Origin of the sequence: Nocardioides sp. GCM10023255, assembly GCF_042653125.1 — a bacterium.
Taxonomy (GTDB): Bacteria; Actinomycetota; Actinomycetes; order Propionibacteriales; family Nocardioidaceae; genus Nocardioides.
The window spans coordinates 1-56,988 of record NZ_JBHSHU010000012.1; the positions used below are offsets into that span (position 1 = coordinate 1).

Annotated in this window: 50 protein-coding genes (1 of these 50 only partly in view); 20 read left to right on the forward strand and 30 right to left on the reverse strand. The window is 71.9% G+C overall.

Annotation, left to right across the window (positions count from 1 at the left end):
- Both ACFO9I_RS19445 and ACFO9I_RS19450 read left to right on the forward strand, forming a co-directional pair.
- Window positions 1–483: hypothetical protein (locus tag ACFO9I_RS19445; protein WP_379183907.1), on the forward strand; the 483-nt coding region annotated here is incomplete at its 5' end.
- A gap of 17 nt (window positions 484–500) precedes the next feature.
- A complete protein-coding gene (locus tag ACFO9I_RS19450; protein ID WP_379183909.1) occupies window positions 501–953 on the forward strand; it encodes a helix-turn-helix transcriptional regulator in 453 nt (150 codons plus the stop codon).
- Between the two features lie 42 nt (window positions 954–995).
- Here ACFO9I_RS19450 and ptsP read toward each other — a convergent pair whose 3' ends face one another.
- A complete protein-coding gene (gene ptsP / locus ACFO9I_RS19455) occupies window positions 996–2,711 on the reverse strand; it encodes a phosphoenolpyruvate--protein phosphotransferase (RefSeq protein ID WP_379183910.1) in 1,716 nt (571 codons plus the stop codon).
- 104 nt (window positions 2,712–2,815) lie between these two features.
- Here ptsP and ACFO9I_RS19460 point away from each other — a divergent pair, with 104 nt between their 5' ends.
- The 4 genes from ACFO9I_RS19460 to ACFO9I_RS19475 are packed head-to-tail and all read left to right on the forward strand — an operon-like array spanning window position 2,816 to window position 6,959.
- Entirely contained in the window at window positions 2,816–3,589 is a 774-nt protein-coding gene (locus tag ACFO9I_RS19460; RefSeq protein ID WP_379183912.1) for a DeoR/GlpR family DNA-binding transcription regulator, read from the forward strand.
- Complete coding sequence (locus ACFO9I_RS19465; protein WP_379183914.1) at window positions 3,586–4,545, forward strand: 1-phosphofructokinase family hexose kinase; 960 nt, start codon at window positions 3,586–3,588, stop codon at window positions 4,543–4,545. The genes ACFO9I_RS19460 and ACFO9I_RS19465 overlap by 4 nt, the downstream gene beginning before the upstream one ends.
- 2 nt (window positions 4,546–4,547) lie before the next feature.
- Window positions 4,548–6,653, forward strand: coding sequence for a PTS fructose transporter subunit IIABC (locus ACFO9I_RS19470; RefSeq protein ID WP_379183915.1), 2,106 nt, complete (start codon window positions 4,548–4,550; stop codon window positions 6,651–6,653).
- A gap of 48 nt (window positions 6,654–6,701) precedes the next feature.
- Entirely contained in the window at window positions 6,702–6,959 is a 258-nt protein-coding gene (locus tag ACFO9I_RS19475; protein WP_379183917.1) for an HPr family phosphocarrier protein, read from the forward strand.
- Between the two features lie 115 nt (window positions 6,960–7,074).
- Here the strand turns inward: ACFO9I_RS19475 and ACFO9I_RS19480 are convergent, their stop codons facing one another.
- From ACFO9I_RS19480 to rimP, 8 genes are all read right to left on the reverse strand, one after another.
- Complete coding sequence (locus ACFO9I_RS19480) at window positions 7,075–8,076, reverse strand: hypothetical protein (protein WP_379183918.1); 1,002 nt, start codon at window positions 8,074–8,076, stop codon at window positions 7,075–7,077.
- Window positions 8,073–9,014, reverse strand: a complete 942-nt coding sequence (locus tag ACFO9I_RS19485; protein ID WP_379183920.1) for a bifunctional riboflavin kinase/FAD synthetase — start codon at window positions 9,012–9,014, stop codon at window positions 8,073–8,075. Before ACFO9I_RS19485 ends, ACFO9I_RS19480 begins: the two co-directional genes overlap by 4 nt.
- A gap of 23 nt (window positions 9,015–9,037) precedes the next feature.
- Window positions 9,038–9,940, reverse strand: a complete 903-nt coding sequence (gene truB, locus ACFO9I_RS19490) for a tRNA pseudouridine(55) synthase TruB (protein ID WP_379183922.1) — start codon at window positions 9,938–9,940, stop codon at window positions 9,038–9,040.
- Window positions 9,937–10,401 (reverse strand): 30S ribosome-binding factor RbfA, encoded by a 465-nt coding sequence (gene rbfA, locus ACFO9I_RS19495; protein WP_379183924.1) that lies wholly within the window; start codon window positions 10,399–10,401, stop codon window positions 9,937–9,939. Before rbfA ends, truB begins: the two co-directional genes overlap by 4 nt.
- A gap of 68 nt (window positions 10,402–10,469) precedes the next feature.
- Complete coding sequence (gene infB, locus ACFO9I_RS19500; protein ID WP_379183926.1) at window positions 10,470–13,316, reverse strand: translation initiation factor IF-2; 2,847 nt, start codon at window positions 13,314–13,316, stop codon at window positions 10,470–10,472.
- Window positions 13,317–13,449: 133 nt separating this feature from the next.
- A complete protein-coding gene (locus ACFO9I_RS19505; RefSeq protein ID WP_379183928.1) occupies window positions 13,450–13,773 on the reverse strand; it encodes a YlxR family protein in 324 nt (107 codons plus the stop codon).
- A gap of 95 nt (window positions 13,774–13,868) precedes the next feature.
- Window positions 13,869–14,843 (reverse strand): transcription termination factor NusA, encoded by a 975-nt coding sequence (gene nusA, locus ACFO9I_RS19510; protein WP_379183930.1) that lies wholly within the window; start codon window positions 14,841–14,843, stop codon window positions 13,869–13,871.
- Window positions 14,843–15,349, reverse strand: coding sequence for a ribosome maturation factor RimP (rimP, locus tag ACFO9I_RS19515; RefSeq protein ID WP_379183932.1), 507 nt, complete (start codon window positions 15,347–15,349; stop codon window positions 14,843–14,845). Before rimP ends, nusA begins: the two co-directional genes overlap by 1 nt.
- A 110-nt stretch (window positions 15,350–15,459) precedes the next feature.
- Here rimP and ACFO9I_RS19520 point away from each other — a divergent pair, with 110 nt between their 5' ends.
- Together ACFO9I_RS19520 and ACFO9I_RS19525 are read left to right on the forward strand one after the other, a co-directional pair.
- The gene (locus ACFO9I_RS19520; protein WP_379183934.1) at window positions 15,460–16,014 is read left to right on the forward strand and encodes a hypothetical protein; all 555 of its coding nucleotides are present in this window, start codon (window positions 15,460–15,462) and stop codon (window positions 16,012–16,014) included.
- Window positions 16,011–16,445, forward strand: coding sequence for a ferritin-like domain-containing protein (locus ACFO9I_RS19525; RefSeq protein ID WP_379183936.1), 435 nt, complete (start codon window positions 16,011–16,013; stop codon window positions 16,443–16,445). Before ACFO9I_RS19520 ends, ACFO9I_RS19525 begins: the two co-directional genes overlap by 4 nt.
- 158 nt (window positions 16,446–16,603) lie before the next feature.
- Here ACFO9I_RS19525 and ACFO9I_RS19530 read toward each other — a convergent pair whose 3' ends face one another.
- Together ACFO9I_RS19530 and ACFO9I_RS19535 are read right to left on the reverse strand one after the other, a co-directional pair.
- Window positions 16,604–17,323 carry an HAD family hydrolase gene (locus ACFO9I_RS19530; protein ID WP_379183938.1) on the reverse strand — a complete coding sequence of 240 codons (720 nt, stop codon included), beginning with the start codon at window positions 17,321–17,323 and terminating at the stop codon, window positions 16,604–16,606.
- Window positions 17,316–19,097: a proline--tRNA ligase gene (locus ACFO9I_RS19535; protein ID WP_379183939.1), complete on the reverse strand. Its 1,782-nt coding sequence runs from the start codon at window positions 19,095–19,097 to the stop codon at window positions 17,316–17,318. Before ACFO9I_RS19535 ends, ACFO9I_RS19530 begins: the two co-directional genes overlap by 8 nt.
- An 88-nt stretch (window positions 19,098–19,185) precedes the next feature.
- On the opposite strand from ACFO9I_RS19535, the gene ACFO9I_RS19540 reads away from it, so the two are divergent.
- Complete coding sequence (locus ACFO9I_RS19540) at window positions 19,186–20,178, forward strand: hypothetical protein (RefSeq protein ID WP_379183940.1); 993 nt, start codon at window positions 19,186–19,188, stop codon at window positions 20,176–20,178.
- A 33-nt stretch (window positions 20,179–20,211) separates the two neighbouring features.
- Here the strand turns inward: ACFO9I_RS19540 and ACFO9I_RS19545 are convergent, their stop codons facing one another.
- Window positions 20,212–21,057 carry a GNAT family N-acetyltransferase gene (locus ACFO9I_RS19545; RefSeq protein WP_379183942.1) on the reverse strand — a complete coding sequence of 282 codons (846 nt, stop codon included), beginning with the start codon at window positions 21,055–21,057 and terminating at the stop codon, window positions 20,212–20,214.
- A 103-nt stretch (window positions 21,058–21,160) separates the two neighbouring features.
- Between ACFO9I_RS19545 and ACFO9I_RS19550 the strand changes: the two genes are divergently transcribed.
- Window positions 21,161–22,792 carry a GAF domain-containing protein gene (locus tag ACFO9I_RS19550; RefSeq protein ID WP_379183944.1) on the forward strand — a complete coding sequence of 544 codons (1,632 nt, stop codon included), beginning with the start codon at window positions 21,161–21,163 and terminating at the stop codon, window positions 22,790–22,792.
- Here the strand turns inward: ACFO9I_RS19550 and ACFO9I_RS19555 are convergent.
- The 4 genes from ACFO9I_RS19555 to ACFO9I_RS19570 form a co-directional block, all read right to left on the reverse strand.
- Window positions 22,781–23,677: a universal stress protein gene (locus ACFO9I_RS19555; RefSeq protein ID WP_379183946.1), complete on the reverse strand. Its 897-nt coding sequence runs from the start codon at window positions 23,675–23,677 to the stop codon at window positions 22,781–22,783. The genes ACFO9I_RS19550 and ACFO9I_RS19555 overlap by 12 nt on opposite strands.
- Window positions 23,678–23,768: 91 nt before the next feature.
- On the reverse strand, window positions 23,769–24,920 hold the full coding sequence (gene ispG / locus ACFO9I_RS19560; protein WP_379183948.1) for a flavodoxin-dependent (E)-4-hydroxy-3-methylbut-2-enyl-diphosphate synthase: 1,152 nt from the start codon (window positions 24,918–24,920) through the stop codon (window positions 23,769–23,771).
- 30 nt (window positions 24,921–24,950) lie between these two features.
- Window positions 24,951–26,300, reverse strand: a complete 1,350-nt coding sequence (locus ACFO9I_RS19565; protein ID WP_379183950.1) for a M50 family metallopeptidase — start codon at window positions 26,298–26,300, stop codon at window positions 24,951–24,953.
- Window positions 26,297–27,412, reverse strand: coding sequence for a 1-deoxy-D-xylulose-5-phosphate reductoisomerase (locus ACFO9I_RS19570; protein ID WP_379183952.1), 1,116 nt, complete (start codon window positions 27,410–27,412; stop codon window positions 26,297–26,299). The genes ACFO9I_RS19565 and ACFO9I_RS19570 overlap by 4 nt, the downstream gene beginning before the upstream one ends.
- 125 nt (window positions 27,413–27,537) lie before the next feature.
- Here ACFO9I_RS19570 and gabT point away from each other — a divergent pair, with 125 nt between their 5' ends.
- A complete protein-coding gene (gene gabT, locus ACFO9I_RS19575) occupies window positions 27,538–28,893 on the forward strand; it encodes a 4-aminobutyrate--2-oxoglutarate transaminase (protein WP_379183954.1) in 1,356 nt (451 codons plus the stop codon).
- A gap of 36 nt (window positions 28,894–28,929) precedes the next feature.
- Here the strand turns inward: gabT and ACFO9I_RS19580 are convergent, their stop codons facing one another.
- The 9 genes from ACFO9I_RS19580 to ACFO9I_RS19620 form a co-directional block, all read right to left on the reverse strand.
- Window positions 28,930–30,375 carry a calcium-binding protein gene (locus ACFO9I_RS19580; protein ID WP_379183956.1) on the reverse strand — a complete coding sequence of 482 codons (1,446 nt, stop codon included), beginning with the start codon at window positions 30,373–30,375 and terminating at the stop codon, window positions 28,930–28,932.
- Complete coding sequence (locus ACFO9I_RS19585; protein ID WP_379183958.1) at window positions 30,372–31,775, reverse strand: calcium-binding protein; 1,404 nt, start codon at window positions 31,773–31,775, stop codon at window positions 30,372–30,374. The genes ACFO9I_RS19580 and ACFO9I_RS19585 overlap by 4 nt, the downstream gene beginning before the upstream one ends.
- Window positions 31,776–31,833: 58 nt before the next feature.
- Window positions 31,834–32,667, reverse strand: coding sequence for an ABC transporter permease (locus ACFO9I_RS19590; protein WP_379183960.1), 834 nt, complete (start codon window positions 32,665–32,667; stop codon window positions 31,834–31,836).
- 7 nt (window positions 32,668–32,674) lie between these two features.
- On the reverse strand, window positions 32,675–33,589 hold the full coding sequence (locus ACFO9I_RS19595; protein ID WP_379183962.1) for an ABC transporter permease: 915 nt from the start codon (window positions 33,587–33,589) through the stop codon (window positions 32,675–32,677).
- Window positions 33,590–33,592: 3 nt separating this feature from the next.
- Window positions 33,593–34,804, reverse strand: a complete 1,212-nt coding sequence (locus ACFO9I_RS19600) for an ABC transporter substrate-binding protein (RefSeq protein WP_379183964.1) — start codon at window positions 34,802–34,804, stop codon at window positions 33,593–33,595.
- Complete coding sequence (locus tag ACFO9I_RS19605; RefSeq protein ID WP_379183965.1) at window positions 34,801–35,874, reverse strand: ABC transporter ATP-binding protein; 1,074 nt, start codon at window positions 35,872–35,874, stop codon at window positions 34,801–34,803. Before ACFO9I_RS19605 ends, ACFO9I_RS19600 begins: the two co-directional genes overlap by 4 nt.
- 107 nt (window positions 35,875–35,981) lie before the next feature.
- Window positions 35,982–37,190 carry a saccharopine dehydrogenase family protein gene (locus ACFO9I_RS19610; protein ID WP_379183967.1) on the reverse strand — a complete coding sequence of 403 codons (1,209 nt, stop codon included), beginning with the start codon at window positions 37,188–37,190 and terminating at the stop codon, window positions 35,982–35,984.
- A gap of 116 nt (window positions 37,191–37,306) precedes the next feature.
- Window positions 37,307–38,740, reverse strand: a complete 1,434-nt coding sequence (locus ACFO9I_RS19615; protein ID WP_379183969.1) for a gamma-aminobutyraldehyde dehydrogenase — start codon at window positions 38,738–38,740, stop codon at window positions 37,307–37,309.
- 110 nt (window positions 38,741–38,850) lie between these two features.
- Window positions 38,851–40,506: an amidohydrolase gene (locus tag ACFO9I_RS19620; protein ID WP_379183971.1), complete on the reverse strand. Its 1,656-nt coding sequence runs from the start codon at window positions 40,504–40,506 to the stop codon at window positions 38,851–38,853.
- A 133-nt stretch (window positions 40,507–40,639) separates the two neighbouring features.
- Between ACFO9I_RS19620 and ACFO9I_RS19625 the strand changes: the two genes are divergently transcribed.
- Window positions 40,640–42,022, forward strand: a complete 1,383-nt coding sequence (locus ACFO9I_RS19625; RefSeq protein WP_379183973.1) for an aspartate aminotransferase family protein — start codon at window positions 40,640–40,642, stop codon at window positions 42,020–42,022.
- Between the two features lie 133 nt (window positions 42,023–42,155).
- Entirely contained in the window at window positions 42,156–42,287 is a 132-nt protein-coding gene (locus tag ACFO9I_RS19630) for a hypothetical protein (RefSeq protein ID WP_379183975.1), read from the forward strand.
- A gap of 279 nt (window positions 42,288–42,566) precedes the next feature.
- Here the strand turns inward: ACFO9I_RS19630 and ACFO9I_RS19635 are convergent, their stop codons facing one another.
- Genes ACFO9I_RS19635 through ACFO9I_RS19650 form a run of 4 tightly spaced genes read right to left on the reverse strand, consistent with a single transcriptional unit; the run spans window position 42,567 to window position 46,609 of the window.
- Window positions 42,567–43,415: an ABC transporter permease gene (locus ACFO9I_RS19635; RefSeq protein ID WP_379183977.1), complete on the reverse strand. Its 849-nt coding sequence runs from the start codon at window positions 43,413–43,415 to the stop codon at window positions 42,567–42,569.
- Window positions 43,412–44,272, reverse strand: a complete 861-nt coding sequence (locus tag ACFO9I_RS19640; RefSeq protein ID WP_379183979.1) for an ABC transporter permease — start codon at window positions 44,270–44,272, stop codon at window positions 43,412–43,414. The genes ACFO9I_RS19635 and ACFO9I_RS19640 overlap by 4 nt, the downstream gene beginning before the upstream one ends.
- A 5-nt stretch (window positions 44,273–44,277) precedes the next feature.
- Window positions 44,278–45,438 (reverse strand): ABC transporter ATP-binding protein, encoded by a 1,161-nt coding sequence (locus tag ACFO9I_RS19645; protein WP_379183981.1) that lies wholly within the window; start codon window positions 45,436–45,438, stop codon window positions 44,278–44,280.
- Window positions 45,431–46,609, reverse strand: a complete 1,179-nt coding sequence (locus tag ACFO9I_RS19650; RefSeq protein WP_379183983.1) for a polyamine ABC transporter substrate-binding protein — start codon at window positions 46,607–46,609, stop codon at window positions 45,431–45,433. The genes ACFO9I_RS19645 and ACFO9I_RS19650 overlap by 8 nt, the downstream gene beginning before the upstream one ends.
- A 302-nt stretch (window positions 46,610–46,911) precedes the next feature.
- On the opposite strand from ACFO9I_RS19650, the gene ACFO9I_RS19655 reads away from it, so the two are divergent.
- From ACFO9I_RS19655 to ddaH, 3 genes are all read left to right on the forward strand, one after another.
- Entirely contained in the window at window positions 46,912–47,385 is a 474-nt protein-coding gene (locus ACFO9I_RS19655; RefSeq protein WP_379183985.1) for an Lrp/AsnC family transcriptional regulator, read from the forward strand.
- Window positions 47,386–47,483: 98 nt separating this feature from the next.
- Window positions 47,484–48,767: an NAD(P)/FAD-dependent oxidoreductase gene (locus ACFO9I_RS19660; RefSeq protein ID WP_379183987.1), complete on the forward strand. Its 1,284-nt coding sequence runs from the start codon at window positions 47,484–47,486 to the stop codon at window positions 48,765–48,767.
- A gap of 4 nt (window positions 48,768–48,771) precedes the next feature.
- A complete protein-coding gene (gene ddaH, locus ACFO9I_RS19665) occupies window positions 48,772–49,536 on the forward strand; it encodes a dimethylargininase (protein ID WP_379183989.1) in 765 nt (254 codons plus the stop codon).
- A 6-nt stretch (window positions 49,537–49,542) separates the two neighbouring features.
- Here the strand turns inward: ddaH and ACFO9I_RS19670 are convergent, their stop codons facing one another.
- On the reverse strand, window positions 49,543–50,994 hold the full coding sequence (locus ACFO9I_RS19670) for a M1 family metallopeptidase (RefSeq protein ID WP_379183991.1): 1,452 nt from the start codon (window positions 50,992–50,994) through the stop codon (window positions 49,543–49,545).
- 105 nt (window positions 50,995–51,099) lie between these two features.
- Between ACFO9I_RS19670 and ACFO9I_RS19675 the strand changes: the two genes are divergently transcribed.
- The 4 genes from ACFO9I_RS19675 to ACFO9I_RS19690 form a co-directional block, all read left to right on the forward strand.
- Window positions 51,100–52,446 (forward strand): rhodanese-like domain-containing protein, encoded by a 1,347-nt coding sequence (locus tag ACFO9I_RS19675; RefSeq protein WP_379183993.1) that lies wholly within the window; start codon window positions 51,100–51,102, stop codon window positions 52,444–52,446.
- Between the two features lie 122 nt (window positions 52,447–52,568).
- Window positions 52,569–54,545 (forward strand): hypothetical protein, encoded by a 1,977-nt coding sequence (locus ACFO9I_RS19680; protein WP_379183995.1) that lies wholly within the window; start codon window positions 52,569–52,571, stop codon window positions 54,543–54,545.
- Window positions 54,529–55,794 carry a hypothetical protein gene (locus tag ACFO9I_RS19685; RefSeq protein ID WP_379183997.1) on the forward strand — a complete coding sequence of 422 codons (1,266 nt, stop codon included), beginning with the start codon at window positions 54,529–54,531 and terminating at the stop codon, window positions 55,792–55,794. Before ACFO9I_RS19680 ends, ACFO9I_RS19685 begins: the two co-directional genes overlap by 17 nt.
- Before the next feature lie 21 nt (window positions 55,795–55,815).
- Window positions 55,816–56,988: the 5' portion of a YeeE/YedE family protein gene (locus ACFO9I_RS19690; protein ID WP_379183999.1), read on the forward strand. 108 nt of this gene lie beyond the right edge of the window; the window shows 1,173 of its 1,281 coding nt (coding positions 1–1,173); its start codon is at window positions 55,816–55,818; its stop codon lies beyond the right edge, outside the window.

Below are 56,988 nucleotides of genomic sequence, written 5' to 3' on the forward strand. Positions count from 1 at the left end.
GCTGACACCTCCAGGCGCGCGCTCCGCGTCCTCGGCCACGCGCTGCGGCGCGGCCTGCCGCCGGGCGTGCGCCTGGAGGTGTCAGCCGGGCGCGCGTCGCGTGGCACCTGCCTCGAGCCGCCCGACCGGGTGCGCGCGGCCGTGCGCGCGGCGTGCCTGGCCGGCTACCGGCGCGCGCCGGTGGACGTCGCCTCGGGCGGGTCGATCCGCGCGGTCGACGTGCTCGCGCGCGTGCTCGGCACACCGCCGGTGCTGCTGGGACTCGGACCTGCGGACGACGGCGCGCACGGACCCGACGAGCACCTCGACCTGCGCGACTGGCCGGCCGCCGTCGACACGCACGTCGTCCTCCTGGCCGAGCTCGCGTCAAGAGGCCGAAAGCCCTACGCACGCACGGCTCCGGCACCGGTAGCCTCTTCTACGGTCGAGTCCAGACTCGGAGCATGGGGACCGCGTAGAGCGACGAGCTCGGGAGTCACATGACAACGCCCATCGACCCAATGGCACACCGCACCGGGACCGCGGCACCACGCCTCGCCGATCCCGTGATCCCCCCACCCCCGCCGCGCCTGGCGGACGCCGACGCGGCGCGGCTCGAGGACCTGTGCGCGGACCTCGCGGAGGTCGTGCGGGCCGGCGGCTACCACACCGACGAGCGCGAGGGCGTGCTCCTCGACGTCACCATCGGGCGCGTGAGGTGCCTGCTCATCGAGCAGGAGCCGGCGCTGCGCGTGACGCTGTCACCGCGCGAGCGCCAGATCGCGCTCATGGTCGCGCACGGACGCACGAACCAGTCGATCGCCACGTCGCTCGACATCAGCGTGTGGACCGTCTCCACGCACCTGCGACGCATCTTCGCCAAGCTCGCGGTCTCCAGCCGCGCCGAGATGGTGGCGAGGCTGGTCTCCGACCACGACTACGCGCCCCTGGTCGCGCCGGACGACCCGACCTGAGGACGCACCGCTCCCGTCACGCCGCACGGCGCGAGGGGCGCCTCAGCGCTCGACGAGCGCGAGCACGGCCTCGCGGGCCGCGCGCGGGTCCGACGCGGCCAGCGCGGCCTCGGCGGCGTCCTCGCAGGTGTCCATGGCCACCGTCGCCAGTCGCGCCCCGACCGGTCGGACCGCCGCGGCGGCCATCGACAGCGAGGTGATGCCCATCCCCACCAGCGCGCACGCCAGCAGCGGGTCGGCGGCCGCCTCGCCGCACACGCCCACCGGCTTGCCGGCCTGGCGGCCCGCCTCCGCGGTGATCGCGATCAGCTGGAGCACGGCCGGCTGCCAGGGGTCGGTGAGGTGGGCCAGGTCGGTGGCCATCCGGTCCGCCGCCATCGTGTACTGGGTCAGGTCGTTGGTGCCGATCGAGAGGAAGTCGACGACCTCCAGCATCCGGTGGGCCAGCAGCGCCGCGCTCGGCACCTCGACCATCACGCCGGCCTTGAGACCACGGGCACGCACGCTCTCGGCGAACTCGGCCGCCTCGGCGACGGTCGCCACCATCGGCGCCATCACCCAGGCCTCCGTGCCGGTCTGCCGGGCCGCCGACGCGATCGCGTCCAGCTGGCGCTCCATCAGCCCGGGGTTCCCGAAGGAGAGACGCAGGCCGCGCACGCCCAGGGCGGGGTTCTCCTCGCCCTCGAGGGTCGCGAAGGCGACCGGCTTGTCGGAGCCGGCGTCCAGGGTGCGCACCACGACGTACCGGTCGTCGTCGAAGGCGCCCAGCACCTGTGCGTAGATGTCGGCCTGCTCCTCCACCGACGGCTCCTCCTTGCGGTTGAGGAAGCACAGCTCGGTCCGGAACAGCCCGACCCCCTCGACCGGCGCCTGTGCCGCCGAACGGGCGGACTCGCCGTCGGCGACGTTGGCCAGGATCTTCACCGCCACACCGTCGGCGGTCGCGCCGGGCCCGGCCCAGGTCGCGAGCGCCTTGCGGGCCTCCTTGTCGTCGGCGACGCGCTGGTCGGCGACGGCCGGATCGGGATGCGTCTCGACCGTGCCCGCCGTGCCGTCGACGAGCAGCGGCGTGCCGGAGGCGATGCCGAGCGCGCCCGCCGTCCCCACCACGCACGGGATGCCGAGCTGGCGGGCGATGATCGCGGTGTGGCTGGTGGGGCCGCCGCGCTCGGTGACCAGGGCCACGACCACCGTGGGGTCGAGACCGGCGGTGTCGGAGGGAGCGAGGTCCTCGGCGACCAGCACCGAGGGCTGCTGCGGGGTGGGGACGCCCGGCTCGGGCTCGCCGACGAGGTGGGCCAGGACGCGTCGCTCGATGTCGCGCAGGTCGGTGACCCGCTCGGCCATCAGGCCGCCCATGCTGGTGAAGACCGACACGAACTGCTCGACGCCCGCGTGCAGGGCCGACAGCAGGTCGTCACCGCTGCGCAGGTGCTTGCGCACCGCGCTGCGCAGCCCCTTGTCCCGCGCCAGGCCGGCGCTCGCGGTGAGGACCTCGGCGGCGGCGCCCGAGGCCGCGTCGGCCTTGCGCTGGAAGCCGTCGGCCACCCTGCCGACCGCACCGTCGAAGGCCGAGAGCGCGGTCTCCTCGTCGAGGGAGGCGCCGTCGAACGCCGAGATCGCGGCCGGCGACACCTCGGTCCGGGCGACCAGGGCGGGGCCGTGCGCGACGCCGGGCACCACCGGGGTGCCGTGCAGGATGACGGGCTCGGTGGCCTCGGAGGCGGAGCCCTGGGGGGAGTCGGTGCTGGTGACCATGGTCACAAGTTAACCCCTCGACCCCCTTGACAGTCAACACGTTCGGGCGTAAAACAACAGATACGCAGATTCACCACACGGCTTCGCTCGAGAGGAGGACGCTGATGAGCATGTACGCCGAGGAGCGTCAGCAGGCGATGGCCCAGCTCGTGGCCGAGCGTGGCCGGCTGTCGGTCGCGGTCCTGGCCGAGGAGTACGACGTCACCACGGAGACAGTACGCCGAGACCTCTCCACGCTCGAGCGCATGGGACTGGTCCGTCGCGTCCACGGCGGCGCCGTCCCCGCGCACAGCCTGGCGGTCATCGAGTCGGGCCTCGTCGAGCGCGACGCGGCGAACACCAGCGAGAAGGACCAGATCGCCAAGGCCAGCCTCGAGCTGCTGCCGCCGGCCGGTTCCACCGTGCTCATCGACGCCGGCTCGACCACTAGCCGGCTGGCCAGCCTCCTCCCCCGCGACCTGCGCCTCACCGTCGTCACCCACGCCGTCCCGGTCGCCGCCCGGCTCGCGGGCAACCCGCAGATCGAGCTCCACCTGCTCCCGGGTCGGGTCCGCTCGACCACGCAGGCCGCCGTCGGCCCCGAGACCGTCACCGCGCTGGCGAACCTGCGTGTCGACCTGGTCTTCCTCGGCACCAACGGCATCACCGCCGACCACGGCCTCACCACCCCGGACTGGGACGAGGCCGCGACCAAGCGGGCCATGGTGGCGAGCGCCCGACGCAGCATCGTGCTGGCCGACGCGAGCAAGATCGGCACCGAGTCTCCCCAGCGCTTCGCCTCGCTCGAGGACGTCGACGTGCTCGTCACCGACGACGGGATCACCCCCGCCGACCGTCGTGAGCTCACCCGTGCCGGCCTGGAGGTCGTCGTCGCATGATCGTCACGCTCACCCCCAACCCCAGCCACGACCAGACCGTCGCCCTGCCCGGCACGCTCGCGCGTGGCGCGGTCCAGCGCGCCGACTCGGTGACCTCACAGGCCGGCGGCAAGGGGGTCAACATCTCGCGGGCCTCGGTCTCCGCCGGCATCCCCTCGATCGCGGTGCTGCCCGCCCCCGCCGAGGACCCGTTCGTCCTCGAGCTGCTCGCGGCCGGCATCGACTGCCGGCCGGTGCACACCACCGGGGCGCTGCGCGTCAACATCACGGTCAGCGAGCCCGACGGCACCACGACCAAGCTCAACAGCCCCGGCCCCACCGTGACGCCCGAGGTGCTCAGCGGCCTCACCGACGCGCTGCTGCGCCGCGCGATCTCCGCCGACTGGCTGGTGCTCGCCGGCTCGCTGCCGCCCGGCGCCCCCGTCGGGTGGTACGCCGAGCTCGTGGGCGTGCTGCGCGAGCACGGCGCCCGGATCGCCGTCGACACCAGCGAGGGGCCCCTGGCCGCCCTGGTCGACGCGCTGCCCGGCAGCGCACCGCACCTGATGAAGCCCAACGGGGAGGAGCTCGCCTCCTTCACCGGCGGCGACCCCGACCTGCTCGAGTCCGACCCTGCGGCGGCGGCGAAGGCAGCCCGCACCCTGGTCGAGCGGGGCGTCGAGACCGTGCTGGCCACGCTCGGCAGCAACGGCGCGGTCCTCGTCAACAGCGAGGGTGCCTGGCACGCCACGCCTCCGCCCACCACCGTCGTCAGCACCGTCGGTGCCGGCGACTCCAGCCTCTTCGGCTACCTGCTCGGGGACATCCGGCGACGGACCCCGGCCCAACGACTCGCACTCGCCGTGGCCTACGGCAGTGCGGCAGCCGGACTCCCCGGCACGACCATCCCGCTTCCCTCGCAGGTCACGCCCGAGCTCGTCTCGGTCCGGGACCTCGACCTCACCCAAGGAGGGTGACGATGTCCGACCTGATCACCACAGATCTGGTTCGCCTCGACGTGGACCTGGGCTCCGACAAGCTCGGTGTCATCCGGGCCCTCGCCGACGTCGTCGGGGGCGCGGGCCGCGCCGTCGACACCGCCCAGCTGGCCGAGGACGCCCTGGCCCGCGAGGCGACCTCGTCGACCGGGCTGCCCGGCGGCATCGCGATCCCGCACTGCCGCACCGCGGGCGTCGAGGACCCCACCCTGGTCTTCGCCCGGCTGAGCCCCACCGTCGACTTCGGCGCCAAGGACGGGCCCGCCGACCTGGCGTTCCTCATCGCGGCACCGGCCGGCGGCGACAACACCCACCTCCAGCTGCTCACCAAGCTGGCACGAGCCCTGGTCAAGCCGGCGTTCACCGACGCGCTCCGCGCCGCCGAGACGCCGGAGGATGTGGTCGGGCTGATCGAGCACGAGCTGGGCATCGCGCCCGCCACCACTGCCGCCGCCACCGCCGGGGCGACCACCACCACCACCACCGCCGCGGCCGCCGCCGTCGGCTCGGGCGCAACGACGTCCGGCGGGGGCGCCGCCACCGCCACGGCCCCGACCGGGCGCAGCCTGGTCGCGGTGACCGCGTGCCCCACCGGCATCGCGCACACCTACATGGCTGCCGAGGCCCTCGAGGCCGCAGCCGGCCGCGCCGGCGTCGACATCACGGTGGAGACCCAGGGCTCCGCGGGCTCGACGCCGCTGCACTACGACACGATCGCCGCGGCCTCGGCCGTGATCTTCGCGGTCGACGTGGGCGTGCGCGACCGGCACAGGTTCGCCGGCAAGCCGGTCGTCTCCTCAGGGGTGAAGCGCCCCATCGACGACGCCGACGCGATGATCGCCGAGGCGCTGCGCTACGCCGACGACCCGAACGCCCCGCGCGTCGAGGGCACCGTCTCGGCCGCGGAGGAGTCCCACGGCGGCGAGAGCTGGACCCACCACGTGCGCCGGGTGCTGATGACCGGCGTGTCGTACATGATCCCGTTCGTCGCCGCCGGCGGTCTGCTGATCGCCCTCGGCTTCCTGTTCGGCGGCTACGAGATCGTCGGTCCCGCCGGCGACATCGTGGTCAACAACAACCTGTTCGACCTGCCCGACACCTCCGCCCTCGGGCTGGACCACGCACTGTTCGACAACGGCTTCTTCGCCTACATCGGCGCGGTGTTCTTCGTCCTGGGCGCCACGGCGTTCAAGTTCCTGGTGCCGGCGCTGGCCGGCTACTGCGCGTTCGCGATCGCGGACCGGCCCGGCATCGCCCCCGGTTTCGTGATGGGTGCGCTGGCCGTCGACCTGGGCGGCTTCGGCCTCCCCCAGAGCGGCTTCCTCGGCGGCATCATCGGCGGTGTCCTCGCCGGCTTCATCGCCCTGTGGATCACCCGCTGGAAGGTCTCCCCGTGGGCGCGCGGCCTGATGCCGGTGCTGGTCATCCCGCTCCTGACGACGCTGATCAGCGGCATCCTGATGATCGTGGTCCTCAGCAAGCCGCTGGGCAACCTGATGGACCAGCTCACCAAGGGTCTGAACAACATGAGCGACAACTCCAGCCTGTCCATCCTGCTCGGCGTGATCCTCGGCCTGATGATGGCCTTCGACATGGGCGGTCCGCTCAACAAGGTCGCCTACGCTTTCGCCACCGCCGGCCTCGGTGCCGCCGCGACCGCCTCGGGCGACGCCCCGGAGCTGAAGGTCATGGCGGCCGTCATGATCGCCGGCATGGTGCCGCCCCTGGGTCTCGCCCTGGCCACGGTCATCCGTCCCGGACTGTTCAGCCTGCCCGAGCGTGAGAACGGCAAGGCGGCCTGGGCGCTCGGGGCGTCGTTCATCACCGAGGGCGCGATCCCGTTCGCGGCGGCCGACCCGCTGCGCGTCATCCCGTCCATCATGGCCGGCAGCGCGGTCGCCGGCGGCCTGGCGATGGCCATGGACGTCACGCTGCGTGCGCCGCACGGCGGCATCTTCGTCCTCTTTGCCGTCGGGCACGTCCTGGGCTTCCTGATCGCGCTCGTGGCCGGGACGCTCGTCGCGGCGTTCAGCGTGGTCGCCCTGAAGTCCCTCGGTGAGAGCGACGCCGAGCTCGAGCCGGTCTGAGCACCACCCGTCCTGCAAGGATCGAACTCCCACCACTGAAGGAGAGACATGCCCACCAAGTCCGTCGTCGTCGGCTCCGCCGTCGGCCTGCACGCCCGCCCCGCCGCGATCATCTCGGAGGCGGCCGCCGATCTCGACCACGAGGTGCTCATCGGGATCCCCGGTGACGAGCCGGTCGACGCCAGCTCGGCGCTGCTCATCATGACCCTCGGCGCCGGCAAGGGCGCCACGGTCGAGATCTCGGGAGACGACCAGGCAGCGGTCGACGCGATCGCGGCCCTCGTCGAGAAGGACCTCGACGCATGACTCGTTGAGTTGGGCCTCGTTCACACCCGAGATGGGCCTCGTTCCGGTCGACTGCCGGAACGGGGCCCGGCTCAACTCCGAACGGGGCCTGGCTCAACTCCGAACGGGGCCCGGCTCAGCTCACCGGAGCGGTGCGCCTGCGCAGCTCGAGGTAGATGGCCCGGACGCCCACGGCCCGCTCCATCTCCTCCATCACTCCCCCGAAGAACTGCTCGCGATAGGTCTCGTCGGTGACCGTCGACACCGTCAGGTAGAGACCGGAGAACGCCGAGAGGAAGATCGACACCTGCAGCAGCGCCACCGAGATGCTCGTGACGCCGGGGATGCTGTGCGTGGGCGAGGTCAGCCAGGCGTCCATGACCGGCCCGGTCATGATCAGCGACCCGAAGACGACCAGGAACACGAACACCGACAGCGTGACCAGCAGGACCTGCACGAGCTGGACGACCGCCAGCACGATCACGAGGTTCCACCGCTCGAAGCCGCCCACCTCGGCGTGCGCGGCCGGGTCCGCCTCCGGATCCTCGACCAGCTCCCGGCTGGCCGCCTCCAGCGGGGTCCCGCGGCAGGCGTCGAGCAGCAGCCGGTCGGTGACGTCGTCGTCGACCCGGTCGACCTCCTCGGGCAACCGCACCAGAAGGAAGCCCACCGCGAGCACGACGAACAGCAGCACGGCCATGACCAGCGTCCCGGCCGTGAGGTTCGAGGCGACCTGCCACACCTCGGTGTTGATGAACAGGAACGTGATGAAGAGCAGCAGGAGCGGCAGCGCCCGGGTGGTCATGGGCAGCAGCGTGCGCAGGCTGCCGAAGGTCCGGGTCAGCGCCCACCGCACGATGGGCGCGGCGTGCAGGGCGGTGAGGGCGTACCACGTCGCCCCGGCGAGCAGCAGGAACGCGAGGGTGGCCGGCCCGAGGGTCAGCTGGTCGGCGAACCAGGCCAGCAGGCCGCCGGCGCCCGTCGCGACCAGGACCACCAGCAGCACCAGCGGGACGATCCGGCGCAGCCGCAGGGCCTGGCCCACGTGCGCCCGCTGCTCGGGGACGAAGTAGGTCAGTCCGTGGTGCAGGAACCAGTCCTCGGCGGCCTGCACCCGGTCGGCGGGGGCGGCCCTCACGAGACCGCGCCCAGCAGCTCTCGCGCCCGGCTGACGTCGTCGTCCATCTGGACGACGAGCTTCTCGACCGACTCGAAGGCGACCATCCCCCGCAGCCGCTCCACGAACGACACCTCGACCTCGACGCCGTACAGCTCGAGGTCGTCGCGGTCGAGCACGTAGCTCTCCACGCGCCGCTCCCGCTGCCCGTCGAAGGTCGGGTTGGTGCCGACGCTGATGGCCGCCGGGAAGCGCTCACCGGTGTCGAGGCGGCGCAGCCACCCGGCGTACACCCCGTCGGCGGGGGCGGCGGTGAGGGTGCTGGTGGGGACGTTCGCGGTCGGGTAGCCGAGCTCGCGGCCACGCTGGTCGCCGCGGACGACGGTGCCGCGGACGGCGTACGGACGGCCCAGGGCCTCGGCCGCTCCGGCGACGTCGCCGGTGGCCAGGCAGGTGCGGACGTAGGTCGAGGACCAGACCTGGGGGCCGCCGTCGAGGGGGATGCCCTCCGCCTCGAACCCGTGCACCGCCCCGGCCTCCACCAGGCTCGCCACGTCGCCCGCCGCACGGTGACCGAACCGGAAGTTGGCACCCACGACCACCGCGGCGGCCCGCAGGCTCGACACGAGCACCCGCTGGATGAACTCCTCGGGCGTCCACGTGGCCATGTCCCGGTCGAAGGGCAGCACCAGCACGGCGTCCGCCCCGCTGTCGGCCAGCAGCACCGCCCGCGTCTCGACCGAGGTCAGCGAGGAGGGAGCGTGCTCGGGGCGCAGCACCGCCATGGGGTGCGGGTCGAACGTGACCGCCACCAGGGTGAGTCCGCGCTCGTCGGCCACCTCGCGGGCGCGGGCGAGCACGTGCCGGTGCCCGAGGTGCACGCCGTCGAAGTTGCCGATGACCACGGCAGTCGGGCCCAGGTCGGCAGGGACCTCGTCGAGGGATCGCCAGATGCGCACGGCCAGAAGACTACTTGCGCGGCTCAGACGAACACCGCGACGGCCCGGGCAACGCCCGCGCGCGGCTCGTAGAGGGCCAGGAACTCGCCGTCCGGGTCGAACACCGCGGTCAGGCCGTCGAGCTCCAGGTCGAGGGCCCGCCCCACGCGCACGTCGTCGGCGTGCGCCCGGTCGAGGTCGCGGCCGGGGAAGGCCCGGCGGGCGGCCTCCGCGATCGGCATCGCGGCGAAGTCCTCCGCCAGCTGGTCCAGGGTCCGCGCGGCCGCGAGGTCGTAGGGGCCGACGGCGGTACGCCGCAGCGCCGTCAGGTGGCCGCCGACACCCAGTCGCGCCCCGAGGTCGCGCGCGATCGCCCGGACGTAGGTGCCGCTGGAGCAGCGCAGCGACAGGTCCACGTCGAGGTGGTCGTCGACCGCCCGCACCTCGTGCACGACGAGCTCGTGCACGGTCACCGGCCGCGCCTCCAGCTGCACGTCCTCACCTTCGCGGACACGCTGGTAGGCGCGCTTGCCGTCCACCTTGATCGCGGAGACCGCGGTGGGCACCTGCTCGATGTCGCCCACGAAGTCCGCGAGCGCGGCGCGCACGTCCGCCTCGTCGATCCCCCGGGCCGAGGCGGTCGTCGTGACCTCGCCCTCGGCGTCGTCGGTCGTGGTGGCGACGCCGAGGCGCACGGTGGCGTCATAGGCCTTCTCGGTCAGCATCAGGTGGCCCAGCAGGCGGGTGGCGCGGTTGACGCCGAGCACGAGGACCCCGGTCGCCATCGGGTCCAGCGTGCCCGCGTGCCCCACCTTGCGGGTGCCGGCCAGCCGGCGCACCCGGGAGACCACGTCGTGGGAGGTCATCCCGGCCGGCTTGTCGACGACGACCAGGCCCGATGCGGTGGCCGGAGCCGCCGCCCGTCCCGAGGCGGTCGGAGCGGTCACAGCTCCCCGTCGTCGTCCGCGTCGTCGGCGTCGATCTCGCGGGGCTTCTTGTAGGGGTCGCTCTCCCCGGCGTACGTCGACCCGCGCCGCGCCGCCGCCTCCTCGTCGAGCGCCTTGGCCCGGGCCAGCACCTCGTCGAGATGTCGCGCGTTCTCCGGCAGGGCGTCCGCGACGAAGGTGAGCGACGGGACGTGGCGCATCCCGAGCTGCTTGCCGACCTCCGAGCGGAGCAGGCCCTTGGCCGACTCCAGCGCGGCGGCCGTGCCCGCGAGGGCCTCCTCCTCGGCGCCCTCCTGCCCGAGCACGGTGTAGAAGATCGTCGCCTGCTGGGTGTCCCCGGTGACCCGGACGTCGGTCACGGTCACGAACCCGAGCCGCGGGTCCTTGACCCGACGTTCCAGCATCTCCGCGACGATCACCTGGATCCGGTCCGCGATCTTGCGCACCCGTGGGTTGCTCATGTTCCTACTCTCTCAAATGCCCGAGTCGGCGCCAGTTCCGGGGAACTGACGCCGACTCGGTGGATGGATCAGCTGCGCGGGATCTCGCGCATCTCGAACGCCTCCACGACATCGCCTTCCTTGATGTCCTGGAAGTTCCGCAGCACCAGACCGCACTCGAAGCCCTCGCGGACCTCCGACGCGTCGTCCTTCTCCCGCTTCAGCGAGGCCAGGTCGAGGTTGTCGGCGACCACGGCACCGTCGCGGATGACGCGCACCTTGGCGTTGCGGCGGATGACACCGGAGGTGACCATGCAGCCGGCGATGTTGCCGATCTTGGACGAGCGGAAGATCGCACGGATCTCCGCCTGACCCAGGGTCGACTCCTCGAACTCCGGCTTGAGCATGCCCTTGAGGGCCGCCTCGATCTCCTCGATCGCCTGGTAGATGACCGAGTAGTACCGGATCTCGACGCCTTCCTTGTCGGCCATCTCCGTCGCCTTGCCCTGGGGCCGGACGTTGAAGCCGATGATGATGGCGTCGGAGGCCGCGGCCAGGTCGACGTTGGTCTCGGTGATGGCACCGACACCGCGGTCGATGACCCGGATGCCGACCTCGTCACCGACGTCGATCTTGGCCAGCGCGTCCTCGAGGGCCTCGACCGAACCGGACACGTCGCCCTTCAGGATCAGGTTGAGCTCCTGGCTCTCGCCCTTCTCCATGGAGGCCATGAAGTCCTCGAGCGTACGACGCACCCGGCGCTTGGCCTGCATGGCCGCACGCTCGCGCGCCTCGCGCTTCTCGGCGATCTGGCGGGCCATCCGGTCGTCCTCGACCACGATGAAGTTCTGGCCCGCACCGGGCACCGCGCTCAGACCGAGGACCATCGCCGGACGCGACGGGTCGGCCTGGGCCAGCTCGTTGCCGTGCTCGTCGAGCATGGCGCGGACACGGCCGTGGGCCGGACCGGCCACGATCGAGTCGCCGACCCGCAGCGTGCCGCGCTGGACCAGCACGGTCGCCACCGGGCCACGGCCACGGTCGAGGTGCGCCTCGACCACGAGACCCTGGGCGTCCTGGTTGGGGTTGGCCCGCAGGTCCAGGGACGCGTCGGCGGTCAGCACGACGGCCTCGAGCAGCTTGTCGAGGTTGAGCTCGGACTTGGCCGACACGTCGACGAACATGGCGTCGCCGCCGTACTCCTCGGGCACCAGGCCGTACTCGGTCAGCTGGCCACGGACCTTGGTCGGGTCCGCCTCCGGCTTGTCGATCTTGTTGACCGCGACCACGATCGGCACACCGGCGGCCTTGGCGTGGTTGAGCGCCTCGACCGTCTGCGGCATCACGCCGTCGTCCGCCGCGACCACCAGGATGGCGATGTCGGTGGCCTGGGCACCACGGGCACGCATGGCGGTGAACGCCTCGTGACCCGGGGTGTCGATGAAGGTGATCCGGCGCTCCTCGCCGTCCACGTCGGTCATGACCTGGTAGGCACCGATGTGTTGGGTGATGCCACCGGCCTCCTTGTCGACGACGTTGGCGTTGCGCAGCGCGTCGAGGAGCTTGGTCTTTCCGTGGTCGACGTGACCCATGACCGTGACGACCGGCGGCCGCACGACCAGGTCGGACTCGTCGCCCTCGTCCTCACCGAACTCGAGGTCGAAGGACTCGAGCAGCTCGCGGTCCTCGTCCTCGGGCGAGACGACCTGCACGACGTAGTTGAGCTCCTCACCGAGCAGCTCGAAGGTCTCGTCGTTGACAGACTCGGTCGCGGTCACCATCTCGCCGAGGCTGAACAGCATCTGCACGAGCGCTGCCGCGTCGACGCCGATCTTCTCGGCGAAGTCGGTCAGGGACGCGCCACGGGGCAGACGGACGGTCTCGCCGTCGCCCTTGCGGACGCGCACGCCACCGATCGTCGGGGCCTGCATGGCCTCGAACTCCTGACGACGCGCCCGCTTCGACTTGCGACCACGACGCGACGGGCCACCCGGGCGACCGAAGGCACCCTGGGTCTGGCCGCGCTGGCCGGGACGACCGCCGCCGGGACGACCGCCACCCGCGGGGCCGAAGCCACCGGGACGACCGCCGGCACCGGGAGCGCCGGCGCCACCGCGGCCGGGCGCACCGCCACGACCGGGAGCACCACCGCGGCCGGGCGCGCCCGGACGACCGGGAGCACGACCGCCGGGACCCTGGCCGAAGGCGGCCGGGGACTTGGGCATCATCGCCGGGTTGGGGCGCGGCATGCCGGGGCGGCCCGGCGCGCCGCCACCGTCACGACCGGCCGGCGGGCGCGGCGGGCGCTGCTGCTGGTCGCCGCCCGTGGGGGCGCCACCACCGGCAGCAGGGCCTCGGTCGCCGCCGGGGGCGGGGCGACGGCCCATGCCCTGGCTGGACGAGAACGGGTTGTTGCCGGGACGGGGCGTGCCGCCGGGCTTGCCGACCGGGCGCGGCGCCGGGGCCTTGGGCGCCGGGGCGGCCGGGGTCGGCGTCGCCGACGCGGCCGGAGCCACAGGCTCGGCCGGGGGTGCCGGCTTCTCGGCCGGGGCCTGACGCGGACCGGGCTTGGGAGCTGCCGGGGCCTTCGCGGCGGGCGCGGCCGGTGCAGCCGGCTGGACGGGCGCCGGGGCGGCCGGCTGGGCCGGGGCCTCGGCGGCGGGAGCCTGGGGGGCGGGTGCCGACGGCTTCGGAGCAGCCGGCGCCTTGGCGGCGGGCTTCTCGGGGGCCTTCTCGGCGGGAGCCTCGGCAGGGGCGGAGGCGCCGGCGGCCTTCAGCTGCTCGCCGAACTCCTTCTTGAATCGCATCTCGACAGGGGGCTCGACGGTCGACGATGCCGACTTGACGAACTCCCCCATCTCCTTGAGCTTCTCGAGAACGAACTTGCTCTCGACGCCGTACTGCTTGGCGAGCTCGTGAACTCGGGTCTTAGCCACGCTTCTCCTTCTGGCCTCAGACCCGGGTCCAGCGACGCTGGGGGGAAACCTGAGACCGTTAGTGGTTGTGCAAACTCATCGCGAAGTACTCATCGAGTGCTCATGAGCTGCTGCTCCAGTTTCTGTCGGTCGATCACGGTTGGACTGCGCGCGAGCCGAGGTAGTCACCCACCGGTGCGCTGGACAGCCCGGTCCCGGCCCGGAGGGCACGGGTGAAGGCTTTCCGCCGCACCGCGAGGTCGTAGCAACCGGTGGTGGGGTGCAGGTGCGCTCCCCGTCCCGGTGCGGTGCCGTCAGGATCGGGCACGACGGCCGGGTGGCCGCTCGCGTCCGAGCCGGCGGTCACCCGCAACAACTCGCGTTTCGTGGCCCGCTGTCGACAACCGATGCAGGTCCTGACCGGCCCCGACGAGATGTCAGGATCCGGGCAGGGAGCAGAGACGTGTTGGCGGACCACTGGGGACAACTCTACCGTGCGCGGCCACTGGTTATCGAACCGAGGTGGTTCGGCTCACCCGTCACGGGCTCCCACCGGACCGCCCCGGCGCCTCGTCAGCCCTCGGCTGCCTCGTCGCTCCTGATGTCGATGCGCCACCCGGTCAGGCGGGCGGCCAGGCGGGCGTTCTGCCCCTCCTTGCCGATCGCCAGGGACAGCTGGAAGTCCGGCACCACGACCCGGGCCGACTTCGCGGCCGCGTCGATGATCTCGACCGAGGTGACCCGGGCCGGCGACAGCGCGTGCGCCACCAGCTCGGCCGGGTCGTCGGACCAGTCGACGATGTCGATCTTCTCGCCGTGCAGCTCCGACATCACGTTGCGCACCCGCTGGCCCATCGGGCCGATGCACGCACCCTTGGCGTTGACGCCGGGCGTGCGCGAGATGACCGCGATCTTGGTGCGGTGGCCGGCCTCGCGGGCGATCGCCGCGATCTCGACGGTGCCGTCGGCGATCTCGGGGACCTCCAGCGCGAAGAGCTTCTTGACCAGGTTCGGGTGGGTCCGCGACAGGGTGATCTGGGGACCACGCATGCCCTTGCGCACCGAGACGACCAGGCACTTGATGCGCGTGCCATGGGCGTAGTTCTCGCCGGGGACCCGCTCGCCGACCGGCAGCAGACCCTCGATCTTGCCCAGGTCGACCATCACGTCGTCGGGGTTGCGCCCCTGCTGGATGACACCCGAGATGATGTCGCCCTCCTTGCCGGAGAACTCACCGAACTTGATGTCGTCCTCGGCGTCGCGCAGGCGCTGCAGCATGATCTGCTTCGCGGTCGTCGCGGCGATCCGGCCGAAGCCGGCCGGGGTGTCGTCGTACTCCCCGACGACGTTGCCCTCGTCGTCGACCTCCGAGGCCAGGACGCTCACGTGGCCGGTCTTGCGGTCCAGCTCGACACGCGCCTGCTCCTGCGCGCCCGGCGTCTTGTGGTACGCCGTGAGCAGGGCCTGCTCGATGGCCTCCACGAGGACGTCGAAGGAGATCTCCTTCTCCCGCTCCAGCATCCTCAGGATGCTCAGGTCGATGTCCATCAGGCGTCCTCTTCTTCGTCGTCGTCGCCGGCGCCCGGCTTGCGGTTGAACTCGACCTGCACGAGCGCCTTGGCGACCTCGGCGTAGGCCACGTCGCGCGGCGTGCCCGCCACGTCGAGCGTGGCCGCCTCGTCGTCGCTGCTCGTGATCCGCCCCGTCACCGCGGAGCCGTCGACCAGGGTCACCTTCACCAGCCGGTCGGCGTTGCGTCGCCAGTGCCGGGGCAGCGTGAGCGGGCGGTCCACGCCCCGCGAGGTCACCTCGAGGGTGTAGGGCTGCTCCCCCATCACGTCGGACTCGTCGAGCACCCGGGAGACCTCGCGCGTCGCGTCGGCGACGTCGTCCAGCGTCACTCCGCCGTCCTTGTCGACGGCGACCCGGAGGATCCGTCGCTTGCCGGCGGGCGAGATCTCGACGGCCTCGACATCGAGGCCCAGGGCACTCAAGGGGTCGACGAGCTCTGTCTCGATCCGGTCCCGGGTGGCGTCCTGCCTGGCACTGCTCACGGGTGGGCGACCTCCTTGTGCTGTTGTCGAACATCCACGATAGCGGCTGCAGCCCGCACACTTCACCCGGCCGCGAGGCACCCCCGGCTCCCGGCGATAGGGTCGTCGCCGTGCCCGCCCCTCCCCTCCCGTCCCCGCACCCCGTGGCGACCCGGCGCGCGGCCCTGGGCGCGACCGTCGGGGGTGCCCTCGTGGGCCTGGGCGCGCTCACCGGGTGTGACGCGGATCGCGACCCGGCCGGCCCCCGTCCGGGCGTGTCGACGGGAGCCGCCGCGACCGAGGGCCCGGACGCAGCCCTGGTCGCCGACCTCGTCGAGCTGCTCGGCTCGCTGAGCGTGCTCACCGGACACGTCGAGACGACCTATCCCCGGCTGGCGCCGACCGTCCGGCCGTTCCGTGAGCTGCACGCCGCCCACCTGCGGGCCCTGGGCGAGGAGCCGCCGGACTCGTTCGCGCACGGCGGCCGGTTCGCCGGCCCCGAGGCCGCACTGCGCGAGGTGCGGGTACGCGAGGAGCGCGCCCAGCGCCGGCTCGTCGACGCCGCGGCGGCCGCCCGCAGCGGCACGCTGGCCAGGCTGGTGGCGTGCATGTCCGCCGGCGCCGCCCAGCACCTCGCACAGCTGCCCGGCGCCTCGACCACCACGGGCGGAGAGGTCTCCGGATGACCACGGCGGACGCACTGCAGACCACGCTCGCGGCCGAGCACGCGGCGGTCTACGTCTACGGCGTGCTGGGCGCCCAGACCTCCCGGTCGAGCAGCCCGGAGCTCTACGCCGCCCTCTCCGGGGCGTACGCCGAGCACCGGGCCCGACGAGACGTGCTGACCCGCGCGGTCACCGATGCCGGCGAGGAGCCGGTGGCGGCGGCGCCGGCGTACGACCTGCCCGCCGGTCTGGACCGGTCGACCGTGGTCACCCGGACCGCGCGCGACATCGAGGACCGGTGCGCCGCGACGTACGCCGCCCTGGTGGCGAGCACCGAGGGCTACCGTCGACGCTGGGCGATCGGGGCCCTGAACGACGCAGCGGTCCGTGTGCTCGCCTTCCGGGGAACTCCCGAGATGCTCCCCGGAGCTGACGAGTACACGGACCGCTGAGGGCCCGGACATCAAGGCCGTTGGAGGAGCCCGCCCGATGTGGGGGGGACCGACGGGCTCCTCTGCTGTGCAAAATCATGCAACACCGCCGAGCACGATGCGATGGGGATCGATCCTCACAATTCTGCAATGCACGAACCTGCATCCGGAGGCGACGGTCAGGCCCAGCCGGACACGATCCCGTGGATGTCGGAGAGCCGGTGCGCGACGGCGTCCGGCTCCCCCTCGGTGTGGCCGACCTGGCTGACCGGGATCGTGCTGTGCGGGACGTGGATCGCCCGCATCCCGGCGTTGTGGGCGCCCCACACGTCGTCGAAGAGCCGGTCCCCGACGTACACGCACCGGGCCGGGTCGACCGCGCCCACGGCCGCCATCGCGGCGCCGAACGCCTTCGGCGACGGCTTCGTCCACGGGATCTCACTGGTGTAGACGTCTCCGTCGATCAGGTGCAGCACCCCGTCGCGCTCGAAGAAGCCGCGGTGCCACGCCCGCGGCCAGATCGTGTTGGACAGCACGCCGACCTTGATCCCGTCCGCGCGGAGCGCCTCGAGCAGCGGCCCCACCTCGGGGTCGGTCGGGGTGTGCGGCTCCCAGAACTCGTAGTAGGCGTGCAGCAGCTCGGGGTCGTGGTCGAGGCCTGCCTCCGCGAACAGGTCCGCAATGGTCGAGCTCTGCTGGTGGTCGCGGCTGCGACCCCAGATGGTGTCACCGGCCGCGTGCAGCCGCTGGGCGTGCACGTGCGGGTCGTGGTGCGAGTTCACCACCGCCTGCGCGAGCGCCAGCGACTCGGCGTGGAAGTCGACGTCGTGCCAGCGGGTGAGCGTGCCGCCCCAGTCGAAGATGACGGCCTCGACGCCGCCGTCGCGCGACTCAGGCACGGACCAGGCGCACGACGTGGTCGACCACGTGGTCGGCCGGCACGTCGGTGCGTGCGCCGGTCGCCCGGTCCTTGACCTCGATGGTGCCGTCGGCCAGACCCTTGCCGACCACCACGATCGTCGGCACGCCGATCAGCTCGGCGTCCTTGAACTTCACGCCGGGGCTGACCTTGGGTCGGTCGTCGTAGAGCACCTCGATGCCCTGCGCGGACAGCTCGTGGGCGATCCGCTCCGCGGCGGTGAAGACGTGCTCGTCCTTGCCGGTGGCCACGAGGTGCACGTCGGCCGGGGCGACCTCGCGCGGCCAGGACAGGCCGAGCTCGTCGTGGGTGCCCTCGGCGATGGCGGCGACGGCCCGCGAGGGACCGATGCCGTAGGAGCCCATGGTGACCGTGACCAGCTTGCCGTTCTCGTCGAGCACCTTCAGGTCGAGCGCGTCGGCGTACTTGCGGCCGAGCTGGAAGATGTGGCCCATCTCGATGCCACGGGCGGACTCGAGCGTCCCGTCGCGGCCCTCGACCGTGCACGCCGGGCAGGCGTCGCCGTCGCGGACCTCGGCGACCTCGATGACGCCGTCGGCGGAGAAGTCGCGGCCGGCCACGAGGTCGAGCACGTGGCTGCCGGTGACGTCGGCGCCGGTGACCCAGCGGGTGCCCTCGACGATGCGGGGGTCGAGCAGGTAGCGGACGCCGGCGGGCTTCTTCTCGCCCAGCGCCCCCGGGCCGATGTAGCCCTTGGCCAGCGTCGGCCGGGCCGCGAAGTCGTCCTCGCCGAAGGGCTCGAACACCACGCCCTCACCGAGCTGTGCCTCGAGCCGCTTGGCGTCGACCTCCCGGTCACCGGGCAGGCCGACCGCCAGCGCCTCGGTGGTCCCGTCGGGGTGCCGCACCGAGAACACGACGTTCTTGAGGGTGTCCGCCGCCGACCAGGGCCGGTCCTCGCGGGGGAACCTCTCGTTGAGGTGGTCGACCAGCGTGTCGATCGTGGGGGTGTCCGGGGTGGTCTCGGCGTGCGCCGCCGGGGCGTCGTCGTACGCGACGGCAGCAGGCGGGACCGCCTCGACGGCCTCGACGTTGGCGGCGTAGTCGCAGACGGTGCACCGGACGTAGGTGTCCTCGCCGACGGCCGCCTTGGCCAGGAACTCCTCCGACCGGGACCCGCCCATGGCGCCGCTCATCGCCTTGACGATGACGTACTCGAAGCCGAGCCGGTCGAAGATCCGGATGTAGGCGTCCCGGTGGGTCTGGTAGCTGCGCTCCAGCCCCTCGTCGTCCACGTCGAAGGAGTAGGAGTCCTTCATCACGAACTCGCGGCCGCGCAGCAGCCCGGCGCGCGGCCGCGCCTCGTCGCGGTACTTGGTCTGGATCTGGTAGATCGACAGCGGCAGGTCCTTGTACGACGAGTACAGGTCCTTCACCACCAGGGTGAACATCTCCTCGTGGGTGGGCCCGAGCAGGTAGTCGTTGCCCTTGCGGTCCTTGAGCCGGAAGATGCCGTCGCCGTACTCCGTCCAGCGACCCGTGGCCTCGTAGGGCTCGCGCGGCAGCAGCGCCGGGAAGGAGAGCTCCTGGGCGCCGATCGCGTTCATCTCCTCGCGGATGATGTCCTCGATCCGGCGCAGCACCCGCAGGCCGAGCGGCAGCCAGGTGTAGATGCCGGGGGCGGCCCGGCGGATGTAGCCCGCACGGACGAGCAGCCGGTGGCTCGGGACCTCCGCGTCCGCGGGGTCCTCTCGCAGGGTCCGCACGAACAGGTTCGACATCCGGGAGATCATGGGTGGAAGGCTACTTGTGGGCGCAGGCGGCCTGCGAACCAGTTACCACCCACTGCAACCTGACGGCGCCGGAGCGCGTCCTCCGTGCATGAAGACCTCGCTCGCCGCCGTCGCGGCCTCCGCCACCGCGCTGCTGCTCGGCGCCACCGCCCCGGCCGTGGCCGCCGTCCCCGAGACCCCGGTCCGACCCGCCCAGCTCGAGCGCGGCCCGGACATGAAGATCCCCCACCTCGAGGGCAGGACCGTCGTCGACGGCGACGTCCGGGTCCCGATCGAGGCCGGTCTCGTGGTCCTGCTCGGCAGGGCCGAGTCCTCGGGCGAGTACGTCGTGGGCACCAGCAACCGGACCGGTGACGCGCGCTTCCGGGTGTTCCGTGTGACCGCCGGGGGCGAGCGCACCCCGCTGCTGCGCGACATCCCGATCTACGGCATGCAGCTCTCCGGGGACGGCACGCAGATCGGCCTGGCCACGACCCGGACCGGCGACCACACCCGGCTCCGGGTCTGGAGCACGACGGACGGCCACCGCGAGGCCTCGCGTCGCTTCCCGGGCTCGGTGTCGATCCTCGACCTCGACGAGGGCCGGATGGTGCTCGGCAGCTGGGGGCCGGACCGGACCTTCTGGTGGAACTCGCGCACCGACGCGACCAGGCGGATCGCCGGTCGGGCCGGCTACCGCGCTGACATCCGCGCGGACCGGGTGGCGGTGTTCACCAAGGACCCCTACCTCGACGGGTGCAGCGTGCTGTCGACGCTGTCCGCGCCGCGGACGACGCTCTGGAGGTCGTGCCGGGAGCGGGTCGAGGCGTTCAACCCACGGGGCACGCGGCTGGCCACGGTCCCCGTCCTCACCGACGGCCTGGGCCCGAGCGAGGTGCGCGTCCGTCGCGACGGCGGGCGGCTGCTGGCCCGCTACACGACGGCCGGGTGGTTCGGTGCACTGGACTGGGAGTCCGCGAAGGCGCTCCTGCTCGACACCTTCGGCAAGAAGAAGGCCGCCACCGTGCGCTGCGTGCTCAGCGACTGCGAGCGGGCGACTCCGCTGCGCGACACGCCGCCGCTGTGGCCCGGGCGAGCCTGAGCCAGCGAACGGCGGTGGCGCCCGCCGCGGCGGTCAGAACATGACGGTCGCGAACCGGGCCGTCTCGAGGAAGCCGACCTTCTCGTAGGCGCGTCGGGCGGAGGCGTTCCACTCGTTGACGTAGAGCGACACCACCGGCGCGATCTCGTGGCGCACCAGCTCGACGACGGCGGCCATCCCGGCCGCCGCCAGGCCCTCCCCGCGCCGGTCGCGCGGCACCCAGACGCCCTGCACCTGGGCGGCGTACGGCGACGCGCAGGCGACCTCCGCCTTGAACACCAGCCGGTCGTCGTCGAAGCGGGCGAAGGACCAGCCCCGGTTGACGAGCTGGGCCACCCGTGCCCGGTAGAGCTCGGCTCCCCCGCCGTACTCCGGCGAGATGCCCACCTCCTCGGTGTACATCGCCACGCACGCCGGGTAGAGCTCGTCCATGTCCGCGCGGGTGGTGCGCCGCACGAACGGGTCGGGGGCGATGGCCGGCGCCTCCGCGATCTGCAGGTGCGGCTGGTTCCACCGGATCTCCCGGGGCGTGCCCCAGCCGCGGGCCACGCCGTCCCAGAGCACCCGGACCGCGTCCTGCGGACCGACGATCGTCGACACCGTCCGCCCCCGGGTGAGGGCACGTTCGGCGAAGGCGCGCGCGTCGTCGGCACCGGCCTGCACCGGCACCAGATTGGCGCCGACGTGACAGGCCGACACCAGCTCACCGTTCTCGAAGCGGCCCCACATCTCCCCGCCCAGCCAGCGCGGCTCCAGCGTGGTGGTCCGGGCCCGGTAGTCGACGAACACGTTCACGACCGGGTCGCGCTCGGCCAGCGCCAGGAAGGCGTCGAGGTCGGGCGGCCCCAGGGGGCGCACCCCGTGTCGGGTCGTGAGCACGTCGTGAGCCTACGCGGAACCCGGACCCCGCACGCGTACCTCACCCTCGGGTCCGGCCCGCGAGAGCAGGTGACGGCGATCACCCGCCCGGTACCCTCATCGCGTGAAGAACGCCCGGGACGGCGACGACGACGCGGTCACACGACTGCGCGGGCTGCTGCGCGCCCAGGCCGACATCATCGGGGTGCTCGACCTGCAGACCGTCCTGCGTCGCATCGTCGAGGCCGCGTGCGAGCTGGTGCACGCGCCGTACGGCGCCATCGGCGTCATCTCCCCGGACGGCTCCGGGCTCGACCAGTTCATCCACGTCGGCATGGACCCCGCGACCGTCGAGCACATCGGCTCGCTGCCGCAGGGCAAGGGGCTGCTCGGCGCGCTGATCGAGGACCCGCGGCCGATCCGGCTCGCGGACCTCGGCGTCGACCCCCGCTCGGCGGGGTTCCCGGAGGGGCACCCGCCGATGCGTGGGTTCCTCGGCGTCCCGATCCGGGTCCGTGACGAGGTGTTCGGCAACCTGTACCTCGCCACGCTCGAGGTGGGCGGATTCGGCCCCGCCGACGAGGAGGTCGTGACCTCCCTGGCCGCCATGGCCGGCGCGGCGATCGAGAACGCCCGGCTCGTGGGCATCCTCAAGCGCCGCCAGACGTGGCTGCAGGCATCGACGGACACGACCTTCCAGATGCTCACCGGCTCGCCCGACGAGGTCTTCCAGATGATCGGCGAGAGCATCAAGGAGATGGCCGGGGCCGACATCGTCACCGTCGTGCAGCCCAGCCCCGACGGCGAGCGGCTGGTCGTCGAGGTGGCCATCGGGGAGGGCGCCGACGAGGTCAGGGCCTCGACCTACCCGATCGAGCACACGCTCAGCAAGCATGTCCTGGACACCGGCCGGGCGGTCGTCGTCGACGCCAGCCGCGACACGCTGCCCATGCCGGGCAGCGTCTACCTCACCCAGGTGCTGTCGGTCGGCCCGGTGATGGTCCTGCCCCTGATCGGGGCCACTTCCACGCGCGGGGCGCTGGTGATCGGCCGGATGCGCGGCGGGCTGCGCTTCACCGAGGACGAGGTCCACCTCGCGTCGGCGTTCGCCAACCACGCCTCGATCGCCCTCGAGCTGGTCGAGGCGCGCCGGGACCAGCAGCGGATGCTGCTGCTCGAGGACCGGGCCCGGATCGCGCGCGACCTGCACGACCACGTCATCCAGCAGCTCTTCGCGGCGGGGATGGGCATCCAGGGGGTCGCGGCCGGGCTCGACGAGCGCCGCGCCGCGCAGCTCGAGGAGGTCGTGAGCCGCGTCGACGAGGCGATCCGGCAGATCCGGTCGTCGATCTTCCAGCTGACGCCGCACCGTTTCGGCGGCCACCTGCGCAACGCGGTCATGGACGTCGCCACCGAGGTGACCCCGGCGCTGGGCTTCTCGCCCGAGGTGAGCTTCAGCGGGCCGGTCGACATCCTCAGCGACCCCGAGCTCACCGGTGACGTCTCGGCCGTCATCCGGGAGGCGTTGACCAACGTGGCCCGGCACGCCAGGGCGAGCAGGGCCCAGGTGTCGGTGACCGGCACGACCGACGAGATGACCGTGACGGTGACCGACGACGGTGTCGGGCTCAGCAACACGGAGCGTCGCAGCGGGCTCGCGAACCTCCGCCGTCGGGCCGAGCGACGGTCCGGGTCGCTCTCGATCGAGGACCGTGCCCCCGGCACCCGGATCGTCTGGAGGGCCTCAGTCTCCTGAGGTCGGCTCCCCCGGCACCACCGCGACGCTGCAGGCGGCGTGCTCCGTGACGGCGCGGCGTATCCCTCCCAGGCCGAAGGCGCCCACGCCGTGGCGCGGGTGGCTGCCGAGGACCACCATGCTGGCGCCCTCCGACACCCTGGTGAGGTGGCCGGACGCCGACCCGCGACGCAGCTCGCACTCGACCCGCACGTCCGGGTGACGCGCGGACGCCTTGGCCACGGACTCCTCGAGCGCCCGACGCTCGGGCACGTCCTCCTCGACCGGCCCCTCGTGGGGCCGGTGCAGCCCGCCCACCTCCAGCGCCAGGCAGCGCACCACCGTGAGCCGGGCACCGTGCAGCTCGGCCTGCCTGAACCCGAACTCGATCGCCGCGTCGCTGTCCGACGTGCCGTCCGAGCCGACCACGATCCAGCGCCGGTCCTCGGCCTCGGCCTCGCCGCGGACCACCACCACCGGGCAGGGGGCGTGGTGCGAGATCCAGCTGCCGGTCGAGCCGAGCAGCAGGTGGCTCATCGCCCCGCGGCCGCGCGAGGCGACGACGAGGAGCGAGGCCGACCTCGCGGCCTCCGCGAGCGCCTCGCGAGGGTCGAGCGTGCTCCACACCAGGGTGACCGGCACGTCCGGGGACTGCTCGCGGGCCTCCTGGCGGGCGCGGTGCAGCACCTCCTCGGCGGCCTTGTCGAGGGCGTCTGTGAGGTCCACGCCGGGGAACGTCGCGCCCAGCGAGGAGTAGACCACCGGCCGTGGGTCATAGGAGTGGAGCACGCACAGCGGACGCTGCTCGAGCTCGGCCTGCCGGACCGCCCAGCGCAGGGCGTGGAAGCTGGGGTCGGAGTCGTCGATGCCGACGGTGATGGCGCCGGCCGGGACCTCATCTGTCATGGGTCCAGCGTCGGGGGCGCCGTGCGCCGCGGGCAGCGGCGTACGACACCTCGCGACCGGGACCAATGGCCCTGCCGGGCGGGGGTCGGTGCTAGGAGACGGTGACCTGGGCGCCGGCGCCGTCGACCGACTCCATGCCCTCGGCGATGCGCATGGCCTCCTCGATCAGCGTCTCCACGATCTTGGACTCCGGCACGGTCTTGATGACCTCGCCCTTGACGAAGATCTGGCCCTTGCCGTTGCCGGAGGCGACCCCGAGGTCGGCCTCGCGGGCCTCACCCGGGCCGTTGACGACGCATCCCATGACCGCCACGCGCAGGGGCACCTCGAGGCCGTCGAGGCCGGCGGTCACCTCGTCGGCGAGCTTGTAGACGTCGACCTGGGCGCGGCCGCAGGACGGGCACGACACGATCTCGAGGCGACGCGGCCGCAGGTTGAGCGACTCCAGGATCTGGAGGCCCACCTTGACCTCCTCGACCGGAGGCGCCGACAGCGAGACTCGGATGGTGTCGCCGATGCCCTTGCTGAGCAGCGCACCGAAGGCGGTCGCGGACTTGATGGTGCCCTGGAACGCCGGCCCTGCCTCGGTGACACCGAGGTGCAGCGGCCAGTCACCGCGCTCGGCGAGCATCTCGTAGGCGCGCACCATGACCACCGGGTCGTTGTGCTTGACCGAGATCTTGAAGTCGTGGAAGTCGTGCTCCTCGAAGAGGCCCGCCTCCCAGACGGCCGACTCGACGAGGGCCTCCGGGGTGGCCTTGCCGTACTTCTCCAGCAGGCGCTTGTCGAGGGAGCCGGCGTTGACGCCGATCCGGATCGAGGTGCCGCGGTCCTTCGCGGCCGCGGCGATCTCCTTGACCTGGTCGTCGAACTGGCGGATGTTGCCCGGGTTCACCCGGACCGCCGCGCAGCCGGCGTCGATCGCGGCGAAGACGTACTTCGGCTGGAAGTGGATGTCGGCGATCACGGGGATCTGGGAGTGCTGCGCGATCTCGGGCAGGGCGTCGGCGTCGTCCTGGCTCGGGCAGGCCACCCGCACGATGTCGCAGCCCGACGCGGTGAGCTCCGCGATCTGCTGCAGCGTGGAGTTGACGTCCGCGGTCAGCGTCGTGGTCATCGACTGGACCGAGATGGGCGACTCGCTGCCGACGCCGACCTTGCCGACCTTGATCTGGCGGGTCTTGCGGCGGGGGGCGAGCACCGGCGGCGGAGCGGCGGGCATGCCCAGGCTGATCTCGGTCATGTGGTCAGGTTACTGGCCCACCTGCACCTGTCAGGAGTCGAGGTGCAGCGGGACGACGAGGTCACCGACGATCAGCACCACGCCCATCACCAGCAGGCACGCGGCCACGCCGTACGCGATCGGCAGGAGCTTCGCCACGTCGACGTACCCGGGGTCCGGGCGCCCGCGGAGCCGGGCCAGGGCACGCCGGGCCGCCTCCCACAGCGCCCCCGCGATGTGGCCACCGTCGAGCGGGAGCAGCGGGAGGAAGTTGAACATGCCGATGAAGAAGTTGAAGCCCGCGATGAGCATCAGCAGGAACACCGCCTTGTCCACGAGCGGGAACCCCTGCTCGGAGACGGTCTCCCCCGCCAGCCGGCCGCCGCCGACGATGCTGACCGGGCTGTCGATCGCCCGCTCCTTCACGCCCGCGATCGCCTCGGCGACGCCCCAGACCTTGACCGGGAGCGTGCCCAGCGCCTTGACCGTGTCGACGGTCATGGTGCCCATCTGGTCGAGGGTGTAGACGGCGCCGCCGGAACCGAACGACGACTGCGGGACGAAGCCGAGGAAGCCCACCGGCTTGAGCGTCTGGTCGGTCGCGGAGGTGGGGCGCGGCGTGACCATGGTGTTGGTGGTCAGCACCATCGTGCGGCCGTCGCGCTCGATGGTGATCTTCGCGGCGCCGTCGTCGTTGGCGCGGATGGCCGCCTGCAGCTGGGTCCACTCCGTGATCTCGGTGCCGTTGAAGGCGACGATGCGGTCGCCCTCCTTGAGGCCGGCCTTGACCGCCGGGCTGACGGGGTCCTCGGCGGTGCAGACCCGGCCGTCCTCGGAGGCCGGGACCACGCAGGCCTCGACCCGGTCAACCACCGGGGAGATCCGCACGTCACCGGGGTTGCCGTAGGTGGAGAACACCGCGAGGAAGATGCCGAAGGCGATCAGGATGTTCACCGTCGGCCCGCCGGCCATCACGATGACCTTCTTCCACCACGGCATCTTGTAGAAGAGCCGCTCGGAGTCCTCGGGCCGGATGGTCTCCCACTCGGCGGCACGGGCGTCGGAGATCAGCTGGGTGAACATGCCGGTGTTGGACTTGCGGACCCGGACCACCTGGTTGCCCCGGGCGTCCTCGGTCACCTCGTCGGCCAGCTGCTCGGCCCCCGGCGGCAACATCCCGACGATCTTGACGTAGCCGCCGAGCGGGATCGCCTTGACGCCGTACTCGGTCTCGCCGACCCGCTTGCTCCACACCGTGGGGCCGAAGCCGATGAAGTACTGCGTCACCTTCCCACCGAACTTCTTCGCCGGGATCATGTGTCCGAGCTCGTGCAGGCCGATCGAGGCCAGGATGGCGACCGCGAAGATCACCACGCCGAGCAGGTAGTACAGGGCGGTCATTCCCCACCTTCACAAGCCGTGCCGTCGATGGTCCGGGTGGCCTCGGCGCGAGCCCACCCGTCGGCAGCCAGCACGTCGTCGACGGTCAGCCGCTGCCTCGAGGGTACGTCGTGGTGGGCCAGGACCGCTGCCACTGTGGGAACGATGTCGTTGAAGGCGAGCCGGCCGGCCCGGAAGGCGTCGACGCACACCTCGTTGGCCGCGTTGTAGACCGCGGGCGCGGTGCCGCCGGCCTCCCCCGCCCGCCGGGCCAGGGCGACGGCCGGGAACGCCGCGTCGTCGAGGGGGAAGAACTCCCACGTCTCCGGCCGGGTCCAGTCCACGGGCGGCGCGGCGTCCGGCACCCGGTGCGGCCAGCTCAGCCCGAGCGCGATCGGGATCATCATCGTCGGCGGGCTGGCCTGCACCAGCGTGGAGCCGTCCACGAACTCGACCATGGAGTGCACGACGCTCGTGGGGTGCACCACGACCTCGATGCGGTCGAAGGGGAGGTCGAAGAGCAGGTGCGCCTCGATCACCTCGAGCCCCTTGTTGACCAGGGTCGCCGAGTTGATGGTGATGACCGGCCCCATGTCCCAGGTGGGGTGGTTCATCGCCTGCTCGGGTGTGACGTCGGCAAGCTCCTCACGGGTGCGGCCGCGGAACGGTCCGCCGCTCGCGGTCAGCACCAGCCGGCGCACCTCGTCGGGGCTGCCGGCGCGCAGGCACTGCGCGAGCGCCGAGTGCTCGGAGTCGACCGGCACGATCTGGCCGGGCTTCGCCCGGTCGAGCACCAGCGGGCCGCCCATGATGAGCGACTCCTTGTTGGCGAGCGCGAGGGTGTTGCCGGCGTCGAGCGCGGCCAGCGTCGGCCGCAGGCCCACCGCGCCGGTGATGCCGTTGAGGACGACGTCGCAGGCACGCCCGGCCGCCTCGACGCTCGCGTCCTCGCCCAGGCCGTGGAAGGCCGGCGAGAACTCGGCCACCTGCTGCTCGAACAGCTCGGGGTTGCCGCCTCCGGCGGTCAGCGCCACCACGCGGAACCGGTCGGGGTTGGCGCGGACCAGGTCGAGGGCCTGGGTGCCGATCGAGCCGGTGGAGCCGAGGACGACGACATCACGGGGCGTGCTCACGCGGGCCAGTCTCCCGCATCGGGCCCCCGCCTCGTCCGGCCGGGGCGCGACGCCGCGCCGCGATGCCGGGAATCGTCGCCGTCCCGCCCCTGCACAACCGGAACCGCAGCACCTAGGCTCTGCACATGACCGATTCCTCCGTCGTCACCAGCACCGGTGGGCCCACCCTCCCCCAGGAGCGTCGCCTCGTCACCGACATCCCCGGCCCCGCATCGCGGGAGCGGCTGGACCGCAAGAAGCAGCACGTCGCGGACGGCGTCGGCACCACGCTGCCGGTCTTCGTGACCGCGGCGGGCGGCGGCGTCCTCGTCGACGTGGACGGCAACTCGCTGATCGACCTCGGCTCGGGGATCGCGGTCACCAGCGTCGGCAACGCCGCCCCCGAGGTCGTGAGCCGGGTCCAGCAGCAGGTGGCGGCGTTCACCCACACCTGCTTCATGGTCACGCCGTACGACGGCTACGTCGACGTCTGCGCGGCGCTGGCCGAGCTCACCCCGGGCGACCACGCCAAGAAGTCCGCGCTGTTCAACTCGGGCGCCGAGGCGGTCGAGAACGCCGTGAAGATCGCGCGCGTGGCCACCGGGCGCGACGCCGTCGCGGTCTTCGAGCACGCCTACCACGGTCGGACCAACCTCACGATGGCGATGACGGCGAAGAACATGCCCTACAAGCACGGCTTCGGGCCGTTCGCGGGCGAGGTCTACCGCGCCCCGATGTCGTACCCGTTCCGCGACGGGCTCTCCGGCGAGGAGGCCGCCGCCCGCGCCATCGACGTGATCGAGAAGCAGGTCGGGGCCACCAACCTGGCCTGCATCGTGATCGAGCCGATCCAGGGCGAGGGCGGCTTCGTGGTCCCGGCGCCGGGCTTCCTGCCCGCGCTGTCGGCCTGGTGCACCGCCAACGACGTGGTGTTCATCGCCGACGAGATCCAGTCCGGCTTCTGCCGCACCGGCGACTGGTTCGCCTGCGACGACGAGGGCGTCGTCCCCGACCTGGTCACCACCGCCAAGGGCATCGCCGGCGGTCTGCCGCTGGCCGGGGTGACCGGCCGGGCCGACCTGATGGACTCCGTGCACGTGGGCGGGCTCGGCGGGACGTACGGCGGCAACCCGGTCGCCTGCGCGGCCGCGCTCGGGGCGATCGAGGAGATGCGCAGCCACGACCTCGCCGGTCGGGCCCGGCAGATCGGCGCGATCATGCACGAGCGGCTGACCGCGCTGAAGGAGGCCCACCCGATCATCGGCGACCTGCGCGGGCGCGGCGCGATGATGGCCATCGAGCTGTGCGAGCCCGGCACCCTGCTGCCCGACCCGGTGCGCACGGCCGCGGTCTCGGCGTACTGCCACGCCCAGGGCGTCGTCACCCTGACCTGCGGCACCTGGGGCAACGTCTTCCGCTTCCTGCCGCCCCTGGCGATCTCCGACGCGCTGCTGCACGAGGCGTTCGACGTGGTCAGCGAGGCGTTCGCCGCCACCGCCTGACCCCGCTCCGGCGATCCCGCCCGGGGGTGGGCGGGATCAGCAGCTCGTCTCGGTCTCTGCCGAGCACGTGTCGTGCCCGGGGCCGCCGTCCGCGACGTCCTTGCCCGCGCCTCCGCGCAGGACGTCGTCGCCCTTCCTGCCCTCCAGGGTGTCGGCGCCGCCCCGGCCCAGGACCGTGTCGTCGCCGCCCGCGCCCCGGAACACCTCGTCGCCGGCGGACCCGCGGAGGCGGTCGTCGCCCGAGGAGCCGACGAAGACCTCGAACGCGTCGAAGCGCAAGCGGTGGGTGAGCTCCTGCACCTGGAACGAGGTCGTGCCCGCACGCGCGTCCAGCTCTGCCGGGTAGCGACTGTTGAGGCGCAGCGTGTCGCTTCCCGCGCCACCGCTCGCTGTGGCGTCGACGGAGAAGAGGAGGTCGACGACGTCGTCACCGGCCCCGCCGGACGCGTGCGCGGTCCGGCTGACCAGGCTGATGTGGTCGTCGCCGGGCCCGGCACGCAGCTCCGGCACGGCGTCCGGGGCAGGGTCCGCGCTCGCCAACGGCAGCTGCATCTCGGCGACGAGCTGGTCGGCGCCGCGGCCGGCGTCGGCGCGGCCCGAGTAGATCGTGATCCGGTCGGCACCGTCACCGGCCCGGACCGAGTCCCGGCCGGCGCCGTCACCACCGTCGAGGCAGTCCGCGGCCGGGCTCCCCTCGATCGTGTCGGCGTACGGCGTACCCGTCCAGCACTCGACTCGGCTCGCCCGCGTGGTGCCGCCGCTGCTCACCACGTCGCCGGTGGAGACGTCGATCGCCACCCCGGCGTCCATCTGCGTGCGCGGAGGCACGCCGACCTCCCCGTAGGTGTAGGCGAGCTCGTCGTCGCCGCGACCTGCGTCGACCAGGTCGGCGCCGGGGGTGCCGATCACCTCGTCGTCGCCGTCCCCACCGCCGACCTCGTCATTGCCCGCACCGCCGTCCAGCCGGTCCGCACCCCCGAGCCCGGTCAACCGGTCGTCGCCCGGTCCGCCGATCAGCTCGTCGCCCCCGGTGGCGCTGCCGGTGAGCACGTCGTTGCCGGGGCCGCCGAGCTCCTGCGCGGCCGCCCCGGCGGCGGTGACCGTGTCGTCGCCCTCGTCGCCGTAGACGACCACGGCGGGCCGGTCCGGGTAGCCGTAGTCCCAGCCCTCGTCCAGCACGATCACGTCGTCGCCGGCGCCGGCCTGGATCACCGCATCGCCCCTGCCACCCTGGCAGACCAGGTCGTCACCACCGGCGTCGACGAACACGTCCCGGTAGTACTTGTCCGCACCTCCGAGCCAGACCACGTCGGGTCCGGGGGTCCCGTAGAGCCGGTCGGCACCCGTGGTGCCGACGATCGTGGCCGGCCTGCCCTGGCAGGTGGCCTCGGCAGCCTGAGCGGCGCCCACCTGGGCGAGACCTGCGAGCGCCAGGGCACCAACGGTCGCCACTCGTACGACGGTCGACCTGACGCCACTCATGCCCCCGCCTCGCATTCCTCTCGACGCTCCGCGGAGCACCGGTCCCGCCCGTTCCCGCCGTCGGCGAGATCGGGGCGCCCGCGCTGACCGCGAAGCACGTCGTCGCCGCGGCCGCCCTCCAGGACGTCGCGGTCGCGTCCACCGTCGAGGCGGTCGCGACCGGGCCCGCCCTTGGCACGGTCCTCGCCGGAGCCCCCCGAGAAGCTGTCGCCGGACGCGGAGCCGCGGAACCGGTCGTTGTAGTCAGAGCCCATGACCGCCTCGAACGAGGAGAAGTCCACGGTGGTCTGGAACTCCCGAGGGGTACCTGCGACCAGCCCCTCGGCACTGTCGACGAGCCAGCCCACGGCGGATCCGTCCTGCCGGTTGAGCTCGGAGAGGTCGAGAAGGTCCGCACCACGACCACCATCAGCCGCCATCTGGAACCCGTTGGCGTAGACGTGGTCGGCGCCCGGCCCGGCGTCCACGGCGATCGAGGTCCGGATGGCGTCGGGGGGCTCGTTGTAGTCGCTACGGAGGTAGTCGGCCCTCACCAGGTCGGACCCGCCACCCGCGGTCACCGTGCCCGCGTAGATCCGCACGAGGTCGTCGCCGTCGCCCGCGTCGATCGTGTCCGCACCTGTGCCTTCGCCGCCGTCGAAGCAGTCCGGCCCCGCGGACCCGGTCATGGTGTCGGCCTTGCTGGTCCCTTCCCAGCACTCGTTCCCGGTCACCGAGTCGACGTCGGGACCGGACCTGACCGTCCCGGTGACTGCGTCGACCACGACCGGGTCGGGGACGAGGTCGTCCTCGAAGCTTCCGGTCTCGTCGCCGTTGTAGTTCTCGTTGTAGGTCACCAGGTCGTCGCCCGCGCCGGCGTCCACGGAATCGCTGCCGGGCCCCTCGGAGACCCGGTCGTCCCCGCCACCGGCCCGGATATCGTCGTCCCCCTCGCCGCCGCCGAGGAAGTCCCGCCCGGCGCCGCCGACGAGCACGTCGCTGCCGGGCCCTCCGGACAAGCGTGCGCCCTCGCCCGCAGGTGCCACCAGCCGGTCGTCCCCGGACCCGCCCGACACTTGCAGGACGCCCGTCCCTCCTGAGCCGTCGAGGTGGACCTCGTCGTGCCCGTCGCCTGCGTCGACGTCGGCTCCGCCGAGCCCGCCCTGGCAGACCAGGTCGGCGCCGTCGTCCCCGTGGAAGATGTCGTAGCGGTGGTCCTGGCCCTCGAGTGCCGTCCCGCCCAGCCACACGACGTCATCACCGGGCGTGCCGTACAACGTGTCGGCGTACGGCGTCCCGACGATGGTGGCGGTGCGGCCCATGCAGGTCGGCGCGTCCGCCGCCCGGACGGGCGCCGGCCCCACCAGCCCGACTGCGGCGACGGCCACGACGCCGGCGACATGGATGGTCCTCACGCTCATGCTTCCCCCTGTGGTCCGCGCCGCCCCGAGCCAGCCGCAGCGCCCGGGCGAGGCTACCTCAGCGAGCGCCCGTCAACCCCTCGGAATGGCTGCCGGAGAGCCGCTGCGCGAGGTAGATCGGGATCGCGGACAGGATCACCAGCACCGCCGCGACCACGTTGACGACCGGCCCCTGGCTGGGGCGGAAGAGGTTCTGGAAGATCCAGATCGGCAGGGTCTGGTCGGTCGCGCTGATGGTGAAGGTGGTCACCACGATCTCGTCGAACGACAGCCCGAAGGACAGCAGCGCACCGGCCAGCAGAGCCGAGCGCAACATCGGGAAGGTGACCAGTCGGAAGGTCGTGAACGGCCCCGCCCCCAGGTCCATCGAGGCCTGCTCGAGGTTGCCCCCGAGCCGCTGGAGCCGAGCCTGGACGTTGTTGAAGACGGTCACGATGCAGAACGTCGCGTGCGCGACGACGACCGTGAACAGGCTCAGCTCGACACCGAGGATCGTCGTGAACGCGTTGCTCAGCGCGATGCCCGTGACGATGCCGGGCAGCGCGATGGGCAGGATGATGACCAGCGAGACCACGTTGCGCCCGAAGAACCGCGTGCGCCGGAGGGCCAACCCCGCGAGGGTGCCCAGCACCAGCGACACCGCGGTTGCAGCGAGCGCCACCTCGACACTGGTCCACAGCGCGGACCGGGCGCCCTGGCTGTGCGCGGCCGCGTCCCACCAGTGGAGGGTCAGGTCCGGCGGCGGCCAGGTGAAGGTGCGGTCGACGTTGAAGGAGTTGACCACGACGAGCACCAACGGCGTGTAGACGACGACGAGCACGAGCACGGTGAATCCGAGCAGGGAGGCCCGCAGGCCCCGGGACATGGTCGCCGAGCCGGTTGTCGATCTCATGGACACCTCACAGGTTCTCCAGGGCGCCGGTGCGACGCACGGCGGCGAGGTAGATCAGGATGACGACGATCGGCACCGTGGCCACCGCGGCAGCGAACGGCAGGTTGTTGGCGGCACCGATGTTGTCGTAGACCACGTTGCCGAGCAGCTGGCTGGTGCCGCCCACGATCCGCACCGCGATGAAGTCACCCATCGACAGCGAGAACGTGAAGATCGACCCGGCCACCAGCCCCGGGAAAGCCATCGGCAGCACGATCCGGCGCAGCGTCGTCGTCGAACGTGCCCCGAGGTCGGAGGACGCCTCCATCAGCGAGTCGGGCAGACGTTCCAGGCCTGCGAAGACCGGCAGGATCATGAAGGGCAGCCACAGGTACGCCAGGGTCACGGTGGTCGCGACGAGCCCGAAGCCGGGTGAGCTCAGGCCGAACGGGCCCAGCAGCCAGTCGAGCAGACCACCCTCGGACAGCATCCCTCGCCAGGCGAATGCCTTCACGAGGTACGACGCCCACAACGGCATCAGCACCGCGATCACCAGCAGTCGCCGCGTCCGCGTCGAGGCGACCTTCGCCATGTACAGCGCGATCGGGAACGCGAGCACAGCGTCGATCACGGTGACCAGCGCCGCGACCGCCAGGGTGCGGACCGTGATCGTCCGGTAGACCTCGATGGTGAACAGGTCGTGGAAGTTCTCCAGCGTCCAGCTGCGCTGGATCTGGCCGGTGAAGTCGTCCTGGGTCCACAGCGAGGTGATGAGCAGCGCAGCCAGCGCGCCGAGGTAGGCGACGCCGAGCCACAGCAGCGGCGGGGTGAGCAGCAGCCCGGTCCGCACGTCGGGTCGGCGTCCGAGGCGCGAGACCAGGGAGGTTCCGCGCTCGGACCTCGACACGTCCGGCCCCGGCACGGGCGCCTGCGGGTCGACCACCTGCTAGCCCTTGATCTCCGTCCAGGCCTGCGTCCAGTCGCCGTAGTCGGTGCACTTCACGTTCGTGCGGCCGTCGAGGCAGTCGGAGATCGGCGTGGTCCAGTACCAGAGCTGGTCGGAGTAGGCCTTGTCCTTCGCGTGGTAGGAGTCGCAGAACTTCTTGTCGACGGTCAGGTCACAGGCCTTGGTGTTGGCAGGGGCCTCGCCGAAGTACTCCGCGACCTGGGCCTGGGGCCCGGGGCTGGTGATGTAGTCCATCCAGGCGTAGGCGCAGTTGGAGTGGTCGGAGTCGGGGTTGACCATCCAGGTGTCCGACCACCCGGTGGAGGTCTCCTCGGGGAAGACCGTCTTGATCGGCGCGCCCTCGGCCTCAGCCGTGAGGGCGTTGTACTGCCAGGCGGTCCCGATCACCGTGTCGCCTGTCGTGAACCCCTGCACCTCCGTCAGGTAGTCCGACCAGTACTCCGACACGTACTTCCGCTGCTTCTTGAGGAGGTCGACGGCGGCGGCGAGCTGGTCCTGGTCGAGCGCGTAGGGGTTCTCGATCCCCAGCTCCGGCTGGTGCTTCATCAGGTAGAGCGCCGCGTCCGCGATGTAGATCGGCGAGTTGTACGCCGTCACCTTGCCGGCGTACTTCGAGGCGTCGTCGAAGACCGCGCCCCAGCTCGTGGGCGCCGGCTTGACGACCTCGGTGTTGTAGGCCAGGAGGTTGGCACCCCAGCCGTGCGGGATGCCGTACATCTGGCCGTCGACGGAGTTCCAGTCCCGGTCCTTGAGGAAGTCCTCGATGTCGGCGTAGCTCTTCACCAGGTCGGTGTTGACCGGCGCGGCATCCCCGGAGGCGATCAGCCGCAGCGACGCGTCGCCCGAGGCCGAGACCACGTCGTACTGGCCGGTCTGCATGAGCTTGACCGCCTCGTCGGAGGTGTTGAAGTACTTCACGTTGGCCTGGCACCCGGTGTCCTTCTCGAACGGGGAGACCCAGTCCACCTTGGGGTCGTTGCTGCCGTCCTCGGCGTAGCCGGGCCAGGCGAGGATGTTGACCTGGCCCTCCATGTCGCCCAGCGACTCCTTCATGGCGACGTCGGGGGGCGTGAACCCGCCCCCGCTGCTCGAGTCCGAGCTGCTGTCGGAGCTGGTGCCACATCCCGAGACCGCGGCCAGCAGGACGACGCCCGCCAGCGCCGTGAACCGTCTGGAGCTGATCTTCTTCATGCTGTCTCCTCCTCAGGGGACGCCTCCGGGTCGGGACGGGACCCGCCCAGGGACACCAGGTTGTCGCGCTGCCAGGTGAGCACGACCGGTCGGTCACGCCGCTCCAGTGCGGCGTCGATGGTGCGGTCGGTGTTCTGGTGCGAGACCGTCAGCGTCACGCCCGCATCCAGGTCGACCACGGAGTGGGTGCTGGCACCGAGGTAGACGACCTCGCGGACCACGCCGCGCGCCACGCAGGTGGACGCGTCGGCGCTCGGGGCGCCCTCGGGGGCCACCATCACGACCTTCTCGGGACGCACCACGAACGTGCCGTCGTTGCCGACCAGCTGCCGCGCCACGTCGCCGGTCAGCAGGTTGGAGGTGCCGACGAAGCCGGCCACGAAGGCGCTCGCCGGGTGCTCGTAGAGCTCGACGGGCGTCGCCAGCTGCTCGATGCGCCCCTCGTTGAAGACCGCGATGCGGTCGCTCATCGTGAGCGCCTCCTCCTGGTCGTGGGTCACGAACACGAAGGTGATGCCGACCTCGCGCTGGATGGCCTTGAGCTCGATCTGCATCTCGCGGCGCAGCTTGAGGTCGAGGGCCCCGAGGGGCTCGTCGAGCAGCAGCACCTTGGGCCGGTTGACCAGCGCGCGGGCCAGCGCGACCCGCTGCCGCTGGCCGCCCGAGAGCTGGTGCGGCCGCCGGTCGCCGTACCCCTCGAGCCGGACGGTGGCGAGCGCCTCCTCGGCGCGGGTACGCCGTTCGCCGCGCGGCACCTTCTTCACGCGCAGGCCGTACTCGATGTTCTGGCGCACGCTCATGTGCGGGAAGATCGCGTAGTCCTGGAAGACCGTGTTCACGTCACGGGCGAAGGGCTGCCGGTCGGTCACGTCGTCGCCCGCGAGCAGGATCCGGCCACCCGTGGGCTGCTCGAACCCGGCGATCAGCCGCAGCACGGTGGTCTTGCCGGAGCCGGACGGGCCGAGCATCGAGAAGAACTCGCCGTCGGCGATCTCGAGGTCCAGGTCGTCCACCGCGCGCACCTCACCGAAGTGCTTGCTGAGCCCACGGAGGGCGATCGCCGTCGACATGACTGAACGGTAGCGTTCGAAACTTGCGACTTCCATCGTCAAACAGCGTGAAAACAACGGTTTTCGCAGTTGTTACCCCGTCGTGACGATGCTTTTGACGGCGATGCTCAGAGTTCTTTCTGGCCCCAGGGGCTGCCGTACTCGGTGAGCAGGTCGAGGAACGGCACCGCGTCGAAGGCCTCGGGACCCAGGACGCCGGCACCCTTCCAGGTCCCTCGGGCCAGCAGCTCGAGCGCGACCACCGGGTTGATCGCGGTCTGCCAGACCACGCACTGGTGGCCGTACTCCCGCATCGTCCACTCGTTGTCGACGACGTGGTAGAGGTACGTCGACCGGTCGGCGCCGTCCTTGCCCTTCCCGGTCACCCACAGGCCGGCGCAGGTCTTGCCCCGCATCCGCGGGCCGACCGTGGCCGGGTCCGGCAGCACGGCCGCGACGACGTCGCGCGGGCTCACCTCGACGCCTTTCACGCGCACCTTCTCGGTGCTGTCCAGGCCGAGCGTGTGCAGCACCTTGAGGATGTTGATGAACTCGTCGCCGAGGCCGTACTTGAAGGTGGCCCGCTTGCAGTCCACCCAGCGCGGCATGAGGAGCACCTCCTCGTGCTCGACGTTGACGCACTCCACGGGACCGATGCCCTCGGGGAAGTCGAAGACCTCCGGCTCGGAGAACGGCGGCGTGGTGTGCCAGCCGCCGTCCTGCCACACCACGGGCGGGTTCAGGCACTCCTCGATCGTGGTCCACATCGAGAAGGACGGCGCGAAGATCTCGTTGCCGTCGTCGTCGGTCACCACGAGGTTGGCACCGTCGCGGGTGCCGAGCTCGTCGATCTCGCTGAACAGGTGGTCCGCGGCGTAGCGCGCGAACACGTCGGACAGGCCCGGCTCCACCCCGATGCCGACGAGCGCCAGGCGGCCGGCCGACTCCCAGTCGCCGGCGAGCTCGAACTGCTCGTCACCGAGCTTCACCCCGGTCTTCTCGTACGGCGCCTCCGGGTGCGGCCGCGACAGCGACATCGCCATGTCGAGGTAGTCGGCGCCCGCCGCGAACGCGCCGTTGAAGATCGACATGTTGAAGACCGGGTCGACCGCGTTCATCACGTGCGTGATGCCGTGCTCGCGGCACAGCGCCGAGACCGCGTCCGCCGACGACGCGTCGACCTGAGCGGCGACGTACCGCGCGTCGGCGCCGGCCGCCCGCTCCGCACGGGCGAGGTCGTAGTCGGCGACCACGACCGCCTCGAAGAAGTCGCGGCGCGCGGCGATAGCGGCGAAGGCAGCGCCGACACCGCCGGCACCGATGAGCAGGATCCGCATCGTATTTTCTCCCTGGACGTCGTCAAACGTGGTGCATGGCAAGGCGGAGGAGCGAAGGCGGCCCGGGTTCGGCCGTCGAGCGACGACAACGCGGCCAGGCGCCGCGTTTCACGGCGTCACTGGCCGATGTAGGACATGACGTGCTTGATCCTGGTGTAGTCCTCGAAGCCGTAGCCGGAGAGGTCCTTGCCGTAGCCGGAGTGCTTGAACCCGCCGTGCGGCATCTCGGACACGAACGGGATGTGGGTGTTGATCCACACGGCGCCGAAGTCGAGCCGGCGCGACATCCGCAGCGCCCGGGCGTGGTCCTTCGTCCAGACGCTGGAGGCCAGGCCGTACTGGACGTCGTTGGCCCAGCTGAGCGCCTGCGCCTCGTCGGTGAACTTCTGGACGGTCATCACCGGCCCGAAGATCTCGGTCTGGATCTGCTCGTCGGTCTGCTGCAGGCCGGAGAGCACGGTGGGCTCGTAGAAGTAGCCGCGCTCGCCCTTGCGCGAGCCGCCCGTCTGGATGGCGGCGTGGTCGGGGAGCCGGTCGACCATGCCGGAGACGTGGGCGAGCTGGTTGGCGTTGTTGAGGGGCCCGTAGTAGGTCGACTCGTCGTCGGGCAGACCGGTCGGCATGCCCTTGGCCGCCTCGGCCAGGGCGGCGACGAACTCGTCGTGGACGCCCTGCTGCACGAGCACCCGGGTGGCTGCGGTGCAGTCCTGGCCGGCGTTGAAGAGGCCGGCACCGGCGATGCCCTCGGCGGCGCTCGCGATGTCGGCGTCGTCGAAGACCACGACCGGCGCCTTGCCGCCGAGCTCGAGGTGCACCCGCTTGACGTCGTGGGAGGCCGCCTCGGCGACCTGCATGCCCGCGCGGACCGAGCCGGTGATCGCGACCATCTGCGGGGTCTTGTGGGAGACCAGCGCGCGGCCGGTGTCGCGGTCACCGCAGACCACGTTCAGGACGCCCGGCGGGAGGAACTCCTGGGCGATCTCCGCCAGCAGCGTCGAGCTCGCGGGGGTGGTGTCGCTCGGCTTGAGGACGACGGTGTTGCCGGCCGCGAGGGCGGGGGCGATCTTCCAGATCATCATCAGCAGCGGGTAGTTCCAGGGCGTGACCTGGCCGACCACGCCGATCGGCTCGCGACGCACCCAGGAGGTGTGGTCGGCCATGTACTCCCCGGCCGCCTTGCCCTCGAGCAGGCGGGCGGCGCCGGCGAAGAACTTGAAGTGGTCGGAGGCGTAGGGCATCTCCTCGTCCATCGTGAGCTGGACCGGCTTCCCGGTGTCCTTGCACTCGACGGCGTTGATCTCCTCGACGCGCTCCTCGATGGCGGCCGCGATCTTCAGCAGCGCGTTCGAGCGGTCCTGGGGCGTCCCGTAGCCCCAGCCCTCGAAGGCGGCGTCGGCTGCGGCGTACGCCCGGTCGATGTCCTCGTCGCCCGACTTGGGGGCCTGGGCGTACACCTCGCCCGTGGTGGGGTCGATGACGTCGTAGGTCTCCCCCGACGCGCTGTCGACGAGCTCTCCGTTGATGACGTTGCGGAACGTCCTGTCAGCCATGTCTCCGGCCCTCCGGGTCTTGTCAGCGGTGGCAGTGAGCCTAACCACACGACAACGGAATCTGTAGGGGCAGTCGGGTCTTCAGGACGGATTTCGTCATTGTGGACTGGTCAGGCTTCGAAGACCGGCACTCCGTCGACCCAGGTCGAGAGGACCCGGGCCGCCCCGACCTGGTCCAGCGGCCCGGCGAACGGGTCCCGGTCGAGCACCACGAGGTCGGCGACCGCCCCCGGCGCCAGCACGCCCGCGTCGTCACGGTGGTCCACCCAGGCGGACCCGGAGGTGTACGCCGCGAACGCGGTCTCGAGGTCCAGCGCCTGCTCGGGCAGGAAGGGATCGTGGCCGGCCGGCCCCTCCTCGCCGTGCGCGGTGCGGTTGACGGCGACGTGGATCGCGGCGAGCGGGTCAGGGGTGCTGACCGGCCAGTCGCTGCCGGCGACCAGCCGGGCGCCGGCGCGGTGCAGGTCGCCGAAGGGGTACTGCCACCGGGCCCGCTCCGGGCCGAGGAACGGCAGGGTGAGGTCGACCATCTGCTCGTCGAGGCAGGCCCACAGCGCCTGCATGTTCGCGGCCACGCCGAGCTCGGCGAAGCGTCGTACGTCGGAGGGGTGCACGACCTGCAGGTGGGCGACGTGGTGGCGCAGGTCGCCCGCGCCCCCGGCCCGCTCGAACGCGTCCAGCGCCTCGCGAACGCCCCGGTCGCCGATGGCGTGCACGTGCACCTGGAACCCCTCGGCGCCCAGGGCCGCGACGTAGGCCCCCAGCGCCTCCGGGTCGACGAACGAGTGACCCGCGTTCGCGGTGGCGTGGCCGCACCGGTCGAGATAGGGCGCGCTCATCGCCGCCGTGCCGTTCTCCGCGACACCGTCCTGCATGATCTTGACGCTGGTGGCACGGAACCGGCCGTGGGTGTACTCGGCGCGACGGGCGACGAGGTCCGGCACCTGGTCGAGGCCGCGGTCCCGGTCCCACCACAGGGCGCCCACGACGTGCGCCGTGAGGTCACCGGCGCGGGCCGCGCGCAGGTACGTCGGGCCGGGGTCGTCCATGCCCGCGTAGGCACCGACGATCGCGTCCTGCCACCCCGTGACGCCGAGGCCGTGCAGGTGGGCCTGCCCGGCGAGGAGGGCGGCGTAGTAGTCCTCGTCGCTGGTCGGGGGCAGGTGCCGGGCGACGGCGAGCATGGCCCCCTCATGCAGCGTGCCCGTGGGGCGCCCGTCTGCGTCGCGCTCGAAGCGTCCGTCGGACGGGTCGGGGGTGGTCGCGTCGATCCCGGCGAGCTCGAGGGCCCGGCTGTTGACCCAGGCCCCGTGGTGGTCGCGGTTGGGCAGGAAGACCGGGCGGTCGGGCACCACCGTGTCGAGGTCGGCCGCGGTGGGCGTCCCACCCGGGAACGCCGACATCGCCCAGCCGCCCCCGAGGACCCAGGGCAGCTCGGGGTGGGCGACGGCGTACTCCCCGACCAGCGCGAGGTAGTCGCGGCGGGTCGTCGCGCCCGACAGGTCGCAGCGGGTCCGCTCCAGCCCGCCCTGGACCGCGTGGACGTGGGCGTCGACGAACCCCGGGGCGACCAGGCCGCCGGCCACGTCGACCTCGCGCGCAGGACCGTCCGGGTCGTCGACGAGCGCCAGCCGGCGGTCGAGGTCGTCGAGGTCAGGGCCCCGGACGACGTCGACGACCCGGCCGTCGCGCACGACCACCGCGCCCGGGCCGGCGTACCGGTGCCCGTCGAAGAGCGCACCACCGCGCAGCACCACCGTCGCCATGGCCGCATTCAAACAGCCGGCGGTCGTCAGGTCACCCGAAATCTGGTGACACTTCGACGGATTCCGCGATTCTGGTCGCCGTTCGCCACGGATTCACTTGCTCAAAGACCGATCACCGGCGACGATGGACCGCATGCACCCGGACTACGACCATCTGCAGCAGGCTGCCAAGGACCACCTGTGGATGCACTTCACGCGGCACTCCACCTACGAGAGCTCGGACGTACCCGTCATCGTCCGGGGCGAGGGCGCCTACATCTGGGACGCCCAGGGCAAGCGCTACCTCGACGGGCTCGCCGGCCTGTTCGTCTCCCAGCTCGGCCACGGCCGGACCGAGCTCGCCGATGCTGCCTCGCGGCAGGCACGCGAGCTGGCGTTCATGCCGCTGTGGTCCTACGCGCACCCGACGGCGATCGAGCTCGCCGAGCGGGTCGCCGGCTACGCACCCGGCGACCTGAACCGCGTCTTCTTCACCACCGGCGGCGGTGAGGCGGTCGAGAGCGCCTGGAAGCTGGCCAAGCAGTTCTTCAAGATGACCGGCAAGCCCACCAAGCACAAGGTGATCAGCCGGGCGATCGCCTACCACGGCACCCCGCAGGGCGCCCTCTCGATCACCGGGCTGCCCGGGATGAAGGCGCCGTTCGAGCCGCTCGTGCCCTCGACCTTCCGGGTGCCGAACACCAACTTCTACCGGGCCGACGAGACCTCCTACCTCGGCCCCCACGACGAGCACGCGTTCGGCCAGTGGGCCGCGAACCGGATCGCCGAGGCGATCGAGTTCGAGGGCCCCGACACGGTGGCCGCGGTGTTCCTCGAGCCGGTGCAGAACTCCGGCGGGTGCTTCCCGCCGCCGCCCGGCTACTTCGAGCGGGTCCGCGAGATCTGCGACGAGTACGACGTGCTGCTGGTCTCCGACGAGGTCATCTGCGCGTTCGGCCGGCTCGGCCACATGTTCGGCGCGGAGCGCTACGGCTACCAGCCCGACATCATCACCTGCGCCAAGGGCCTCACCTCGGGCTACTCCCCGCTCGGCGCGATGATCGCCAGCGACCGGCTGATGGAGCCGTTCCTGCGCGGGCACGAGTCGTTCGCCCACGGCTACACCTTCGGCGGGCACCCGGTCTCGACCGCGGTCGCGCTGGCCAACCTCGACATCTTCGAGAACGAGAGGGTCAACGAGCACGTGCGCGACACCGAGGGAGCCTTCCGCGCCACGCTCGAGAAGCTCAAGGACCTGCCCATCGTCGGCGACGTCCGCGGCGACGGGTACTTCTACGGGATCGAGCTGGTCAAGGACAAGGCCACCAAGGAGACCTTCAACGACGAGGAGTCGGAGAAGCTGCTGCGCGGCTTCCTGTCCAAGGCGCTGTTCGACGAGGGCCTCTACTGCCGGGCCGACGACCGTGGCGACCCGGTCGTCCAGCTCGCACCGCCGCTGATCTGCGACCAGCAGCACTTCGACGAGATGGAGCAGATCCTGCGCGTGGTCCTGGACAAGGCCTACTCGCTGCTCTGACCTCGTCCGCACGCCGAGTCGGCGTTCCTCGGCACACCGGGGACGCCGAGTCGGCGCTGCTTGACCTGCCCACGTCGTCCACAGATCTGGGGTCGTCCGAGATCTGGCGGCCCGGACGGGAAGACGTCGGGGCATGGATCACGACAACGCCCCGTTCCTCGACGGCGACGTCCCCCTGCCCGTCGAGCGCCCCGTCACCCGTCAGCAGGCGTTGGGAGCCGGCCTCCAGCCAAGGACCTGCGTGCGCAGGTCGTCCAGCTCCTGACCCCGCCGGGGACCTTCGCGTGCGACGAGGCCGCGGCCCGGCTGATGGTGGTTGGTGGGGTCGTCACGACCACGCCGCTGCGCACCGCCCTGGACCTCGGCCGGCTCCGCCGTCGTGACCAGGCCCTGGCGGCGCTGGACGCACTCCTGCGGCTGCGTCGGGCGTACCAAGAGGCGAAGCGCACCGTGGGGTCCCGCACGATCATCCTGTGGACCAACCTGCGCCGACTCGACATACCTCGCTGCGTCAACCAGCGCCGACTCGACGCACGTCGCAGGGTCAGGACTTGCGGGCGGCGCTCGCCAGCTCCGCGCCGACGGGCCCGGAGGTCAGGCTCCGTTGCCGCTGCCGGTTGCGGGCCTCCCCCGCCAGCACGATCGCGATGGAGATCAGGAACATCACGGTGCCGACGACGTTGACCTGCATCGGCACTCCGCGCTGCGCCACACCCCAGACGTACATCGGGAAGGTGGTGGTGTTGCCGGCGTTGAGGTTCGTGATGATGAAGTCGTCGAACGAGAGCGAGAAGCTCAGCAGCGCCGCACCCAGGATGCCCGGGAAGACCAGCGGGAAGGTCACCCGCCAGAACGTCTGGGACGGGGTGGCGTACAGGTCCATGGCCGCCTGTTCGAGGTTGTCGTCGAGACCCGCGAGCCTGGCTCGCACGGTGACCACCACGAACGACAGGCAGAACATGATGTGGGCGATGAGGATCGTCCAGAACCCGAGCTGGCCGGCGAAGCCCGAGGCGACGAACAGCGCCAGGAGCGAGGAGCCCATGACGATCTCGGGTGAGGCCATCGGCAGGAAGATGAGCAGGTTCGACGACGACCGGCCGGCGAAGTCGTAGCGGACCAGCGCGAAGGCCGCCAGGGTGCCCAGGATGGTCGCGACGAGGGTGGCGACCAGCCCGATCTCGATGCTGCGACCGACCGCGTGGCACATGCTCGGGTCCTCGCACGGGTTGAGCCAGTTGTGCAGCGTGAACCCGTCGAAGCGGTAGATCAGCCGGCTCTGGGGGTCGTTGAAGCTCATCAGGATCACGACCGCGATCGGGATGAACGTGTAGGCGAGGACCAGCAGCCCCAGCATCAGGACCAGGTGGTCGCGGATCCAGCGTCCGGTCACAGCAGCTCCTCCGTTCCCGCCCGGCGGACGTAGACCAGCACCATGCCCACGATCAGCACCATCAGGATCATCGAGAGCGCGGCCGCGGCCGGGTAGTCGTTCGCGTCGGTGAACAGGCTCTGGATGACGCTGCCGACCATGCGCTGGTTGGGGCTGCCGAGCAGCTGGGCGTTGATGAAGTCACCCACGGCCGGGATGAACGTGAGCAGCGTCCCGGAGACGACGCCGGGCAGGGACAGCGGCCAGGTGACCTTGAAGAAGCCCACCACCGGGTTGGCGTAGAGATCGCCGGACGCCTCGATCAGGCGGTGGTCGATCTTGTCGATGCTCGCGAACAGCGGGAGCACCATGAACGGCAGGAAGTTGTAGGTCAGGCCGGCGATGACCGCCACCGGGGTGGCGAGCAGGCGCCCGTCGGGACCGAGCAGGTGCACGGCCTGCAGCGCGTTCACGACGAAGCCGTCGTCAGCCAGGATCAGCTTCCACGAGAGGGTCCTGACCAGGAAGCTGGTGAAGAAGGGTGCGATCACCAGCACCAGCATGAGGTTCTTCCAGCGACCTGCCTTGAACGCGATCGCGTAGGCGAGGACGTAGCCGAGCAGCAGGCACAGGAACGTGGCCACCGCGCCGTAGACCAGCGACCGGACCAGCGGCTGCCAGTAGTCCTGGAGCGCGTGCCAGTAGTTGCTCCACTCGTAGGTCATGTCGTAGCCACGGAAGTCCGACCCCGACGGGTCGTACAGGCTGGTCGCGAGCAAGGAGTAGAACGGCACGACGAAGAACAGCACCAGCCACAGCGCTGCCGGGATGAGCAGGAGGTAGCCGACGGCCCCGCGCCGGCGCTGGAAGTCGCTCATCGCGCTCAGTCCTCGCTGCCCCGCTGGGCACCGGCAGCGGCGTCCTGGCTGTAGTCGAGCAGGAAGGCGTACTCCGGTCGCCAGGAGAGCTCGACCTGCTCCCCCGTCCGGAACAGTCGGCGGTGCCCGGTGTTCTGCTGGAACACCTGCAGCTCCTGGCCCCACGGCATCCGGACGAGGTACTGGGTGCTGACGCCGACGAAGCTGACGTCGGTCACCACACCGCCCGGGACGCTGTTGCCGGGGGCGTCGAGCTCCTCACCGAGCTCGCCGATCAGCACCTTCTCCGGCCTGATCCCGATCCAGCCCTTGTCGCCGTCGGCGTGGGCGCGATCGACCGGGATCGACACCCCGATGCCGTGCATGTCGACGGTGACCAGGTCGGCGGAGCGCTGCGTCACCGCACCCTCGATGAGGTTCGACTGGCCGAGGAAGTTGGCCACGAACGTCGAGCGGGGGTTCTCGTACAGGTCGGACGGCGAGCCCATCTGCTCGATCACACCGCGGTTCATCACCGCGACCGTGTCGGCCATGGTCATGGCCTCCTCCTGGTCGTGGGTGACGTGGACGAAGGTCTGGCCGACCTCGTTCTGGATCCGCTTGATCTCGATCTGCATCGAGCGGCGCAGCTTGAGGTCGAGGGCGCCGAGCGGCTCGTCGAGGAGGAGGACCTGGGGCTCGTTGATCAGCGCCCTGGCCAGTGCGACGCGCTGCTGCTGGCCGCCCGAGAGCTGGGCCGGCTTCTTGCGCGCCTGGCTGGTCAGCTCCACGAGCTCGAGCATCTGGTTCACCTGCGCCTCGACGTCGGACTTCTTGCGCCGGCGCAGCCCGAACGCGACGTTCTCGAAGATGTCGAGGTGCGGGAAGAGCGCGTAGCTCTGGAACACGGTGTTGACCGGGCGCCGGTAGGGCTTGGCGAAGGTGATGTCGTCTCCGCCCAGCGTGATGGTGCCGGACGTCGGGATCTCCAGCCCGGCCACCATCCTCAGGGTCGTCGTCTTGCCGCACCCCGAGGGCCCGAGCAGCGCGAAGAACGACCCGCTCGGGATGTCGAGGTCGAGCTCGTCGACGGCGGTGAAGGCGCCGAACGACTTGGTCACCTGCCGCAGCCGGAGCCCGTCGAAGTCCTCACCCCCGGGTGCCGCGGTCATGTCCTGCTCAGCCACCTGTGACATCGGACCAGTCCCTTTCGTACTCGACCGTCTGGCGGTCGTCGAGCGGCATGAAGTCGAAGGCCACCGAGAGAGTCTTCGCGTCGGGGAAGATGAGTGCGTTGTCCACCAGGGATGGGTCGATCTTCTCCATCTCCTGCCGGGCACCCTCGACAGGGCAGATGTAGTTGACCCACGCCGCGAGCTTCGCCGCGACCTCGGGCTCGTAGTAGTAGTTGATCCACGCCTCGGCGTTCGACTGGTGCTGCGCGAGGTTGGGCACCAGCATGTTGTCGCTCCAGAGCGACAGGCCTTCCTCGGGCGTCACGAACTTGATGTCGGGATTGTCGAACTGGGCCTGGATCACGTCGCCGGACCACGCCTCGCAGGCGACGATGTTGCCGGCCGCGAGGTCCTGGATGTACTCGTTGCCGGTGAAGGCCCGCACCTGGCCGGCGTCCACCACGCTCTGCAGCTTGTCGATCGCGTTGCCCCACTGGGCGGAGGTGAACTTGCTGGGGTTGGCGCCCACCACCTTGAGCATGAAGCCCATCGTGTCGCGCATCTCGCTGAGGAGCGTGATGCGTCCCTTGAGGTCCGACCGCGTGATCAGCTCCTCGAAGCTGCCGACCTCCTTGGTCTTCGCCGCGTTGTAGGCGATGCCGGTCAGGCCGCTCTGCCACGGCGCGTGGTACTTCAGGTTGGGGTCCCACTGCCGGTTCCGCAGCGGCTCGATGAGGTTCTTGTGCAGGTTCGGGACCTTGGCCGCGTCGAGCGGCTGGATCCAGCCGAGGCCGATCATCCGCGCGGCCATCCAGTCGGTCAGGATGATCATGTCGCGCCCCACCGGCTGGCACGAGGCGAGCTGGTTCTTCACCTTGGCGTAGAACTCGGCGTTGTCGTTGACGTCGTCGGTGTAGTCGACGGTGATGCCGGTGCGGTCCTGGAAGACCTGCAGCGTGGAGGTCGACTTCTTCTTCGGGTCGATGTAGGCCGGCCAGTTGGAGACGATCAGCTCCTTCTCCGACGCCGAGACGTCGGTGGCGCGGCACTGCGCCGGGTCCTGCTGGGCTCCCTCGGTCGCGAAGAACGGGAGCTTCAGCGCCGCCAGGCTGGCCCCCACGAAGGCCACGCCCCCAGCTCCCTGGAGCAGCCCACGTCGGGTGAGCCCCCGATTGTTCGGCATGTCCGGCGTCATCGAACTCCCTTCGAGGCGGTCCCGATGCTCGGATCGTGCCACGCCAGCCCCCCTCCGACAAGCGATCCAGTCGATCTGAAACGTTCACGCAACGAAATCCCTCGTTTTCGGGGACGCCGTTCATCAGCTCGTGATGCCGGCACCCGCCCGCCCGCGGTCGCTCCCGGACGGGTGACGAGCACCCGAGGACGAGCGATCCCGTCGATCGTGGCGTCCCAGACAACGAAATCCTTCGTCCAGGAGCCGGATTTCTTTGACCCGGCGGTCCCGCCCCTGCCAGCATTCGGGACATGAACCGCAAGCCCGAGCGCCCGGCCGCGCAGCTCGACGAGGTGTCCAAGGCGATCATCGAGCAGCTCCAGCAGGACGGCCGCCGGTCCTACGCCGCGATCGGGAAGGTGGTCGGGCTCTCCGAAGCCGCGGTGCGGCAGCGGGTGCAGCGGCTCATCGACAGCGGCGTCATGCAGATCGTGGCGGTCACGGACCCGCTCGAGCTCGGCTTCGCCCGCCAGGCCATGGTCGGCGTACGGGTGACCGGGCCGCTGGAGCCGGTCAGCGACCGGATCGCCGCCCTCGACGAGGTCGACTACGTGGTCGTCACCGCCGGCGCCTACGACCTCCTCGTCGAGGTCGTGTGCGAGAGCGACGAGCACCTGCTCGAGCTCATCTCCGGCAAGATCCGCGCGATCGACGGGGTGGCGGCGACCGAGACCTTCATGTACCTCCGGCTGCGCAAGCAGACCTACTCCTGGGGTGTGCGCTGAGCACCACGACCGACGACTCACGGCTCTCGTTCTGGCACGAGACCGCCGACGACGGGTGGACCCGCCGCACCCCCCTGCCGGGCGACCTCGACGTCGACGTGGCCGTCGTCGGGGCCGGCTACACCGGGCTGTGGACCGCCTACTACCTCGCCGAGGCCGACCCCTCGCTGCGCATCGCGGTGCTCGAGGCGGAGGTCGCGGGGTACGGCGCCTCCGGGCGCAACGGCGGGTGGTGCTCGGCGCTGTTCCCGACCTCGCTCCCGGCCCTGGCCGCGATGTCCGACCGGGCCGGCGCGCTGGCCCAGCACCGTGCGATGCGCGACACCGTCGACGAGGTCGCCCGGGTGGCGCACGCCGAGGGGATCGACGCCCACCTGACCAAGGGCGGCACGATCGTGCTGGCCCGCAACCGCGCCCAGTGGCAGCGGGCCCGCGCCGAGGTGTCCTCCGCCCGCACGTGGGGCCGGGGTGAGGACGACCTGCGGCTGCTGGACCGGCGCGAGGCGGCCGCTGTGCTCGCGGGCGCGGGGACCCGCGGGGCGACGTACACCCCCGACTGCGCCGCCCTGCACCCCGGCCGCCTGGTGCGCGGGCTGGCCCGCGCGGTCGAGCGCCGCGGCGTCCGGGTCTTCGAGGGGACGCGGGTGACCCGGATCGAGCCGGGGCGGGCGCACACCGAGCACGGGGTGGTCCGGGCCGAGACCGTGGTGCGGGCCACCGAGGGCTACACGCCCGCGCTGCCCGGTCAGTCCCGTGCCGTCGTGCCCGTCTACTCGCTCGTCATCGCGACCGAACCGCTGCCGGCCGAGACCTGGCGCCAGATCGGGCTGGCGCGTCGTGAGACCTTCAGCGACCACCGCCACCTCATCGTCTACGGCCAGCGGACGGCCGACGACCGGATCGTCTTCGGCGGCCGCGGCGCGCCGTACCACCTCGGTTCGCGGGTGCGGCCGGAGTACGACCGCGACGAGAAGGTCTTCATCAAGCTGTACGCCGCGCTGCTCGAGCTGCTCCCAATGCTTGCCGGCACCCGGGTGACGCACGCCTGGGGCGGCGCACTCGGCATCCCCCGCGACTGGTGCGCGTCGGTCGGGCTGGACCGCAGCACCGGCCTGGCCTGGGCGGGCGGGTACGTCGGCGACGGCGTCAGCACCACCAACCTGGCCGGTCGCACGCTGCGTGACCTCGTGCTGGGTCGCGACAGCGAGCTGACGTCGCTGCCGTGGGTGGACCACCGGTCGCGCCCGTGGGAGACCGAGCCGTGGCGGTGGCTCGGCATCAACGCCGGGCTGCGCGCGATGACCCTCGCCGACGCCGAGGAGCGACTGACCCGGCGGCCCAGCCTGCTCGCCCGGGCCGTCGCACCGCTGGTCGGCGGGTGATCGCGTGACCCGGCGCGCACTGGTCCGACGCCCCGGGCCCCGACTGGCCGAGGGCCTGCTCACCCACATCGCCCGCACCCCGGTCGACCTCGAGCTGGCTCACCGGCAGTGGGAGGGGTACGTCGCCGCACTCCGCGCCGAGGGCTGGGACACGGTCGAGGTCCCGCCGGCCGACGACTGCCCCGATGCGGTGTTCGTCGAGGACACCGTCGTGGTCCACGGCGACCTCGCCGTGATCAGCCGCCCCGGGGCCGACGAGCGCAAGCCGGAGACGGCCGGGACCGAGGAGACCCTCGCCCGGCTCGGCTACCGGATCGCCCGGATCGAGGAACCCGGCACGCTCGACGGCGGGGACGTGCTCAAGCACGGCGACACCGTCTGGGTCGGCCTCGGCGGCCGGACGAACGCTGCGGGCGTCGACCAGCTCGCGGCGCTGCTCGAGCCGCTCGGCGCGACGGTGGTCGGCGTCCCCGTGAGCCGGGTCCTGCACCTGAAGTCGGCGGTCACCGCACTGCCCGACGGCACCGTCATCGGGCACGAGCCGCTCGTGGACGACCCGGCGGTGTGGAGCTCGTTCCTGCCCGTGCCCGAGGAGGCAGGCAGCCACGTCGTGGTCCTCGACGCCGGCACGGTCCTCATGTCGACCGGGGCGCCTCTCTCACGGACGCTGTTCCAGTCGCGCGGGCTGCGGGTCGTGGCGGTGGACATCGGCGAGTTCGAGAAGCTCGAGGGCTGCGTCACCTGCCTGTCGGTGCGGCTGCGCGGCTGACTCCGCTCAGAAGCCGTTCGCGGCGGTGCGGGCCGGGCGACCGGGGTCGCGCAGCCAGGCGTCGAAGAAGCCGTCGAGGTCCTCGCCGCTGACCCGCTCGGCCAGCGCGGTGAACTCCTCGGTGGAGCCGTTGCCGCGGGCCTTGGTGCGCAGCCAGGTCCGCAGCAGGCGCCAGAAGTCGTCGTTGCCGATGCGATGGCGCAGCGCCTGCAGGGCCATGCCGCCGCGCTGGTAGACCGGCCAGTCGAAGAGGTGGGCCGGCCCCGGGTCGGCCACGTCGAGCGACCAGAAGGACGGCTGGCCACCCAGCGAGTCGTACCAGTCCTCCATCCACTGCTGGGCCCGCTCGCCGCCGTGGGCCTCGGCGTACCGGGCCTCCATGAACGTGGCGGCCCCCTCGTTGAGCCAGATGTCGCGCCAGCTGCGGACCGCGACCGAGTCGCCGAACCACTGGTGGGCCAGCTCGTGCACGACGGTGCCGACCGAGCCCGAGGACAGCACCGGGTAGGTGGGGCGGGTCTGGTTCTCCAGCGCGAAGCCGGGGCTCAGGCCGGTGGTGAGCCCGCCGGTGCTCGAGAACGGGTAGCGGCCCAGCTCACCCTGGAGCCAGTGCACGATCGCGGGGGTGCGCCGCATCAGACGCAGCGAGCGGGCCCGGGTGGGCTTCGGGACCTCCTTCGACACCGCGACCAGCCAGGGCAGCCCGTGGGAGCGACCCTTGCGGACCACGAAGTGGCCGGCGGCGAAGAAGGCCAGGTAGGGCGCCATCGGCTCCGCGGCACGCCAGCGGGTGGTCGCCCGGCGCCCGTGGACGGTGCGCGAGACCCGGCGGCCGTTGGCGATCACGTCCCGGTCCCGCGACACGGTGATCGAGATGTCCATGAGCGCCTTGTCGCGCGGGTGGTCGTTGGCGGGGAACCACCACGTGGCCATGTGCGGCTCGTTCATCGCCACGACCTCGGTGTCGTCGGCCAGCCAGCTGCGCTCACCGTCCCAGGAGCGCTTGCCCGGCCGGCCGGCGTAGCGGACCACGACGTCGTACGTCGACCCCCGCGTCAGCGGGGCGTCGATGCGCAGCTCGTGCCGGTCGGGACGGGACCACCCGACCGGTCTGCCATCGACCCGCACCCCGCGCACCGGGAGCAGGAAGTCGAGCTGGAAGCGGCTCAGGTCCTCGGTCGCCTCGAGGGTGACCACCGTGCGGCCCGAGAGACGCCCCCTCGCGAAGCGGTAGGAGTCGTGGACCTCGTAGCGACGGACGTCGATCCCGCCGTTGCCGTCGAGCGGGAAGTAGGGATCGCCGATCCCGGGGCTGCCCGGGACCGGCGCCGTCCCGGCCTGCGCCGGCAACGACCCGAGCGCCGGGGCGACGAGCGCGGCCACGAGGCCGAGGACTGCGGTCCGGGCCGCACGACCGGCGGACCGGGCCGGGCCGCGGCCCGGGCGTGGTGGCTTCACGGCCAGAACCTAGCCGAGCCGCGGCGCTGCGGGCACGGGACACGACGGAGTGATATATAATTGTAGTAATTCACTCGACTTTGAACCACCAGAAGGAGCGCAGGCATGGATCTCGTCACGCTGGAGGTGCCCGAGCTCGGCAACCGCTGCCACCTCGTCCACGACGGCTCCTCCGCCCTCGTCGTCGACCCGCCCCGGGACCTCGCCGTCGTCGAGCGCGCCGCCGCCACCGTGGGCGTGGAGATCGCGGCCGTGGCGGACACCCACGTGCACAACGACTACGTCTCGGGAGCCCTGGCCCTGGCGCGTCGGCACGGCGCGGACTACCTGCTCTCGGCCGACGAGCACGTCGAGTTCGAGCGCGTCGGCGTGCGCGGTGGTGACGTGCTCACCGTGGGAGGGCTGCAGGTACGGGTCATCGACACCCCCGGGCACACCCGTCACCACCAGTCCTTCCTGGCCACCGGCACGACCGACGAGCCGGGCGTGCTGCTCAGCGGCGGCAGCCTGCTGCTCGGCACCGTCGGCCGCACCGACCTGGTGGACCCGCGCCTGACCCACGACCTGGCGCGGGCGCAGTGGGCCAGCGCCCGCACGCTCGCCGCCCTGGACGACGCGACCCTGCTGCGTCCCACGCACGGCTTCGGCAGCTTCTGCGCCGGGTCCACCCCGTGCAGCACGGGTGGCGACGCCACGCTCGGGGACGAGCGCGCCTCGAACCCCGCGCTGGTGCTGGACCGCGAGGAGTTCGTGGACCAGCTCGTCGCCGGGCTCGGCCCCATCCCGTCGTACTACCGGCACATGGCGCCGCTGAACCGGGCCGGCGCCGGACGCGCCCTCCCCCGGGCCGCCCGGGCGGTGACGGCCCACGACGTCACCGACGCCATCCTACGCGGCAGCTGGGTGGTCGACCTGCGCGGGCGGGCGGCGTACGCCGAGGGGCACGTCTCGGGGTCGGTGTCGGTGGAGTACGGCACCCAGTTCGCGACGTACGTCGGCTGGCTGGTGCCGTGGCAGGACGACATCGTCCTGCTGACCGACTCCCCCACCCTGCTCGCGCCGGCGCTGCGGGACCTCGCCGCGATCGGCATCGACGGTGTCGACACGCACGTCCTGGACGGAGCCGACCAGCTCACGGCGTCGTACCGCCGCACCGACTGGGCCGGCTTCCGCGCCGCCCCCGGCCCCCGCGTGGTCGTGGACGTGCGCCAGCGCGACGAGTACGAGGCCGGCCACCTGCCGGGTGCGCTGCACCTGCCCGTCCAGGACGTCGAGGAGCGGGGCGCCACGCTGCCGTCCGGCGAGCTGTGGGTGCACTGCCGCTCGGGCTACCGGGCGGGCATCGCGGCCAGCCTCCTGCACCGGATGGGTCGTTCGGTGGTGCACGTCGACGACGCGTGGGACCGGGTCGCCGAGCTCGCGATCCCGACCACGCCGGGCCTGGCGGCCTAGCGGACCGGGGCGCGAAAAAAGTGACGAGGGGGCCGTCACCTTTCTAACTGTAGTTAGTTGATCGTGTTTGTACTGCTTGTTTTCACGGGCACCCCGGTGCCCCGATCTCGGAGGAAAGCATCGTGCACACACCACCACCACGCGCCCGCTCCACGCGCGGGAGGCGCCGTCTCCTCGGCAGCGCCGCCGTCGTCCTCGGCCTGGCGACGTCGCTCCACTCGCCGGGCGTCGCTGCGGCGCACGAGGGGGGCGCCGACAGCGACGGCCCGGTCACGACCGACACGGGAGCCGGCTCCCTGGTCCAGACGCTGCTCAGCGCAGCGACCGGCATCGTCGAGGACAAGTCCGCCATCCAGGGCCGGGACGGCAAGGCCTACTGGCTGGAGAACCACGTCGACACCTCGCTGCTGCCGACCGACGTCCTCCAGGGCCTCGGCCTCGACGACACGCTCATCGACCTCGGCCTCGGCGGCAGCGACGCAGGCGGGAGCGTCGAGGACGACGGGATCCCCCGCGAGTACCTCGTGGTCTGGGCCGGCGACAACAACGTCCTCGACAAGAGCGGTGCCGAGCTCACCACGCTCCCCAAGACCGTCGGGACGGACCTGATCGGCCAGAAGGACCTCGTCGGCCCCGACTTCCTCGCCGTCGTCGACGCGACCAAGGGCTCGCCGTCGTACGGCAAGGTCGTCAACACCGCCACGGTCGGCCCGCTCGTGGAGAACGAGCCGCACCACATGCAGTACATCTGGCACAAGGGCAACAACATCTTCGCCGGCGGGCTGTTCACCGACGTGACCTACGTCGTGGACACCTCGCAGCTGCCGAAGCTGGAGCTCAAGGCGGTCAACCTGCCGACCGACACGCTGTGCGGCTCCGTGCCGGACGCCTACTGGGTGACCAAGGACGGCAACGCCTACGGCACCTACATGGGCGGTCCGGACGTGCCCGGCCCCTGCACCTACAGCGACGGCTCCGTCCGCATCGGCAACGGCTTCGCCGGCTCGCCGGGCGAGCTGGTGCGGCTCGACAGCGAGGGCCGCACCGTCGCGGAGGCTCCGGCCACCCCGGAGACCGCCGAGACCGAGCAGCGCTGCGACAACATCCCGGCGCTGCCCCAGCCGACCTGCGCCAACCCGCACGGCGTGCAGGCCCGCGAGGACCTCGACACCCTGGTGACCAGCGACTACAACGAGCCGCGCAACATCATCCTCAACCCGGTGCAGGCGCCGTCGTCGTACCTGCGTCGTCCCACGGTGCGCACCTGGGACATCTCCGACCGCGACCACCCGAAGCTGAAGGCGGTGTCCTTCCTGCCGGACGGTCCGCGCGTCGGCAAGGTCCCGCACCAGGAGGAGCCGCGGGCGGCGATGGAGACCACCGTCACCAACCTGCCCGGGCACAAGGGTGCCTTCGCCAGCACCATGCAGGGCGGCGCGATCTACTACACGCCCGACATCACCGCGGAGCAGCCGCAGTGGCGCGAGGTGTTCGACCTGACCACGTCGAACAAGTACACCGACCCCGCCAGCAGCTGGTACGGCGGCGGCAGCAACGCCGGCTGGACGCAGACCAGCCTGGACGACAAGTACCTCTACGTCGCGATCGTGGGCCGGCCGGCCTCCGGTGACGACAAGGGCTCCCCGCCGTACATCCTCAAGCTGGACATCCAGCAGCTGCTCGCCTCGGGTACCGCGCCGCAGTGCGACATCGACACCCTGGACGAGGTGACCGCGGGTGGCGCCGAGGCCGACTGCCCGGCGATCGTGGACACCCTGCCCGCCCCCGGCGGCCCGCACTGGGGCACGTTCGACAACCTCGAGCTCGGCGAGGACGGGAAGTACCACGAGACCACGGACGTGAAGCGGCTGGCGTACGCCAACTACTTCGTCGCCCGCACCGGCCTCAACGGCGACCACCGCGTGTGCCTGGCCGACGTCCAGCCCGACGAGAGCCTCGCGCTCGACCCGAAGTTCCGCGACGAGCGGACCGGCGAGTCGTGCATCGACTTCGACCGCGACTCGTGGCCGCACGGCGACTGGGGTCCGGCGAAGCCGCACTCGATGCTCTTCGTCACCGCCGATGACGACATCGAGTAGTGGCAACCGCGGGCGGGGCCTCTGGTCCCGCCCGCGGGGTGCCCGCCGCCCCGCCAGGGCGGCCGTCCTGCTGCCGGCGGCGCTCACCGCGGCGCTGGTCGTGGGGGGCTCGGTGCACGCCGGCCTCGGCTCCTCGGGCGACGCCCGGGAGGGCAACGCGCTGGTGCAGGACTGGTCGGCGCGCAGCGGCGGCCAGCAGGTGCTGGGCGGGTCCCGTACGCCGGGGGTCCCCAGCGTCCAGCGGCTGCGCCACGACGACGTCGAGTTCACCGTGACCGTCGCCCCGGCACGGCCCGGGCGCAACCTGGTGCGCATCGACAGCACCCACGTCGGCGAGGGCCACGCACACCGGACCCTGCCGGTCCTGGTCGGGACCTCCGAGGAGGACCTCGTCCGGGCCCGGCCACGGCCCGGCACCGACGGGCTCTGGGCGGTCGTCGACCTGCCGGCGGGCAGCGGCACGGTGCTCGTCACGCACGGCCGCGAGCACCGGGTGCCGTTCGCGGTGGACACCGGGTCCGACACCCCGGACACGGGCGCGTGGACCGGCCCCGACGGACCCGAGTGCCTCGCGTCGGCCACCGGCGCGATCCTCGCCGGTGGCGCCGCACCCGTCGGCTGCCCGGCCGGCTCGCTCTCCCCCGCGGACGGGACCGCGCTGCGGTCCGTCGTCGACACGCTCGCCACGCGCGGGGTGGAGCAGCTGGCCGTGCAGCGCGACGGGTCGGCCCGCAGCCGGGCGGCGTACGACGTCGTGCGGCGCGTGGCGACCGGAGCCGGGATGCGGGTCGTCGACCCGGACCGGACCCCGGCGCCGCGCAGCGCGCTGCTCGTCGTGAGCGGCTGGTCGGAGGCCGCGCGCGGCCTGCGCCGGGTCACCGCGCTGCCGTTGCGCGAGCAACCGGTGCGGTCCGACGGCACCTGGTTGGCACCCTGGCTGCTGACACCCGCTGTGGTCGACTCGACGCCGGGGGCGATCCTCCCGCTCGACTTCGACATCCGCGACGACGCGGCGCAGGAGTACAGCCAGACCCTGGCGAGGTACCTCCCCGGCCAGTCCCCCACCGCGTCGGGCTACCTGGCCTGGCGTGCCGAACGGGGCACCCACCCCGACGACCCGCAGCTGTTCGCGGCCTCGCGAGCGGCGTACATGCCCGCCTCCGGGAACCACGACCACCACGAGACGGTCGTGGCGTGGTTCCCGGGCGGCACCGTCACTCCCGTCGGCCCGCTCGCCCCGTCGAGCTGACGCCCTCAGAAAGGAACCACCATGTCCATCACCGAGAGAACCGGCGCGAGGCGACGCCGCGACGGCACCGCCGCCGACAGCCCCACGCGGGTCCACACACCGACGGAGGCGCCTCCCGCACAGGCCGGCGTCGTCGTCACAGGCCTGGGCGCGGCGCTCGTGCTCGGCGGCATCATCCTCAGCCGCTCCGGACACGTCCCGGCCGTGCTGTTCGCCATCGGCCTGGCGCTGGGCTTCGTGCTCTTCCACAGCCGCTTCGGCTTCACCTCCGCCTGGCGGCAGCTGGTCGCGGTCCGCCAGGGAAAGGCGCTGCGCGCACACATGCTCATGCTGGCCGTGGCGTGCACGCTGTTCGCGCCGATCCTGGCCACGCAGGCGTCGTGGGGCGACGTGCCGGCGGCCCCGAGCCTGGCGCCGATCGGGTTCGGCCTCTTCGTGGGGTCGTTCCTGTTCGGCGTCGGCATGCAGCTCGGCGGCTCCTGCGCGTCCGGCACGCTCTTCGCGATCGGCAGCGGTCAGACCGCGATCCTGCTCACCCTGTCCGGCTTCGTCGTGGGCTCGGTCGTCGGGGCGCTGCACTTCCCGTGGTGGACCAACGACCTGCCCAGCCACGCGCCGGTGTCGCTCGCGGACACCGGGGCCGGCTACCTGGGCGCCTGGCTCATCTCGCTCGCCGTCATGGGCGTGGTCGTCGCGCTCACCTACGCGGTCGGCCGGCGCCGCGACGTACCGCCGGTCGAGCAGGCCCCGGTCGCGCAGGGGGCGGCCCGGGTCGTGCGCGGCTCGTGGCCGCTGTGGGTCGGGGCGCTGCTGCTGGCCGGGCTCAACGTGCTGACCCTGCTGGTGTCCGGCGGCGCCTGGGGCGTCACCTTCGCGTTCTCCCTGTGGGGCTCGAAGATCCTCGACGCCATCGGCGTCGACGTCCTGTCCTGGCAGTTCTGGCAGGACCCCGCCAACCTGGCGAAGTACCAGGCAGGCTTCCTGGCCGAGAAGACCTCGGTGATGGACCTCGGCATCATCGTGGGGGCGCTCGTGGCCTCCGCCGCCGCCGGCGCGTTCGTCGTGCACCGCCGGGTCCCCGGCCGGCTCGCCCTGGGCGCGGTGGTCGGCGGGATCCTGATGGGGTACGGCGCCCGGATCGCCTTCGGCTGCAACATCGGCGCCTACTTCGGCGGCATCGCGTCGTTCAGCCTG

Excerpts from the sequence above, each read along its gene's own strand:
- nusA (WP_379183930.1), bottom strand. The coding sequence starts at position 14,843 with ATGGACATCGACCTGAGCATCCTGAGGATGCTGGAGCGGGAGAAGGAG.
- rbfA (WP_379183924.1), bottom strand. The coding sequence starts at position 10,401 with ATGAGCAACCCACGGGTGCGCAAGATCGCGGACCGGATCCAGGTGATC.
- ACFO9I_RS19610 (WP_379183967.1), bottom strand. The coding sequence starts at position 37,190 with ATGCGGATCCTGCTCATCGGTGCCGGCGGTGTCGGCGCTGCCTTCGCC.
- ispG (WP_379183948.1), bottom strand. The coding sequence starts at position 24,920 with ATGACCGAGATCAGCCTGGGCATGCCCGCCGCTCCGCCGCCGGTGCTC.
- ACFO9I_RS19475 (WP_379183917.1), top strand. The coding sequence starts at position 6,702 with ATGCCCACCAAGTCCGTCGTCGTCGGCTCCGCCGTCGGCCTGCACGCC.
- ACFO9I_RS19535 (WP_379183939.1), bottom strand. The coding sequence starts at position 19,097 with ATGATCTCCCGGATGTCGAACCTGTTCGTGCGGACCCTGCGAGAGGAC.
- ACFO9I_RS19450 (WP_379183909.1), top strand. The coding sequence starts at position 501 with ATGGCACACCGCACCGGGACCGCGGCACCACGCCTCGCCGATCCCGTG.
- ACFO9I_RS19675 (WP_379183993.1), top strand. The coding sequence starts at position 51,100 with ATGGATCTCGTCACGCTGGAGGTGCCCGAGCTCGGCAACCGCTGCCAC.
- ACFO9I_RS19615 (WP_379183969.1), bottom strand. The coding sequence starts at position 38,740 with ATGGCTGACAGGACGTTCCGCAACGTCATCAACGGAGAGCTCGTCGAC.
- gabT (WP_379183954.1), top strand. The coding sequence starts at position 27,538 with ATGACCGATTCCTCCGTCGTCACCAGCACCGGTGGGCCCACCCTCCCC.
- ACFO9I_RS19650 (WP_379183983.1), bottom strand. The coding sequence starts at position 46,609 with ATGCCGAACAATCGGGGGCTCACCCGACGTGGGCTGCTCCAGGGAGCT.
- ACFO9I_RS19565 (WP_379183950.1), bottom strand. The coding sequence starts at position 26,300 with ATGACCGCCCTGTACTACCTGCTCGGCGTGGTGATCTTCGCGGTCGCC.
- ACFO9I_RS19585 (WP_379183958.1), bottom strand. The coding sequence starts at position 31,775 with ATGAGCGTGAGGACCATCCATGTCGCCGGCGTCGTGGCCGTCGCCGCA.
- ACFO9I_RS19590 (WP_379183960.1), bottom strand. The coding sequence starts at position 32,667 with ATGAGATCGACAACCGGCTCGGCGACCATGTCCCGGGGCCTGCGGGCC.
- ACFO9I_RS19620 (WP_379183971.1), bottom strand. The coding sequence starts at position 40,506 with ATGGCGACGGTGGTGCTGCGCGGTGGTGCGCTCTTCGACGGGCACCGG.
- ACFO9I_RS19630 (WP_379183975.1), top strand. The coding sequence starts at position 42,156 with ATGGATCACGACAACGCCCCGTTCCTCGACGGCGACGTCCCCCTGCCC.
- ACFO9I_RS19685 (WP_379183997.1), top strand. The coding sequence starts at position 54,529 with ATGACGACATCGAGTAGTGGCAACCGCGGGCGGGGCCTCTGGTCCCGC.
- ACFO9I_RS19460 (WP_379183912.1), top strand. The coding sequence starts at position 2,816 with ATGAGCATGTACGCCGAGGAGCGTCAGCAGGCGATGGCCCAGCTCGTG.
- ACFO9I_RS19640 (WP_379183979.1), bottom strand. The coding sequence starts at position 44,272 with ATGAGCGACTTCCAGCGCCGGCGCGGGGCCGTCGGCTACCTCCTGCTC.
- ACFO9I_RS19525 (WP_379183936.1), top strand. The coding sequence starts at position 16,011 with ATGACCACGGCGGACGCACTGCAGACCACGCTCGCGGCCGAGCACGCG.
- ACFO9I_RS19655 (WP_379183985.1), top strand. The coding sequence starts at position 46,912 with ATGAACCGCAAGCCCGAGCGCCCGGCCGCGCAGCTCGACGAGGTGTCC.
- ptsP (WP_379183910.1), bottom strand. The coding sequence starts at position 2,711 with ATGGTCACCAGCACCGACTCCCCCCAGGGCTCCGCCTCCGAGGCCACC.
- ACFO9I_RS19470 (WP_379183915.1), top strand. The coding sequence starts at position 4,548 with ATGTCCGACCTGATCACCACAGATCTGGTTCGCCTCGACGTGGACCTG.
- ACFO9I_RS19465 (WP_379183914.1), top strand. The coding sequence starts at position 3,586 with ATGATCGTCACGCTCACCCCCAACCCCAGCCACGACCAGACCGTCGCC.
- ACFO9I_RS19605 (WP_379183965.1), bottom strand. The coding sequence starts at position 35,874 with ATGTCGACGGCGATCGCCCTCCGTGGGCTCAGCAAGCACTTCGGTGAG.
- ACFO9I_RS19580 (WP_379183956.1), bottom strand. The coding sequence starts at position 30,375 with ATGAGTGGCGTCAGGTCGACCGTCGTACGAGTGGCGACCGTTGGTGCC.
- ACFO9I_RS19555 (WP_379183946.1), bottom strand. The coding sequence starts at position 23,677 with ATGACAGATGAGGTCCCGGCCGGCGCCATCACCGTCGGCATCGACGAC.
- ACFO9I_RS19600 (WP_379183964.1), bottom strand. The coding sequence starts at position 34,804 with ATGAAGAAGATCAGCTCCAGACGGTTCACGGCGCTGGCGGGCGTCGTC.
- ACFO9I_RS19625 (WP_379183973.1), top strand. The coding sequence starts at position 40,640 with ATGCACCCGGACTACGACCATCTGCAGCAGGCTGCCAAGGACCACCTG.
- ACFO9I_RS19540 (WP_379183940.1), top strand. The coding sequence starts at position 19,186 with ATGAAGACCTCGCTCGCCGCCGTCGCGGCCTCCGCCACCGCGCTGCTG.